We start from the raw sequence: 56944 nt of genomic DNA, 5'->3' as shown, positions 1-56944 counted from the left end.
AGACTTTAATCGAGCCAATTACTACTTTGTGTTAACTACAATTATTACCCTAAAAGATGGTAACCCTTTCTACAGCAACACAAAACTTATATATAAATCTAAATCAATAATAGATTGGTTTTTAAGTGGGTATAGATCGTATTTAGAAAAAACTGATCCTGTATTCAGAAAATATAAGTTTATTCCACCACCACCTAATGACTTAAAGTAAACCCTTTTTAATAAATGAAAAACTTCTTATGCTTTCTTGGATTGTTGATTGGGGTTAATGTTTCCCTGTTCGCTCAAAACGTAAAATTGACCGAGTCGGAAGTAGCAACCGTTTTAAGCAAGCAATGGGAAATTGAATTTGGAATGATGGGTTCTGAGAAAATAGTACAAATGCCCGGAGCCAAAGATTTTGACCTTTTATTCAAAGAAAATGGTAGTTTAGCAATAATTGAAGATGACGGTACAGTACGAACAGGGTTTTGGAAATATCAACCTGAAGATAAGTATATAGAATTATCAGTTGATGGGAAAATTACTTCAAGAATTACATCTCTGAACAACAGTAAATTGTTATTGATATTAGTCTCCGGAAAAAGCGAATCAACCAGACTACCAAATGTCGAAATTCATTTTAAACCATTGTAAATTTTATAAAACAGAGTAGTGAACAATTTTTCTGAAATATCAGTCCATTTTCTAACCAGTTTACTCTACTGTATTCATTCGAATTTAGCTGCTTAAGCTTCGCTCACCGTACAAGGAAATTGAATAACAACAATTAAAACAATAGAGATGAAATCGAGAAAACTATTAATGATTCCAGGTCCCATAGAATTTGAAAGTGAAGTTATGCTATCCATGGCTGTTCCCACTCCGAGCCACGTTAACCCCGACTTTATAAGTGTTTTTTCGAATAGTCTCAAATTGTTGAAAGCGGTTTGTCAAAGTGAATCTGGACAAGCCTTCATCGTAGCAGGCACAGGAACACTGGCAATGGATATGGCAGCGGCAAACCTTATTGAAACTGGCGATAAAGCGCTTGTAATCTCTACAGGATACTTCGGACTTCGCTTTGCTGAAATCCTAAAACGATACGGCGCCGATGTCGATATACTTGAAGCACAAGTGGGCGACATTGTCCCTATGGATCTCATCGAAGAACAACTGAAATCCAAAAAGTATAAACTTTTAACCTTCACTCATGTTGATACTTCAACAGCCGTTTTAAACAATGCAAAAAGCATAGGCGCCTTAGGTAAAAAACACAATGTGCTCACGGTTCTCGATGGAGTTTGTTCTGTTGCTGGTGAAGAAATTAAACAAGAAGCCTGGGGAATTGATGTGGTAGTCACCGCCTCGCAAAAAGCAGTTGGCGTGCCTCCTGGCTTGGCTCTTTTAGTTGCCTCACAAAATGCAATGAAAACCTTTGAACAGCGCAAAAATCCCGTTGCTAATTACTATGGCGATTGGGCTAATTGGCTGCCGATAATGAAGGCTTATGAAAACAAACAAGCTTCGTATTTTGGTACGCCACCCGTTAATCTGATAATGGCTTTAGAGAAAAGTTTACAGCTTATTGTCAACTAAGGCTTAAACAATCGCTTTGCCCGACACCAAAGAGCTGGCAAAGCGATGCGTGCGGCAATTAGAGCCCTTGGACTGGAGTTATTGTCTAAAAATGAAGCAGTAGCTTCAAACACCTTGACAGCACCCTTATATCCGAGTAAAATAGACGCAGCTACTTTTCTAAAAGAAACAAATCAGCAAGGCATTATATTCGCAGGAGGTCTGTTGCCCGAACTAAAAACCAAATACTTTAGAATTTGACATATGGGATCCGTAAACAAAGCGGATTTACTCGCAACTATAGGTGCAATTGAAACCGTTTTGAAGAACAACGGCTCTAAACACGAATTAGGCGTTGGAACAGCCGAAATTTTAAAACGTTTCTGATTCAATAAAAAATCATATCTATTTAAATCCTATCAAATACCCTTCAATTTCTATTAAAAATAGTCAAATAAAGGTTAAATCAAAGTAGAGTTTAGACAATACTTAAAAGCAGTCGTATCTTTACCAACTTACGAAAAATCAGGGTTTTCGACTATCAGAATTATTTTAATGATGGAGTTAATTCGGTTAGAAACTGGTAAGAATAAAAAGTTAATTCAATAAATAAAACAACAATGGAAAACAAAATGAAAGTAGAAATTTGGAGCGATGTAATGTGCCCATTTTGCTATATCGGAAAAAGAAATTTTGAAACTGCACTTGAACAATTTGAATATAAAAAGCATATTGACGTAGTTTGGAAAAGCTTCTTGTTAGACCCTTCCATTCCTGAAATAGCAGAAGAAAGCTATCACGATTATCTGGTGACGCGTAAAAATATGAGTCCAGAACAAGTAAAAGGAATGCTTGAAAATGTTACTCAATCTGCAAAACAAGTGGGTTTAGAATATAATTTTGACAAGGCGGTAATGGTAAATTCGCTAAATGCCCACAAACTAATACAGCTTGCAAAAACAAAAGCTTTAGGCAACGAAGCCGAAGAAAGGTTATTCCGTGCGTTTTTCACTGAAGGAAAAAACATTGCCGATAAAGCTACCTTAGTTCAATTAGGAAAAGATATTGGATTAGATGAAGCAGAAATTAATACAATTTTTTCGGATGAAAAATATGCAACCTTAGTTAATCAAGACATTCAAGAAGCCCAGCGAGTTGGAGTGCAAGGAGTTCCATTTTTTGTAATAGATAGAAAATATGGAGTTTCTGGAGCACAACCTGCACAAGCCTTTTTAGAAAATTTAAAAGTAGCTTTTGCTGAATGGAGAAAGCAAAATCCAGAAACAAAATTAGAGGTTACCCAAGGACAAAGCTGTACAACAGACGGCATTTGCGAATAATCTTAAAATAATAAACCGTCTTGAATTTTATTCAAGACGGTTTGGTTTTGATTCGGGAAAGATCTGGTAATTCTTGTGGTAAACCAATTAAGGTTTAATGTTATTTCCTCTTCATTGTACTGCCTATCAAGACATCTACAACTTTAAGCACAAAGGCTTTTTTCACAATAGACCCTACGACGTTAGCTACAATATTTACAGGGGAAAGAGTTTCTTTAATCATTTCTCGACTTTGTTTCACACCGAGTTTAACTTCCTCTCTATCAATCTTCTTTTTAAGTCGAAGATATTTTAAATCCCTTTCGATTTCTTCAAAAGTGCTATATCGTTTCATCCGTATTTAAATTTATTTTTAAAAGTAAAGTGGAACAATTCATTTATTTCAAAAATTATCTTGAAACAGTTTCCTCCTCTAATGTATCATTCAATATTGTTTCCTCTTTTCTCCTTGCTACAAAATCGGCAATTTCTCGCTGTGCTGCTTCTTTAGGATCTATATCGTCTTCATCATAAAACAGTCCAGAAGATTTTTGAAGCATTTTTCTTTCAATAATTTTCCTTCCAAAAACAAACATACAGATTAGGGCTACTCCGTAAAGTGCACCAATCAATAGGAAACCAACATAACCTTCTTCAAAAAATGTCCCTAACCACATTGCAGCGCCAATGGAAAGGAAGAGCAAAACAAACAGTGACAAACTACCAAAAACAAGTAGATTGACCAATGAAATAGCTCCTTTCATTGACGATTTAAACAAGCGGAGTTTGTAATACTCAACAGTACTCAGCCCGAAATCTTCAATTTTATCTGTTACATCGTGTAAACTTTTTGTAAGGTCGTCGAACATTATTATGCTGTGGTTTTCCCTTTAGAAGAATCTATTTGAAGTTTAGCGTTTTGCTTTCTTAACGCTTCCAATTTATCTTCCATTGCCAATAAAATTTCATCGGCTTTATAGCTTGCAGAAGAAAGTGTTTCATTCAATTTTTCCTCAAAACTAACGCGAGCAGTTTGTGCTTTTTCACTAAGGTTGTGCGTAGTTTCTTTTAGCTGCTGGTTTAATTTTTTTTGAGTTTTCTTAGCTTCTTTACTAAGTTTATCGCGGGTGTTTGACCCTTTATCTGGCGCATAAAGAATTCCGATTCCTGCTCCAATTATTGCTCCTGTTAATAAGGCTACTAAAGTCTGTCCTGTATTTGATGTCATAGTTTCAATTATATTTAGTTAATAATGTCAAAGATACATAACGAAGCTTCCTGTTGTTGTTAATAAGTGGTTAATAATCTATTACCTTACCCAAGATAATCATAAAAAATAGAAATAAAGGTCAATTCTAATCGATAAAACGATAAATATATTATTTGATAGAAGTGGTTACGAGATAATCATCAATAAATAGAAACCAAAAATCATCAAAATGATAGTAACTTTGATTTTTCCAATTCATCAAAAGTTTGAAAATCATCAAAACACTTTTTAGAAACTTCGGTTTCATACTTTTTTATCCGCTCGTAGTTGTAACAATTGCAGGCTGGTTCTTAATTCCGTATTTCAAACCATTTTTAAAAGAAGTGATAGCTTTTGGGCTCTTTTCAGCTATTGTATTTTGTACGTACATCCTAATATCGAACACCCGGATTCAAAAGTGGTTTTTGATAATTGCAAGCTTTTTACTTTCTGCCTTAGCGTTTATAAAACTCACCTTCTATTATCATTATGGCGTAAAGTTAAGCGGATCTGCATTGTTTGTAATTTTTGAAACAAACACAGAAGAGTCGAAAGAGTTTTTGAGTTATTACTTAGATACCCCAGTATTACTTCTTGCAGGAATATTATTTATTCCTTGGATTGTAGTGCTACCATTTGTGTTAAAACGAAAAATAAATCCACTGCTGATAGAACGAGTGAAAGACATAAAATGGAAGTTTCTTTTAATCTTTACTATAATATTGGCGGCCTTTGTGATACATAAGAAGTTTAGCGAGCATAATATTATTTACACTAGCGTCGCTTCCTATTCAGATTATCAAGCCACAAAAGCTATTTTAAAAAAGACATTAGCGAAAAGTGAAAGTGAAATTTTAGAAGTCACTTCTACGCTAGAAACTCCGCAAACCTATGTTGTAATTATAGGCGAATCGACCTCCCGATTGCATATGCAACTTTATGGATACGAACGTGAAACCAACCCCCTACTAACCGAAATACAAGACGAATTAATTGTTTTTAACGACGTTATAACACCCAATGTTCACACAATCCTGGCACTCGATAAAATTCTGACCCTTTCAGATTATACTGAACCAAATAAAGAGGAAAATGCCTCGGTTGTTCAGCTGGCAAATCAGGCAGGATTTACAACCTATTGGTTATCGAATCAACGCCCTGTGGGGCTTCACGAAAGCATGTCAACCTTAATTGGGAATGCAGCAGATCAAAAGTTCTTATTAGCCACAGACGATTATACTAGCAATATTTATGACGAAAATATATTCCCAAAACTTGAAAGTATTTTGAATCAAAAAGAGTCTAAAAAGATGATTTTTATTCACCTTATCGGAACGCATAGCGACTACAAAAAGAGATATCCCGAACAGTTTGCTTATTTTAATGGAAAACCTGTTGAAACGGCGTTCTCAAATGCATCTAATAAAAACATTATTAATGAATACGACAATGCCATCCGCTACAATGATTTTGTAGTAAGGGAAATAATTGAAACGGTGCGAAAAGAAAACAAACCGAGCTATGTTGTTTATTTTTCAGATCACGGCGATGAAGTGTACGACACGATGGATTTAATGGGCCATAACGAATACTTTGCGACTCCCCCAATGCACGAAATCCCGTTTATAGTCTGGTTATCATCTGAATACAAGAACCAAATTTCAACATTTTCAGAAGTAAAAAGCTATTCAAACAGAAGGTATAATTTGGAAGATTTTATCCATAGTTTTTCAGAATTGAGCAACATACAATTTAACTTAATAGATAGCACTCGAAGTGTTTTTAATCAAGGTTTTCAAGAACGAACCAGGTGGATAAATAGACATAAAAAGCAGGAGGATTATGATAACAGGTAAAAGAATTATTGTTCTTGTTATTGTATTTCTTTCCGTACTGCTATTGGGAACGTTATATCGTTATTCCCCTTACAAAATAGAATATCTTGGTTATTACGACAAAATTTGGGCTCATCGGGTAAATAGCACTGAAAAGTTGGAAAGTGCATTAAAATATTTTAAAGGCGTTGAGTTGGATTTAGTTTACGATGCTCAAAAAAATATTCTGGACGTAACCCATCCGCCAGCTCCTTCAATTAATTTGAATTTAGAAAAATACCTGTCCTTTATAAATTCTAAAGAAAAGCCCTATATGTGGTTGGATATAAAGAATTTGAATTTTGATAATAAAGAAGAAATACTTCAAAAACTGACTAAATTATTTTTAGAAAAAAAATATCCTCTGGAGAAAGTGCTTGTTGAAACACGTTATCCAGAGGCATTATCAATATTCTCTGCTGCGGGATTTAGAACGAGTTATTATTTGCCATATGGCTTAACAGAAATGACTGCAGAAAAACGAAATATCGTACTTGAAAAAATAGCGAAAATCCTTGAAGAACAGCCTAATTTGGCTATTTCATCAAATTATACAGATTACGATATAATGCACAAATCGTTTCCTACCAAAGACAAGTATTTTTGGATAAGTTCATCGGTTAGAACCCATGGATTTTCAACCCCACGACGAATACTGAAAGATCACACCGTAAAAGCCGTTTTAACTAGTTTTAAAGCGAAAAAAGGAAATAGATAATACTTATATTACTACGAAAGTTTCGCCCAAGAGTCGCGTAAAGGCACTGTACGATTAAATACAATATTATCGGCAGTAGTATCTCTATCTACTACAAAATAGCCCAAACGTTGAAATTGGAATTTATCTTCAGGTTGCGAATCTTTAATACTCGGTTCTGCATAACCCGTAATAACCTCTAACGAATTTGGATTTACAAATTCCATAAAATCCTTTTCTTTATTGGTATCTGGCGATGCTTCAGTAAAAAGTCGGTCGTACAAACGAACTTCAACAGGCAAGGCGTGTGCTGCAGACACCCAATGCAAAGTTCCCTTTACTTTTCTAAGTGAAGCTTCAGAACCGCTTCCACTTTTACTATCTGGATCGTAGGTACAGTGAATTTCAGTGATGTTACCGTTGGCATCTTTCACTACACTTTCGCCTTTAATAATATAGGCATTTTTAAGACGAACCTCTTTTCCGATAGTCAATCTAAAAAACTTGCGATTTGCTTCTGCTTTAAAGTCTTCTCTTTCAATCAACAATTCTTTTGAAAAAGGAACTTCCCTGTTTCCTGCGCTTTCATCTTCTTGATTGTTTTCGGCTTCAAGCATTTCAGTTTGTCCTTCTGGATAATTATCTATTATTAGCTTTACAGGATCTAGAACAACCATAATACGTGGGACTTTCTTATTTAAATCTTCACGCACATTAAATTCTAAATGCGAAACATCAATCAAGTTTTCACGCTTTCCAACGCCAATACTATCTGCGAAGTTTTTAATAGATTCTGGAGTATAACCTCTTCTACGCAAACCAGAAATTGTAGGCATACGCGGATCATCCCAGCCAGTTACGATTCCTGCCGATACTAATTGGGCCAGTTTTCGTTTGCTCACTACTGTATGACTTAAGTTTCTTCGAGCAAATTCGCGCTGTTTAGGGCGCAATTTATCCTTATCGACCACTTGGTCTAAAAACCAATCGTAAAGCTCTCTGTGCGGCAGGAATTCGAGCGTACAAAAGGAATGTGATACTTGTTCGATATAATCGCTTTCGCCGTGTGTCCAATCATACATCGGGAATATTTTCCATTCTGTTCCTGTACGGTGGTGCGATTTGTTTACGGTTCGATACATAACAGGATCGCGCATTAACATATTTGGCGATTCCATATTTATTTTTGCGCGAAGCACGTGTTCTCCTTCTTTGGTTTCGCCGTTCTTCATTTTTTCAAACAAATCGAGGTTTTCTTCAACAGAACGATCTCTAAACGGACTTGGTTTTCCGGGCGTATTTGGAGTTCCCTTTTGTTCTGCAATGGCTTCAGAAGTTTGTGAATCTACATAGGCTTTTCCGTCTTTAACCATCGCTACAGCCCAGTCGTACAACTGTTGAAAATAATCTGAAGCATAACATTCGGTTGCCCATTCATAGCCCAACCAAGAAATGTCGCGTTTTATGGCATCAACAAATTCTTGCTCCTCTTTTGCAGGATTGGTATCGTCAAAACGAAGATTTACGGGAGCGTTATATTTTTCACCCAAACCAAAATTTAAGCAAATTGAGGATGCATGGCCTATGTGCAAGTAACCATTTGGTTCTGGCGGAAAACGGAAACATAATTGTTCTTTTTTATATCCATTTCGCAAGTCATCTTCTATAATATGCTCAATAAAATTGAGTGGTGCAGCTTCTTTTTCCATATGTGAATTTATGAGAGCGCAAATTTACCAAAAAATACCATGCAATGGATTTCATTATAAACAAATAAGCGCTTTATGCAAAGTGAACAATTACTACTTCTGAATTTGAAGGAATTTGAAAGAATCGATACCTGTAGCGTGCATTTATATTACTTTTGTCTTCGGAAACCAACACATAAAAAATTGGACAGTATAAAATTAAAGAACATACGTGTTTATGCCTTTCACGGATGTTTAGTAGAAGAAAGCAAAATTGGCTCCGATTACATAGTTAATTTAGAAGTAAAAGCCGATTTATCGCACGCTTCAAAAAGCGATTCGCTCCATGACACGGTAGATTATGTGCAATTGCAAACTATTGTAAAAGACGAAATGGCTACTCGATCTAAATTATTAGAACACGTAGCACGACGGATAATGACTTCGGTATTACAAAAAATTGAGAGGGTAAGCGAAGTGAAAGTATCTGTAGCAAAAGTTAACCCACCTATTGGTGGTGATGTAGCAGAAGTTAGCGTTAGCATGAAGATGAAACGCTAAATTTCAATAAAAATGGTTCAATTCAACTTAAAATTTTATATTTGCACTCTCATTAAAGAAAATCTTTGATGAGAATTTAGGGCATCGTGGCCGAGTGGCTAGGCTCAGCTCTGCAAAAGCTGCTACAGCGGTTCGAGTCCGCTCGATGCCTCAACCATTACTTAACCTAACAGGTTTTAGAAACTTGTTAGGTTTTTTTATTGTGGAACTTCAACAGGTGGAATTGGTTTTTCCAAAGGTTGTTCTTGCCCCGGAATTCGTTCAAGACCAGCTTCCATTCCTTTTGGGAAAATACCTTGAAACAGTAGTAAAACGCCGAAAGCTAGTATTAAAATACTTACCCACTTTTTTGTTTTGAAGATAAAACGTGGCGTCATTTTATTTTTAAGTCGTTTGGCCAGAACCATTTTTAATAAATCGGTTACAAAAAGAGCTATTAAAACAGTTGAAACAAATACAAAAATACCATTGTCTGAAGTAGTAAGTGCATTTGCCATAATAAGCACTCCAATCCATCCAGCTAAGACACCAAAATTTACAAAATTTAGAAGAAATCCTTTTAAAAATAATCCGCCAAGATTCTTTTTAACGTTAACCGCATAGTGTTCGCGAACTATTTTAAAGATAGATTTATTGGTACGGATGTACGAAATAATACCATACGCTATAAGTATTGCACCGCCAAATATTAAAAGTCCGGGGTCGTTTTTAACCTGTTCTAATATTCTACTTGTACTGTAAAACGCAATGAGAATGAAAACAATATCTGCAAATAATGCTCCCAGATCAAAGAAAATAGCCGCTCTAATACCCTTTGTAATAGCTGTTTCTATTAAGGTAAAAAAGACTGGTCCTACAGCAAAGGCTAATAGAAATCCGTAAAATGCTGCGTAGAGTAATCCGTCAAACATAGTCGGGTAAAAGTACAAAGTTTTTAAAGATAATGTAGTTGTAGGGGAGAGATTGTGGGAATAAGCGCTTTTAGTCTCAAATTGAAAATTATGCTAAGCATCATCTAGTAAATTGGACGGTTAAAACACCACGCAAAAAAAGTACAAAGCTTTTTAAGTTTTGTACTTTTTAGAAATTCGTAATTGTAATTAAAAATTATGCTTCTTCACGATGCCCTAACATCGAAAAATCTAGGTGTTTCTTCACTAAATCGGCATTTTTTACTCTTACATATACTTCATCGCCGAGTGTATATACTTTTTTGGTACGTTGCCCAATAACGGCGTATTCGTCCCTGTCAAAGTCATAGCGGTCGTCCTGCATATCTTGTAAGCGGACCATTCCTTCACATTTGTTTGAAATAATTTCAATATAAATTCCCCATTCAGTTACACCAGAAATTACACCCAAGAAATCTTCGTCTTGATGATCTTGCATGTATTTGATTTGCATATATTTAATGCTATCACGCTCTGCACTTGTAGCAAGGTTTTCCATATCGCTACTGTGTGAACATCTTTCTTCGTAATCTTCTTGATTAGCAGATTTTCCTTCGTCTAAATAATGCTGCAACAATCGATGCACCATAATATCTGGATAACGACGAATTGGTGAAGTAAAATGTGTGTAATAATCAAACGCCAAACCGTAATGGCCTATATTATTAGTAGTATATAGAGCCTTACTCATACTTCTAATAGTAAGGGTATCGATTAAATTCTGTTCTTTTTTACCGTGAACATCTTTTAAAAGTTTGTTCATTGAAGTTGCTGTAGAATGACGGTCTTTGGTATCTAGTTTATAACCAAAACGTCTGATAATATTTTCCAAAGCCGCAATTTTTTCATCATCTGGTTCATCGTGAACTCGATAGACGAATGTCTTTTTAGGATTTTGTTTTCCGATAAATTCAGCTACACTTCTATTTGCTAAAAGCATAAATTCCTCAATCAATTTATTGGCATCTTTACTTTCTTTGAAGTAAACACCTGTAGGATTGCTTTTTTCGTCCAAAATAAACTTCACTTCCACTTTATCAAAAGAGATAGCACCCGCTCGCATTCGTCTTGAACGTAACTTTTTAGCAAGCCTATCCATTTCTAAAACAGCATCGGCAATTTCAGGTTGAACCGTGTATTCGGTATCTGTGATTGAAATGTCTGAAGGAATAGTGAGGTTCAAAGACTTCTCGACTGCGCTCGAAGTGACATTTGTTTCAATGATGTGTTGGGCTTCTTCATACGCAAAACGAGTATCGCTAAGCGTCACCGTTTTCCCAAACCATTGCTTTACAATTTCAGCTTTCTGATTCATTTCAAAAACAGCTGAAAAAGTATATTTTTCTTCGTGTGGTCGTAGCGAACAAGCGTTATTTGAAAGAATTTCCGGAAGCATCGGCACCACTCTATCTACTAAGTAAACTGAGGTTGCGCGTTCATACGCTTCGTCATCGAGTTCGTTTCCGGGAGTAACGTAATGTGAAACATCGGCAATGTGAATTCCAATTTCGACATTTCCATTTTCTAATTTTTGAAAAGAAAGGGCATCGTCAAAATCTTTCGCATCTTTTGGATCTATCGTAAAAGTAAGAATATCGCGCATATCGCGACGTTTCTTTATTTCCGAAGCCTTTATGGAAGTATCGATTTTGTTTGCATAGTCTTCAACTTCAGCAGGAAACTCATACGGAAGTCCATATTGTGCGAGGATTGAGTGGATTTCGGTATTGTGTTCACCTGGCATTCCCAACACTTTAATAACTTTACCTAGAGGAGAATCGGCTTTGGCTGGCCATTCTTCCATTAGCACCAATACTTTTTCTCCGTTTTTGGCACCATTTATATTGTTTTTCGGTACAAAAATATCGGTGTACATTTTATAATCGGTTACGTCGACAAATGCAAAATTTTCTTGTACTTGAATGGTTCCAACAAATTCGGTTCGTTTTCGTTCAATAATTTTAGTTACTTCACCTTCGGTCTTACCACCTTTTTTGCGTTTAAATACGTAAACCTCAACTATATCACCGTTTAAGGCTTTGTTTAAATTTTTACTGCTAACGTAAATGTCATCTTCTAAATCTTCAACAATAATATATCCTTGGCCACGTCCAGCTATATCGACTTTACCGGTGTAATAATTTTGTGAAGGCGTAAGAATGTATTTGCCTCTTTCAATTTCTTGAATACTGCCTTTTCCTTGAAGATCCTTAAGTTTTTTTATAATTTGATTTCTGCTACTAGGGTCGTCCAATTGAAGTTTAGCAGCAATTTGTTTGTAGGTATAAGGTTTAGAATGGTCTTTCCGAAGAATATTTAATATGGTTTGGGAAAGATTTGCAATTTTATTGTTTTTTTTTCTTTTATGTTTTGGCATAGTTTATTTTGTAATAATCGTAAAAGTACTACTTCTCAAGCAATAGCATGTTTATATTAGCAAAGATTTAGTACCTTAGTAAGCCTTCTCAGCCTGTTTTAATATTTATATTATGAATAATTTCGAAACCATTGCCATATTTCAATATCCAGCAGAATACGCGGTGTTGCAATTGCTTTTTGATCAAGAAGGTATTCGTTATGTATTTTTGAATGAAACAATGATTAGCGTTTTTCCCTTCTACTCTAACGCTATTGGTGGTATTCGACTACAAGTTCATATAGCAGACATCGATGCTGCTAAAGAAATTATTAAAAGTTTGGATCATCCTTCGAATTTAAAAATAGTGTAGGCCAACGCGTAAAAACACTTTTCGTACAAAGTAGTCGTACATCTTAAATCCTTTTGTCCTGAATCATTTTTTTATAGTTGTCAACATATATAATTTCATTATTTGTTTTTTTATAAATTTTAAAAAGAAAAATGATGTTTATTATAGCTTGTTAATATCTGGGATAACTTTTTGATGTTTTATTTTGAAATCAACTTATTGGTGATTTAATAGTAGGTTATCAACATTGATAGACCGATTAAACATATTGAAAATAAACGTATAATGAAAGTAATTAACAACTGTGAACAACATAAACCTACAAGTTAACTATGACAAGTTTTTATTAAAATCATGTTTGTAACGGTTAAAATTTTGGTCACAATTGAACGGTAAAAAATGATTGAAATATTTTGTTTTTAAATAAACTTAAGCCTATTGTAATAATTTTTGACATCTGCAATTTTACTTGTTGTAATTCAGCAAACAAATATCAACAGTCTTGTTAACTAAATAATGAACGCTGGGTTAAGAAATGGTTATCAAATAGTTTCCTAGTTCCAAATTTAGTGTGTATTTATAAATACTTTGGAAAGAAATAATTATTCCCACTTTATTATTGATAAAATCAGTAGTCTTAATATTGCTGTTTTCTAAATTATTACCTTTGATAAAAATTTTAAGTTATGAAAATTTCCATCGGCAACGACCACGCAGGTACAGAATACAAATTCGAAATTATTTCTTTTTTAGAAAAGGAAGGACACACTGTTATTAACCACGGAACCGATTCTGACGCTAGTGTTGATTATCCAGATTTTGTGCATCCAGTAGCTAGCGATGTTGAAAACGGAACAGTCGATATTGGAATTATAATTTGTGGCAGCGGCAATGGTGCTAATATGACTGCTAATAAACATCAGCAAGTTCGTTCTGCCTTGTGTTGGACCAAAGAAATTGCAGCTTTGGCGCGTCAACATAACGATGCTAACATTTTAAGTATTCCTGCGCGTTTCACGAGTAAACCGCAAGCTCTTGAAATGGTAAAAACCTTTCTTACTACCGAGTTTGAAGGCGGTCGCCACAAAAATCGAGTAGAGAAGATTGCTTGTTCATAACTTCAAATAATGCCTCATAACTACGCAGATAACCACAACCATTCACATCCTGATTTGAAAGGCAGGAAGCTTCTGCTTTCTATTTTTTTGAATATTATTATCACGGTTGCGCAGGTTATTGGCGGAATTGTTTCTGGGAGTTTGTCATTACTTTCAGATGCGCTTCACAATTTTAGCGATGTGCTTTCGCTTATGGTAAGTTATGTGGCTGATAGATTTTCGAAAAAAGATGCTTCGGTTACAAAAACATTCGGTTATAAACGTGCCGAAATAATTGCTGCATTTGTCAATTCGGCTTCGTTAATAATTGTTGCTGTGTATCTTATTTATGAAGCGATTATTCGTTTTATGAATCCTACGGCCATTGAAGGTAAATTGGTAATCTGGTTGGCTATTTTAGGAATTTTAGTCAATGGATTTAGCGTACTTCTCCTTTCGAAAGATTCAAAAAGCAATATGAATATGCGCTCGGCATATTTGCATTTGTTTACCGATATGGCGGCTTCGGTGGCTGTCTTGGTTGGAGGTTTACTGATGTTGTATTTTGAATGGTTTTGGGTAGACAGTATATTAACGGTTCTTATCGCCATTTACCTATTATTTATGGGGTACGATTTGTTGAAAAGCTCTTTCAAAGTGTTGATGCTTTTTACTCCAGATGAATTAAGTTTGGAACAAGTTAGCGAAGCAATTTGTAGGTTCCCTGAAATAAAAAATGTGCATCATATGCATATATGGCAACTTAATGAGCAGGAAACACATTTAGAAGCACATCTCGATTTTTATGAAGATGTAACCCTTACAGAATTTGATACCGTTCTTACAAAGGTTGAAGAGGTACTTTATAATGAATTCGGAATTAACCACGTAACCATTCAGCCCGAACACCAAAAAGACGATCCAAAAGATATTATTGTTCAAGATTGATTTAATAAACAACTATGGAAATTGAAGTAAAAACTTACGACGAATTAACTAAGAGGGAATTATATGAATTATTGCGACTTCGGAGTGCTGTTTTTGTAGTAGAACAAGATTGTGTTTATCCAGATATAGATGGTAAAGACGAACGTGCGTTACATATTTTAGGTTGGGAAGATGATATTCTAGTTGCCTATGCCCGTTGTTTTAAAGCTAGCGATTATTTTGACGAAGCCGCTATTGGTAGGGTTTTGGTGCGTGAGAATTATCGTAAATTCGGTTATGGCCACCAAATAACCAAAGCAGCGATTAAAGCGATAAAAACAAAATATAAAGCCGATAAAATAAAAATATCGGCTCAAACATATTTAGTAATTTTTTACGAAAGCCACGGTTTTAAAACTATTGGCGATCGTTATTTGGAGGATGGAATCCCTCACATTGCTATGGTTAAAGCTTTATAAGGTTTTTTTCCAAATTAAGGTCTTTCAGCATTTCATCTGTAAACTTGTAATGCCCGCGACGTGTTATAATTTTAAAACGCTGATTTCTCATTCGCGTTAAGGTATCTAAGAACTGCCATTTTGATTTCAGCAATCGCGGTTCTTCCGATTTTAAACTGATTTCAAAATAATGTTTAACGCCCGCTCTATCAGCAACAATATCGGGAGTAATTACTACATCGCTATCTTTTTTATGATAGGATTTTGGGACTTCATAACCTTCCACATCGGCCTGGATGTGTTCAAAACCCCGGTTCTCTAAATAGGCCACAGATTCTGCTAGAATCTCCTTGTTTTCGTCTCTATCTGATTTTACCATAACGGCTAAAGTACGAAAAGATTGATAAACAAGCAGTTAACATTATGTTAACTATTATAATTTATTTTTGTAATGTATTGTTTTGTTGAAAGGAAGCTTAAGTTGACCCAAAATATCTTCGTCATTTGTGTGGTCTGTAATATCTAAACCATATTTAATTTTTGAAGTATCGGCATAAACGAATGTTCCAAAAAGTCGATCCCATATAGCGAACATATTTCCAAAGTTTTTATCGGTCCAAGGCATTTGATAATGATGATGAAATTTATGCATATTCGGAGTTACGAATAAAAAACTAAGTGTTTTGTCAAATTTCTTTGGAAGTGCAATATTGGCGTGGGTGAAATAGGTAAATAGTACACTTAAAATTCTGTAAAAAAGGTAGAATCCAATTGGCATTCCTAAGATAACAACTGCAATAAGCGCAAAGGTTTCACGGATAATAAAATCGAAAGGATGATGCCGTGTGCCTGTGGTTACATCTACATTTTTATCGGAATGATGCACAGTGTGAAGCCGCCACATCCATTGTACTTTGTGAAGCAGATAATGCACAAAATACTGAGCTATTAAATCTAAAACGAGAAGTGAAAACAGCAATTCTAACCAAACTGGTACATCGATAAGTTGTAATAAACCGAAGTTCGAATTGTCTAACCACAAAAAAATTCCAGCTGTTGCAATCCCAAAAAACAAGTTGATTAACATCACAAATGCTAAGAGAATAAGATTAGTTTTTGCGTGTTTCCATTTATTGTATTTCGTAAAAACGAGTTTGTAATATCCTTCCAGAATCCAGAAAACAGTAAGGACAAAGAAAACCCAACCCGCTTTCATCCAAACGGGCATAGTTTCAAAGAATATTAGGAAGGAATGCATTTATTACTTCAAAATCTTCGTATATCGCTTTTCATCATTCAGCACAGAAACAGCTTCCATAATCTCTGGATTGTGCTCAATTTGATAATTATACAACCCTTCTTTGTAGAAATAACGCTTCAGGATTTCCGCACTTAATAAGGCTTCTATTTCAACCTTTTTATCTTCAATTTCCTTGTCTTTCGCAGCGTTTATCGCTTTTGTAAGTTGGTTGTAACTATCCTTAATATCTTCACTTATTTCGTCGTTTTCTGCCATTCTTAAACCTTCAGCAAATTTCTTTTCTGTTTCAGTTTCGTAATTAAAATTGTTTTGCTTTAAAAACTTCTGGAAATCTTGAAAGTCGCTGTTTGTAAACTTAAAATTCTTCCAGTCGGTCATTTGATGACTGTAATAATACTTTGTAGCGTAGTCAAAAATGGCGTCATCTTTTAGTAAAGCAGTAGTTATGGGACTGAAAACTGCTGAGGCCATTTCTATATCTGGAAGGATTCCGCCACCGTCGTAAACAGTTCTGCCTCCTTTGGTTTTAAACTCATTATATTCTTTTGGATCTTTTCTAATTGGATCGCCATTTTCATCCCTGTGCCAATAATCAAGCGCCTGGATACCACGTCCGCTAGGTGTATAATAGCGGGAAATTGTTACTTTCAACTGTGTGCCATAAGTTAGTTTTTTTGGACGTTGCACAAGTCCTTTTCCAAAGCTACGTGCGCCTACAATCACCGCTCTATCTAAATCTTGCAATCCTCCTGCAACAATTTCACTGGCAGAAGCGCTTCGGCCATTTATTAAAACAACCAAAGGTATTTCAGTATCAACGGGTTCAACTCTAGTTAGGTACGTTTGGTTATACTTTGAAATTACAGATTTTGTAGTGGTAATAACTTGTCCCTTTTCCACAAATAGGTTTACAATACTAATTGCTTCATTTAAAAGTCCTCCAGGGTTTCCTCGTAAATCTAAAATCAACTTTGTAGCCCCTTGAGATTTTAAATCTATCAGTGCTTCTTTGGTTTCCTTCGTTGTTTTTCTGTTGAATTGCGAAAGAACGATATAGCCAATATTGTTATCAATCAATTTGTAGAATGGAACTGCTTTTAGTTCAACCGCATTTCGTTCAATGGTTGTTGTATTTGTTTTTCCTTGCCGTACATAAGTAACTTCCACGGTAGTTCCTGGGGCTCCTTTAAGTAATTCGCCAGCATCATCTTCGACATCGGATATTTTAATGTTTCCAATTTTAATAATTTCATCACCAGCTTTCAAACCAGCTTTATCTGCCGGATAATCTTTATAAGGCTCAACGATTATAATTTTATCCTTTTTGCTTTTGGCTGTTGCTCCAATGCCAGTATAAACACCAGATTGGTTGATTTTAGCGTCCTCTACCTGCTGTTCATTCCAATAGACGGTATAAGGATCTAAATCATCCAACATTCCCTTAATAGCCTTGTCCATAAGCGTAGCTGGCGTAACCTCGTCCACGTAGTTCATGTTCAATTCCTTGAAAAGTGTTGTAAAGATTTCAATCTGTTTCGCAATTTCGAAAAAATCACTTTTGAAACTTACAGTGGTAAAAAATATACCAACGGCAATAATGGGAATTAAGATTCTTTTTTTCATCCTTTTAAATTGATCTTGTTCGTATGGTTTTTCTCCATATTTAATCGTCTAAATTTCTTTAAATTTAAGCAATAAAGGTTAAAGAAGATATATAAACGTTGAAGGTAATTATTCCTGCTATTTTCATTCGCTATATTTCTTAGGCTTTTTGTACACTTCTTTTTTAAAAAAAGTGAAAGAAACTAACCTTTTGTTAGTGTAACGAAAAATAGCGTCTAAAGATATAAACTACTTAAGAATAACATTTACTTCTCATTGAAATGTCAGCTTTCATCTTGAATCATTTCACCGTGTAATTTCTTTAAAAGTTTTTCCATTGCTTTTTCAAGTGCGGCATATTGCGGTTTAGTTTTTCCTAAATAGAGAAAAAGCATCACAAATTTCCTGCCGTTAACCGCTTCAATTATATTTTTATTGAGTCGGTAGGCTTCTCGAAGTTGCCGTTTAACGCGATTTCTATCTACAGCCAATTTGAAATTTCGTTTGGGAACGGCAAATGCTGCAAGGTTTGTCCCGATATTTTGCTTTGGAAGAAAGAAAACTTTTATTGGATATTTAGAATAGCTTTTTCCGTCCGCAAACAATGATTCAATTGTTTTGGAACTTTTTAGTTTTTCAGATTTTGGGAAACGGTAATCCATCGAGTAAAAGTAATGAATAAAGCTTATTTTTACTTTAATGATTTTTAAATGAATCTAAACAAAGACACACATTACAAACTATATGTTCGATTAGGGGAGTCAATTATTTTTGATGCTGCCTTAAAAGAAGCTAATATTGATTTTTTAAAAGAAGAAAACCCGCTTGGCGAATATATTAGATATTATTTTAAAAATGCGGATTCTCAGAAAGTTGATGAAATAAATAGAAATTTAGAATTGAGTATTTCAACGGAAACAATACCTTCATTAGACTATAAAATTTCCAAGAAATATTTAATTATTATCCTAATTGTTATCGTCCTTGTGTGGATAATAACGTTGTTTTAAAAAGAAAGACCCCAAAGGATTCAAAAGTCTTTGGGGTCTAATTTGTTCTTTAACGCATCAAATTAAGGCGCTTCCCAAACGTTATTCTCAGGATTTACATCTGCCATTCTCTTAGTGGCGTCTATCATCATGCTTTTCACCTTTTTACCGTTTTTAATTTCAAAAGTAAAAGTTGGATATGCCCAAGCCCAATCTTCTAAAACAGTTCGTTTAAGCTCGGTGAACGGATTTGGTTTTTTACCCCACATCTGTCGTAACGGAATGTAAAAAAGCTCTTGCGAACCGTCTTCATAGATAACATAAAGATCTATAGGCATTGGCATTAACCCAATTCGTTCCAAAGTTATCTCAGTTTTAGCTGCTTTAGTCTCCACTGATTTGATAGCGTAATCAATAGTGTTTGTGGTCTTTATCCAATCGGTTAAATACCAATCTAATTCAAATCCAGAAACTTTTTCCGCAGTGCGAATAAAATCGTTTGGTGTTGGATGGGTGAATTTAAAATCGGCATAAAAACGCTTTAAAGTATTGGCAAGATTCACCGGCCCAATAACGTATCCCAATTGCGAAAGGAAAACAGAGCCTTTACTATATGCGCTAATGCCATACGTTCGATTTGTAGCATATCTATCGGCTTGGGTTGTTAACGGTTGTTGTTGGCCGCTATTCGCCAAATACAAGTAATTTCTATACGATCCTGCATGCGGATTTGGCTTTTTTTCATCCATTACATAATTCATAGCCTCGTCCGAAATATAGGTCGTAAAACCTTCATCCATCCATTCGTGGTTATTTTCGTTGATTGCCAGCACAAACTGAAACCAAGAGTGTGCTACTTCGTGTGCAGTCACGCCTACAAGACTTCCAAATTCGCGTTCGCCAGTAATCATAGTACACATTCCGTATTCCATACCACCGTCACCACCTTGCATTACCGAATATTGCTTATACGGATAAGGACCTACGTTCTCATTGAAAAACTCAAAAAGAGCCGCAGTTTTTGGCTGTAGTTTTTTCCAGTTTTCGGCAATTTCAGGATTGTTTTTGTAGAAAAAGTGAAGTGTCATTCCGTTTGGCCCTGGATAAGTATCGTGAATGTATTCAGGATCTGCAGCCCAAGCAAAATCGTGAACGTTAGGAGCTAAAAAACGCCACGTGTATTTTCCATCTACTGGAGGCATTGGCTTTTGGCCAGGAGGAGTATAACCGTGACCAACAGAAACAGGATTTTGAAGATAGCCTGTACCTCCTACTGTATAACTTGCATCTATGGTGATGGTAACGTCATAATTCCCCCAAACCCCGTGAAACTCACGACCGATATACGGATGTGCGTGCCATCCTTCAAAGTCATATTCAGCAAGTTTTGGGTACCATTGCGTCATTGTTAAGGCTACTCCTTCAGAACTGTCTCTTCCTGAACGACGAACCTGTAAAGGCACTTGCGCATCCCAATCCATATTAAATACAGTAGTGGCTCCGGGAACTAAAGGCGTATTTAGCTTCACTTCCATCACAGTACCTTTAATCGTGTAATTGGCAGTTTTACCGTCCTGCGTAAATGATGTGGGCTTAATATATCCAATTTCTTCCGGTGTAAGCTTTGAAATTCGGTCGCCAACACGTCTATCGGGGTCTACTATTGTTCTAGAGCGCACGTCCATTTCGCTTCCTGGCTGAAACGCATTAAAGTAAAGATGGTAAAAAACTTTGTTCAATGTATCAGGAGAATTGTTCGTGTATGTAATTTCCTGCTTTCCTTTGTACTGATGTTTTTCTGCATCCATTTGGATGTCCATCTTATAGTCTGCATTTTGTTGCCAATAGGAAGTATTTCCCTGAGCAATTAAAGTGCTAGAACTTATTGAAAGTGAAAAAAATGTGACAGCAAAAAAAAAGCTGTTTACTAATTGTTTCATTGTCTTGACATTTTATCTGCCATTATAAAGGCGTTGTATAAATTAACCATTTTTCCAGATTTGGAGATATTGGCGAATAATTCAGTATTTGAGGGGTCTCCGCCTAAAACTACTTTAATATTTGGAGAAATCCCACTATCCATTATAATTCGCTTCACCTGGGGTGCCGTAAGTTTTGGATAATACGAACGAATTACAGCAGCCACTCCAGCCACGTTTGGTGCCGCCATAGAGGTTCCTTGTAAAAATTCGTACGTATTTAATGGTGTTGTAGCCCAAATTTTTACTCCGGGAGCAAAAACATCTACGTTTATTTTTCCGTAGTTAGAGAAATTAGCCACCATTTTGTCTCCAAATTCAAAATTTAAAGCACCAACTGTTAGGAATGAATCAGCTATTTCATCACTGTTATCAAATTGATCGTTAGGATATACATTAACGGTGTCTAAATCCAATCCGTCGTTACCTGCAGCATTCACTATTAAAACATCTTTTGAGGCAGCATATTTAATTGCGTCATAAACCCATTCTGAGTGTGGAGAGTAGTACTTTCCGAAACTTGTGTTTAACACTTTTGCGCCGTTATCTACTGCATAGCGAATTGCCAATGCGATATCTTTATCGTACTCATCGCCGTCTGGTACAGCACGAACAGCCATTAGTTGAACGTTGTTTGCAACGCCATCCATTCCAATACCATTATTTCTTTCGGCCCCTATAATTCCAGCTACGTGTGTACCGTGTTTTGCGTTTTCACGGGATTCTTCTGAACTCGCTACATTACCATCACCGTAAATATTATCTGTAATATCATCCGGATCATCACCTAACACACTTCGAAAATCTGTGGTAGTATTAAAATGACCATCCAACCTACTTTGAAAGTACGCTATTCCTCTATTCATCTGCGTTAGCACTTCTGGAACCGTATCGCCAAAATTCAACATTTGGTTCAACATGCCTATTTGTTGTTGTTCTTCAGGAGTAGCATTTTTTATTCCAGCTAAATCTTCTTGAGTGTAATCTTCTTTACCCAATTTCGCAGCAATAGCTTCATGAGCTGGTTTTAATTGGGAAACCATTAGCTGATAACGATCGTGATTCATCGTTGTTTCGGCCAGTTCCTTTTCAAATTCTGCTTTTGCTTTTTGATATAGCGCAAACTCTGTTCTGTCTGCTGCACTTATGGAAGCTTCATCTTTTCCTTCATATTTCGGACCTAATTTTCTTACAATACGCACAAACTCCATATTTTCAGCAATTATTTCGCCTATAAAATTCCAGCCGTGAACATCGTCTATAAACCCGTTGTTATCATCGTCTATACCGTTATTAGGAATTTCTCCTGGGTTTGTCCAAAGTACATTTACTAAATCTTCGTGATCTATATCTACGCCGCTATCAATAACCCCAACGATTACTGTTTCACCTTTTCTATTTTTTATCAATTCGCTATACGCTCTGTCAACACTCATTCCAGGAACTGTGTCTTTCACAATATCCATTGCGCTCCATTGCTTTAGTTTTGCATCAGTGAGTGCTGCATTTTTAGTTAACGTAGGATTTATTGGAAGAATGGGAGTGGCTACAATAGGTGCGGAGGTTCCACAACTGGCCATAATTGCTACAATAGCAACTGCAGATAAAGTGGTTTTTAATGTTCTCATTTTTTGAAAAAAGCGTTAATTAATAAATTCATTGAAGGATAAGGTTTTGTCTAAACGAACACCTTTATCAGTATTTTTAACTGTAATTATAGGATTGTGTGCATCGTGCTCCAAAAACAGATAGTAGTTGTTATCTGCTGCCTGTTTAAGAAATTTTTCCTTTTCTGGCAGTGTTAATAATGGACGCGTATCGTACCCCATTACAAAAGGTAACGGTAGGTGGCCTGCTGTTGGCAATAAGTCTGCCATAAAAACTAAGGTTTTGCCCTTATAGTTTATGTGTGGTAACATTTGTTTGTCGGTGTGGCCGTCGACGAAGAGAATTCCAAAATCCATTTCGTTGGCTTTGGCAAAATCGGAAGATGGTTGCTCTATAAATTTTAGTTGCCCACTTTCTTGAATAGGCAAAATGTTTTCTTTTAAAAATGAAGCTACTTCTCTACGATTAGGTTCGGTAGCCCATTTCCAGTGGTCTTTATTACTCCAGTAGTTGGCATTTTTGAATGTTGGTTCATAACCTGTTCTGTCTTTGTTCCACTGAATTGCTCCTCCACAATGATCAAAATGTAAGTGAGTTAAAAACACATCGGTAACATCGTTGGGATGAAACCCTTTATTTTTTAAGGAACTTTCAAGGTTAAAATCGCCCCATTGATAATAATATCCAAAGAATTTTTCATCTTGTTTATTACCCATTCCTGTATCTATAAGGGTAAGTCGATTGCCGTTTTCAATGAGAAGACATCGGGCTGCAATATCAATCATATTATTTTGATCTGCTGGATTGGTTCGTGTCCATAACGATTTTGGGACAACGCCAAACATAGCACCGCCATCAAGCTTAAAATTACCGGCTTCAATTGGAAATAACTGCATAATTTTGAGGAATTGGACGCAAAATAGCAAAAGCGACGCACTCGGCTAGCTAAGTCTAATTTAATTATACTAATTTTAACAATTCATTAGTATTCGGTCGAAATGAAAAATCTTTAATTTACCGAAATCCCCTTTTTGATGGTAGAACTTGCAGGAATTATAATTTTAGGAATCTTAGCACAATGGGTAGCATGGAAGTTGAAAATTCCCGCCATTTTACCATTAATACTAATCGGACTTTTAGTCGGCCCGCTTTCTACACTTATGTCTTCAGACGGAAAGCAGTGGTTACTACCTATTTGGAACGGCGAGTACGGGCTGTTTCCTGGTGAAAATCTTTTCTATTTTGTTTCCTTAGCAGTCGGAATTATACTTTTTGAAGGAGGACTTACCCTTAAACGAAATGAAATTTCAAAGGTTGGAGGTTCTATCGGAAAGCTAATTAGTATCGGTGCTATAATTACATTTGCCGGAGCAGGAATCGCTGGTCATTATATTTTTGGCTTAGATTGGCGTATTGCATTTCTATTTTCTGCCTTAATTATTGTTACCGGACCAACGGTTATTTCTCCAATTTTAAGAAATATTCCATTAAAAAAAGATGTGGCAGCTGTTTTGCGTTGGGAAGGAATTCTTATCGATCCAATCGGTGCGCTTGTAGCGGTTCTTGTTTATGAGTTTATTAGCGTTGGAGGCGATTCAGGATATACCAAACAAGCACTGCTCGACTTCGGAAAAATAATTTTAATAGGAATGGCGTTTGGAATTTCTGCTGGATATGCCTTGTATTTTGCCATTAAACGAAAATTTATTCCGCATTACTTGGCAAATGTTGTTTCGCTTTCGTTAGTACTCGCAATTTTTGTTTTAAGCGATCTTTTTGCACACGAATCGGGGCTGCTAGCCGTGGTTGTAATGGGTATGTATTTAGGAAATAGCGACTTACCAAGCTTAAAGGAACTTTTGTATTTTAAAGAATCCCTCAGCGTATTATTAGTTTCTATTTTATTTATTCTCTTAGCGGCAAATATTAGCATCGAAGACCTTTTGCTGGTTTATAATTGGAAAACCGCGATATTGTTAGCGGTAATAATCTTTATATTAAGGCCACTTTCAGTTTTTATGAGTACCATAGGCTCATCCTTAAAAACCAATGAAAAACTATTTATAAGTTGGGTTGGTCCTAGAGGTATTGTTGCAGCTGGTATCTCTTCCTTATTCGGGTCTAAATTGGTTTCAAAAGGAGTTGTGGGTGCCGAATATATAACACCCCTGGTTTTTGCAGTGGTTTTGGTTACCGTTATTTTAAACGCTACAACAGCAAGAATCGTTGCGCGATGGTTGGGTGTATTTTTAACTAAGTCTGAAGGCGTATTAATGGTTGGCGCTTCAAAAGTTTCACGCTTAATAGCCACTTATTTACACAAGAATAACCGACATGTAGTTTTAATAGATTCAAATAAACTAAACATTAATAGAGCAAAAGAATTAGGACTAGAAGCGTTTAATGCAGATATTTATGCTGACGATCTTTCGGATAACATAGAACTCATCGATGTGGGTTATCTTTTAGCAATGACGGGTAGCGACGAAATTAATAAACAAGCAATTGATCGCTTCGGAAAACACTTTGGAGAAAATGGAACTTTTAGGTTGATGACTTCCGAAGAAATGCGTCATCGCAATGAGATTTCTATAAAAGAATTATTTTCATTCACACACGATTATACAAGGTTTACCGAAGTGGCACAGGATTTCCCTTCTATTCAGGAAATTCCAGTTGAAAACCACAATCAGTTTCTAAGGGTAATGAGCATTATTGGCGATAATGAAGATGCCATTCCGCTATTTTTAAAACGTCCCGACGGATTTTTAGAATTAATAACTGCGCCTAGCGAATTGGAAATTGAATCGGGTTGTGAGTTAGTCTATTTAGGAAAACCAATGGATTTTGAAGATGTTGTTAATGCGACTCGTTCTATGAATGAAGGAAAATCTAAAAAATAATCTAGGCCAAAAGCCGTTGTGATAAAAACCTTTTCTGATGAAAAAATCTTCCCTTATTATTGGACTCTTTTTTAGCTTGTTGATTTTTTCTTGTAAAAAAGACGACGCTGTAACGTGCACAACCTGCTCTTCACCTGAAACAACCAACAGCTTTGAAGTTTGTAGGGAAGGGGATGGAAATGCCTCTGTGAGTGGCCAAAATACAGGCACTCCGTATGATGTGTATATGGAAGGACTTCGTGAAGCTGGCGCGCAATGTGATGATTAATTGGTTAGTTTAAGTAGGCTTAAATACTTCCATTTAGCGATTCTTGCTACACCCTTACTTTCACGTCATTTCATTGTTACACATTGTCTACATCTTCAAAAGTGGCTTCTTGAGCCTTTGTAGCGAGAACTTAGTAATTGTAACTTATTCATACTGTATCACGCAAGTCTTTATCGAGTTTTAAAATGGTTATTTTGGAACTCGATAAAAAAAATAGTTGCCCCCATCAACGAAGCAACTATTTGTAGTATTAAGTGTAAATTTTATAAAATTAGCTGGTGTAATCTACTTGTTTAAGTGTATGTTCTACAACACTTTAGTCGTTCAACTTAAGCACCGCCATAAATGCTTCTTGTGGAATTTCTACGTTTCCAACTTGTCGCATTTTCTTCTTTCCTTTTTTCTGCTTTTCCAATAGTTTACGCTTTCGGGAAATATCACCCCCGTAACATTTGGCGGTAACATCCTTACGAAGTGCTTTTACAGTTTCACGCGCAATTACCTTTGCACCAATCGCCGCTTGAATAGGAATATCAAATTGTTGTCGTGGAATAAGTTGTCTTAGTTTTTCGCAAATTTTCTTTCCAATATCATAGGCATTATCAGCGTGAAGTAGGGCAGAAAGGGCATCTACAATGTTCCCGTTAAGCAGTAAATCAACCTTTACCAATTTAGAAGTTCGCATCCCGATTGGAGAATAATCGAACGATGCATATCCTTTCGAAATGGTTTTTAACCTATCATAGAAGTCGAAAACAATTTCAGCCAATGGCATATCGAAGGTAAGCTCAACACGTTCGGTAGTTAGATACGTCTGGTTTACTATTTCACCTCTTTTTTCAATACAGAGCGACATTACAGGGCCAACAAAATCAGATTTAGTAATAATGGTAGCCTTAATATATGGCTCTTCCACACGATTCAGTTTGGAAGGATCTGGAAGGTCTGACGGGTTATTAACCAAGATTGGAGTGTCTGGTTCCTTGTTGGTATATGCGTGATACGATACGTTTGGAACAGTAGTAATTACCGTCATATCAAACTCTCTTTCAAGCCGTTCTTGAATAATTTCAAGGTGAAGCATTCCTAAGAAGCCACATCGAAATCCGAAACCAAGTGCCGCAGAACTTTCAGGAACAAAAACCAAAGAAGCATCGTTTAACTGAAGCTTTTCCATTGAGTTTCGTAGCTCTTCGTAATCTTCGGTATCTACTGGATAAATTCCCGCAAAGACCATTGGTTTCACATCTTCGAAACCAGCAATCATATTTTTTGTTGGGTTTTTAGAATCGGTAATGGTATCACCTACCTTTACCTCTTTAGCCTCCTTAATTCCTGTGATCAAGTAACCTACATCGCCAGTTTTAATCACTTCTCTAGGAAATTGTTTCAGTCGCAAGGTTCCCACTTCGTCAGCAAAATAAGATTTACCAGTAGCCATAAATTTAATGTGCTGTCCTTTTCGGATTTCGCCATTCAAAACACGGAAATACGTTTCAACACCGCGAAACGGGTTATAAACCGAATCGAATATTAACGCTTGTAACGATTCTTCAGGATTGCCTTTTGGTGGTGGAATTCGTTCAATAATCGCGCTTAAAATATCAAAAACTCCGAGTCCTGTTTTTCCACTCGCCGGAATAATTTCATCGGCATTACACCCTAATAAATCAACAATATCGTCAGAAACTTCTTCTGGATTTGCCGACGGAAGGTCAATCTTGTTCATTACAGGAATAATTTCAAGATCGTTTTCAAGAGCCAAATATAGATTGGAAATAGTCTGTGCCTGAATGCTTTGAGCAGCATCAACAATTAATAACGCTCCTTCACAAGCCGCAATGGAACGGGATACTTCGTACGAGAAATCTACGTGGCCAGGCGTATCGATTAAGTTTAAGATATAATCTTCGCCTTTATAATGGTATTCCATTTGTATGGCGTGACTCTTAATTGTAATACCACGTTCGCGTTCCAAATCCATACTATCTAGTAGTTGTTCCTGTTTTTCGCGGGAAGTTACAGTGCCAGTAGCATCCAAAAGTCTGTCGGCTAAGGTACTCTTTCCGTGGTCTATGTGTGCAATAATGCAGAAATTGCGAATGTTTTTCATATAAATCCTTTCTCAGGGTTTAATCTGCAAATATAGATTATTTGAGGGATTATTTAGGGTACGAACTATGAGATAATCAAATAGCTGAAAGCAATTCATTAAATCGAAAATTATGTAAATTTAAACCTGAAACGAATATTATTAATACACCAAGTCGTTTAAAAACTAACAGCTAATAAAATCAACCAATATGAAAACAAAGTTGATGTACTTTAAAAGATACGCCACACATTCACTTCTTCTTATAATATTCCTTTCGCTACTTTATAGTTGTGGCAGCAGGCCTCCGTATGAAAAGGGAAATTTTAAAACGTCTGATTTAGTTGAATTAATTGCGCTAGATTCTACACTTCGTTTAGATATACGCTATGCGACAGAAAACAATTTTGCAGGTCAACCAGTTTACGAAGAAGCAAGAGCATTTTTACAACGTCCAGCGGCTGAAGCTGTAGTTCAAGTAAATAAAGAATTAAAACCGCTTGGATACGGCCTAGTGATTTTTGATGGGTATCGACCTTGGAGTGTAACTAAATTATTTTGGGATATTACACCCGATGAGGATAAAAAATTCGTCGCAAATCCGAAAGATGGTTCCAGACATAACAGAGGGTGTGCAGTAGATTTAACGCTGTATGAGCTCGATACCGGGAAAGTAGTCGAAATGACGGGAGAATATGATGAAATGAGCGAACGCTCGTATCCTGATTATAAAGGCGGAACATTTGAACAACGCAAGATGAGAGATTTACTAATAAGCAAAATGGAAGCTCACGGCTTTAAAGTGTATGAATATGAATGGTGGCATTTTGATTATAATGGTTGGCAAGAATATAGAATTCAGAACATTCAATTTTCTGAAATAGAGTGAGTTGGATATATCATTAGCACTTTTTGGTAAAAAATAAAGTGGAAAAATGAAAACTTTGTTGGTATGCGTGTTCCACCCGTACCTCCACAACGGTGAACGCAACAAAAACTACTAGTATACCACCAACTCCCCAGACTCAAAATACCACGTTTCCGCACTAGAAGCGGAGAATAAAAAGTATGTATGCGTTTCTCGACAACGATGAGCGCAACTAAAACTATTCGGTAAGATTACAGTACCAGACTTTTTCCCGCGATACAATTAAAACACTTAAAATCAATTTGACAATGTAAACTAATTAGTTAACTTTGTGCTGTAAAAAGAAAGATAATTTCATATCGAGAATATTTTCGCGACTTTTTAAAAGCTCAAGAAGATAAGGTCCAGGAAAAAATTTTTCAAGGCACTTGAAAATACTGACGGAATTTATGAAGTTAGAGTTATCACTACCTTTAAAAGCATTCGGATTTTATGCTTTTTTGATGATGGTAATTTAGTTGTACTCGTAAATAGTTTTGTAAAGAAAACACAAAAGACACCGCGACGGGAAATAAAACTTGCTGAAAAACTAAAGAAAGAATATTTAAAAGAAAAAAATGGCTGATATGAATAATATAACCGATTTCGAGGATATACTGATAGAAAAATACGGAGATAAAGGAACGGCAAAACGTGACAAATATGACGCCGACTCTCTTGCCTTCCGTCTTGGGGTAATGCTAAAACAAGCCCGGAAAGACGCCAACTTGACCCAAGAGGAGCTCGCTGAAAGAACGGGCACAAAAAAAAGCTACATTTCCCGAATTGAACGCGGCTTAAGCGATATTCAAATTTCTACTTTTCACAAACTAATTGAAACTGGACTTGGAAGAAGCCTGAATATTAGTATTGGTTAATTTTCTTATACCTCACTCTAACCTCCAGAACAGCGAGCAGAACCTAAAACCACCCTACAAAAACGCGCCTCTCACTTCCAATCTGTTACCACCTAGTTAATTCTGCCGTTCCTTTTACTGATATTCACTACTTTTGCAATCTCAAAAAGAAACAAATTGCCAAAAATAGGAAACATACAACTGCCGGAGTTCCCGCTTTTGCTCGCCCCAATGGAGGATGTGAGCGATCCACCTTTCCGCGCCCTGTGCAAAGAACAAGGTGCAGACGTGGTTTATACCGAGTTTATCTCTTCGGAAGGCTTGATACGCGATGCCGCAAAAAGCGTGATGAAGTTGGATATATACGAAAAAGAACGCCCAGTAGGCATTCAGATTTTTGGAGCCGTCTTGGAGTCCATGTTGCGAACTGTGGAAATAGTTGAAGCAAGTGGCCCAGATATTATCGACATTAACTTTGGATGCCCTGTAAAAAAGGTGGTTTCCAAAGGTGCAGGCGCAGGAATTTTAAAGGATATAGATTTAATGGTTAGCCTTACCGAAGCCATGGTAAAGCACACCAAACTTCCCGTTACCGTAAAAACCCGTTTAGGTTGGGATCACGATTCCATTCGAATTCTGGAAGTAGCCGAGCGTTTACAAGATGTAGGCTGCCAAGCTATTTCTATTCACGGTCGTACGCGCGCCCAGATGTATAAAGGCGATGCCGATTGGAGACCGATTGCAGATGTAAAAAACAACCCGCGGATGCACATTCCTGTTTTTGGAAATGGCGATGTAGACACGCCCGAAAAAGCGACGCAAATGCGCGATAAATACGGATTGGACGGCGCAATGATTGGTCGTGCAAGCATTGGTTATCCGTGGTTTTTTAAGGAAGTAAAGCACTATTTTAAAACAGGTGAGCATCTAGCGCCTCCTACGATTATAGAGCGAGTTGACGCCGCCAGACGCCACCTTCAAATGGCAATTGATTGGAAAGGTGAAAAACTCGGTGTTTTTGAAACCCGCCGTCATTACACCAACTATTTTAAAGGAATCCCAGATTTTAAGCCATACCGAATGAAAATGGTTACTAGCGATGATTCAGCTTCAGTATTTGAAGCGTTTGATGAGGTTTTGCAAGTGTTTGGGGATTATGAGTTTGTTTAAGCGAAGACATCTCTTACTATTTCATATTTACTTTTACTGAAAAAATACGCGCGCCTCAAGTGAGTAAGGAATTTTTATAAGCAGTCTACCTAAACACGTGGTTTATCTTAAAAATCATTTCTACCTTTATACCTTAAATTAAGGCAATGCAGAGATTAAAAATAATCAACACCCATTATATTACGCACGATGTAAAGCGTTTTGTGCTCGAAAAGCCAGAAGGTTTTGAATATTCACCAGGACAATCGGCAAGTATTTCATTAGACCTTCCAGGTTGGGAAAATAAGGTACGCGCCTATACATTTACTTCCCTTCAACATTGGGATCATTTGGAGTTTATCATTAAAATATACGAAGATAATAATAGTGTGACTTCGCAATTGGCTAATCTAAAAGTAGGAGCAGAGCTTTTACTTCACGATGTTTTTGGCACCATTAAGTACAAAGGCCCTGGAGTGTTTATTGCTGGCGGAACTGGAATTACACCTTTTATTGCAATCTTTAGAGCACTTTTTGAAAGTGAAAATATGCGAAAGGTTGCGTTATTGTATTCCAACAAAACCACAGATGATATCATTCTACACGATGATTTGATGAAAATGTTGGGCCCAGCTTATAAAAATGTATTTACCAAGGAAGGCCTGATTGGGTTTCGTGAACGTAGAATTGATCGTAAATTTTTAATCGAAAACATTGGTCATTTCGAGCATCGATTTTATGTGTGCGGCCCGAAAAAATTCACAGAAGAAATTTGTGAAGCTTTGGTGAGTCTAGGTGCAAAACCCGAATCGTTGATTATCTAATAACTAGCGGCAGAAGAACAAGGGCTTAAGCAATCAATTTTTCCCGAACTCTACTCGCAGCAATCCACGATGCGATAATTCCTAAAAAACCTATGGTTCCAAAAACCAGAAATAGGTTTATAGGCTTTAGTTTTACGGGATAAGGCATGGTACTCGTTATGCTAACAAACCCATACCTAAGTTGCAGCCATACAGCGATAACTCCGAGAAAAATACCAAGCAAACCTCCTAAAACAGTCATTAAGGTTCCTTGCAGGAAAAATATACGGCGAATTTCCACCAAGGAAGCTCCCATATTATATAGGGTTTTAATGTTTTTCTGTTTGTCCAAAATCATCATAATTATAGAACCAACTACATTGAAAAGCGCAATAATCAAAACAAGTGTGAAGATTAAGTAAACCGCAATATTCTCCGTATTCAACATCTTATAAAGTGCGTCGTTTTGCTGAATGCGGTTCTTTATTACGATTTCTTGAGAAAATATCTTTTTAATTTCTTCACGCACTTCTTTTTCCGCAGTATCTGGCATTAATTTTATTTCAACAGAAGAAACTTTAGAATCTTCGAGAGAGAGTAAGTTTCTAGCGAAATCGATATCGGTAAAAGCGTATTTTCCGTCCAATTCCTCATTAACTTGATACACGCCAGAAGCCACTACTTTTTCCTTATTGAAGGCCTGAGAAGGATCTAATGCGCTTATTTGTCCTTTTCCGGGTTTTGGGACGTAAATTTCCAGAAGTTCAGAGTAATCACGAACGCCCATAGAAAGTTTCGAAACAATTGAATATCCTACTACAACTTCGTGTTCGTTAGGCACCAACCAATCGCCGTAAAAGATAATGCTATCAAGCTGAGTAACTTTTCCATAAACTGAATCTACTCCTTTTATATAAGCAATATGGTTTTTTCCTTTATAATGAAGAAAAATTCGCTCCTCGATTATTTCAGAAAATGCTTCAATACCTTTTATAGATTTCAGCTGTTGTTTTTGGGCTTCAGAAAATTCAATTGTTTTTCCGCTTTCGGGAAGAATTTTTAAATCACTATCAAAAACCGTGGTAAATTGAAGGCTAAAATCTTTCAACCCCGAAAACCCCGAAAGCACGATAAATAACGAAAAAGCTCCAACCACCACTCCAATCGCCGCAATACCAGTAATAATGTTGATGGCATTGTTACTGCTCTTTGAGAACAGATAGCGCTTGGCGATGTAGAGCGAAAAATTCAAACTACGATTTTTTGCGTTTTGGAAGCAAATCTGGGTTTTTTAACGGGTCGTCTGTACCTTTTACAGCTTTGTCTATCTTGTCCATATATTCCAACGAATCGTCGTTATAAAAGCTCAAGTCAGGCATTTTTCGAAGCTGATTTTTAGTAAGCTGCGCAATTTGGTGCTTGATATTCGGCTTCACTTTGTTTAGTTCGCTCACTATAGCTTGGGCTTTATCGGCGGGAAAAATACTCACATAGACCTTCGCGATTGAAAGGTCTGTAGTTACCGTCACCTTACTTACTGAGATTATAATTCCCATTTGCCCTGCTTCACGAAGCATATTTTGGAGCACGTTTGCCAAGTCGCTTTGCAAAACGCTGGCAATTTTCTTTTGTCTGTTACTTTCTTCCATACTGCAAAAATAGAACATTATACCATACCGATAGACAATAGAACCTTATGTAAGTTGAAATACAATAGGATTAAGTTTGTATTTTTGAAAATAATTCAAGAACCTTAAATAAATAATTCCCGTATGCTCGGGCACGTTATGAAAAAAATTGAACACATTGGTATAGCAGTAAAGAGTATTTTAGAAGCAAATAAAATATATGAAGCCTTACTTGGCGTTGCACCATATAAGAGTGAAAAGGTCGAAAGTGAAGGGGTTGAAACTTCATTTTTTAAATGTGGAGAAAGTAAAATTGAACTACTAGAAGCTACAAATCCGGATAGTCCAATTGCAAAATTTATTGAAAAACGGGGAGAGGGCATCCATCATATTGCTTTCGCTGTAGAAAATATTGAATCGGAAATGGCTAGACTTCAAAAAGAAGGATTTGTTTTATTAAATGAAAAACCTAAGAAAGGTGCTGATAACAAGCTTGTTGCGTTCTTACATCCTAAGTCTGCAAATGGTGTTTTAGTAGAGCTTTGCCAAGAAATTCATAATAATTGAAAATTGTTTTGTGGTAACTATAAAGTGTTTTACCTTTGCAATCCTTTTTTTTATCACTTTGCTTGATATTTAAAAGGAATATTTGAAATAATCTAATTAGCACTCCGTTAGACGACGGAAACTATTTAAAATAGTTTTTTGCAAATAGTTAGATGAATGAAAATTTAAATGGTCCCATAGCTCAGCTGGTTAGAGCACCTGACTCATAATCAGGGGGTCGATGGTTCGAGCCCATCTGGGACCACTTTTTTGAAGATAAAATTTGAGTTTTCAACAAAAAAATTTTAATGTGACGGTCATTTTTTTAATGAAGTAAAAGAGTTTCAATAAGATACACTCGAAACATCAAATAGCAAAGAGTGTTGATATTGTTGAAAAGTAATAGAACTATTCTTATGCTAAAATGAGTTAAATTAGTTCTAAATAAAGATTTTTTAAGAAAAAAATCGATTTTTCCATTTGATAACAGGAAAAAAATGTTAATTTAGTCGCCTAAAGTGTTCACAAGTCACTAATAATTAAATATGGTATTATTTATTTATAATTTTATTATGCTGGGTCTGCAGAGTCCATCAGGATCTACACCTCCGCCGCCAGCGCGTCCAGGAAATACTGTAAATGGTCCGCAATTACCTATAGATGATAATATTTGGGTTTTAATTGCGATTGGTGTTATTGTTGGTATTTATTTTATTTATACCCGAAACCGCGCTATAAATAAGGCTTCATAAGGTTTTTTACATATTTTCCGATTATATCAAATTCTAAATTTACCCAATCTCCTATTTTTATTTCCTTAAAATTTGTATGCTCATACGTGTAAGGAATTATTGCAACACTAAATTCATTTTCTTTAGAGTTTACCACTGTTAAGCTAACTCCATTTACCGTAATTGAACCTTTTTCCACAGTACTAAATTCCAAATTGTTATATTTAAATGTAAAAATCCAACTTCCGTTGGCATCCTGAATATTACTACAAGTGGCCACGCCGTCAACATGTCCTTGAACAATATGACCATCAAGTCTATCTCCCAGTTTCATAGCACGTTCTAAATTTACCAACGATCCTTTTTTTAAACTTTTCAAATTCGTTTTATCCAAAGTTTCTTTAATAGCTGTTACTATATAAGCTCCGTCTTTAATATTTACTACTGTTAAACAAACCCCATTGTGTGAAACACTTTGGTCTATTTTCAGTTCTTGAGCCATTTGGTTCTTCACTTCAATATGAAGATTTTCGTCTTTCTGCGTAAGTTGGCTTATTTCACCAACGGTTTCAATAATTCCTGTAAACATTGTAGCATTTAATTACATTTGCAAAGCAAAAGTAACAATTAAAAAACCCAAACATGAGTAAGGAAGATAAAATAGTTGTAGGCATTTCTGTTGGTGATATAAATGGGATTGGGGGAGAAATCATCCTTAAAACATTTGAAGATTCGCGAATGCTTGAGTTTTGTACGCCTGTGGTTTTTGCATCTGTAAGATTAATGTCTTTTTATAAAAAACACTTAGGCCTCGATGTTAATTTTCACGGAATTGATAAACTAGAAGACATTGTTCCTAAACGAGTTAATATTTTGAATGTTTGGAAAGAACAAGTGGAAGTTAATTTTGGAGAGGAAAACCAAACTGGAGGCGAATATGCTATTAAATCTTTAAAGAAGGCTGTTTCGGCCTTAAAAGATGAAAAGATAGATGTACTTGTTACAGCACCAATAAACAAGTCGAATGTACAGTCAGAAAGTTTTAACTTCCCGGGACACACAGATTATTTGGCTCAAGAACTTGAAGGCGATAGCTTAATGCTAATGATATCTGAAGAGTTACGTGTTGGGCTTATAACCGATCATGTTGCTATAAAAGATATAGTTAAGTCTATAACTCGAGATCGAATCGATAAAAAAATCAATACAATTTATCACAGCTTAGTTGAAGATTTTGGATTAAATAAACCGAAAATTGCTGTATTAGGAATCAATCCTCATACAGGAGACAACGGCGTTATTGGTTCTGAAGACGATACTATTTTACGACCTGCTTTAGATAATATTCGGAAAAATGGCAAAATGGTTTTTGGTCCTTATGCTGCCGATAGTTTTTTTGGGTCTGGAAATTATAAAAATTTTGATGCTATAATCGCTTCTTATCACGATCAAGGATTAATACCATTTAAAACATTGGCTTTCGGAAAAGGTGTAAATTACACGGCAGGCCTTAACCGGATTAGAACATCACCAGATCACGGTACAGCCTTTGATCTTGCTGGAAAAAATGAAGCCCACTTCGAGTCATTTCGCGAGGCTGTATTTAGTGCCATTTCTATATATGAAAGACGGGAGGAGTACAAAAAACTTTCTAAAAATCCACTTAAAATAGGACGAAAAAAGGCTTATCCAAAAAAGAAATCATAAAACTAATTTGCTATTAGATAATTTTTTTATCTTTGCACCCGCCTTATTCGTAAGGCGAGTGTAATAAAGAGGTGTGAAAATGAAGGAATTGAAAGAATTTACAATCCCGTTTAGGGGGCTGAAATTAGGAAAACACCAGTTTGAATTTGAATTGAACAACGCGTTCTTTGAGCATTTTGAGTATGATGAATTTAATGGCGCTGCTATTAAACTCGATGTACTGCTGGAAAAAATGAGTACGTTGATGGAGTTTACTTTAGATTTTAACGGCACAGTAAATGTTGCCTGCGATTTAAGCAATGAACTCTATGATCAGCCCATTTCAGGATCCTATCAGTTTGTAGTTAAATTTGGCGAAGAGTTTAATGACGAAAATGAAGATTTACTTATTCTGCCTCACGGGAGTTATGAAGTAAATATACAGCAATACATTTTTGAATCTATCGTTTTGGCCTTGCCATTACGAAGAGTTCATCCAGGAGTTACCGATGGCACATTAAAAAGCGACATACTTGATAAACTTGAAGAATTGAGTCCAGAAGCCGATTTTGAACAAGAGGATGAGGACACAAATACAGATCCCAGATGGGATTCATTAAAAAAACTATTAACGGATAAATAAAAAATAGCAATGGCACATCCTAAGAGAAAAATCTCGAAAACAAGAAGGGATAAAAGAAGAACCCACTATAAGGCTACAGCTCCAACTCTTGGAATTGACCCTACAACTGGCGAGTCGCATCTTTACCACAGAGCACATTGGCACGAAGGCAAAATGTACTACAGAGGTCAAGTTGTAATTGACGCAACTGAGGAGGTAGAAGCCTAATCATTTCAAATTTTCATGAAAAATGCCCCCTTTTTCGAGGGGCTTTTTTGTTTTTTAACTTTGTCAAAAATTAAAATCAATTTATTTTTTAGCGGGTTTTGGGTAAAATTTCGTAATTTCATCCCTTTTAAACAAATTTAATTTTTTTGTGAATTTTAATTCAGCTTATGAATAACATCACGGCAGCCATTACCGCTGTAGGTGGATATGTTCCAGACTACGTTCTTACCAACGACATACTGGAAACCATGGTCGATACAAACGATGAATGGATAACCGCCCGTACGGGAATTAAAGAACGGAGAATACTAAAAGACAAGGACAAAGGCACCTCCTATCTAGCTATTCAAGCCGCTAAAGACTTACTCGAAAAAAGCAATACAGACCCGGCAGATATCGATATGGTGATTATGGCTACTGCCACACCAGACATGCCAGTTGCCGCAACAGGTGTTTATGTTGCTACTCAAATCGGTGCTGTTAACGCATTCTCATTCGATCTTGTAGCTGCCTGTTCTAGCTTTCTATTTGGAATATCAACAGCGGCTCGCTATATAGAATCTGGAAAATACAAAAAAGTATTGCTAATTGGAGCAGACAAAATGTCCTCCATCATAGATTATACAGACAGAGCAACTTGCATTATCTTTGGAGATGGAGCAGGTGCCGTACTTTTTGAACCAAACTCAGAAGGTTTGGGTGTGCAAGACGAATACCTTCGTACAGATGGAGGTGGAAGACCGTTTTTGAAAATTGATGCCGGAGGTTCTTTACTTCCAGCTTCTCACGAAACAGTTGAAAACAAACAACATTTCGTTTTTCAAGAAGGTAAAACAGTGTTTAAATTCGCCGTTTCCAACATGGCCGATGTATGTGAAAAAGTAATGTTGCGAAATGAGTTAACAGGAGAGGATGTTAATTGGCTCGTTCCTCACCAAGCAAACAAACGAATTATTGATGCAGCAGCCAATAGGATGAATTTACCTCCAGAAAAAGTAATGCTTAATATTCATAAATATGGCAATACAACGTCGGCTACCCTACCACTGTGTTTGTCCGATTATGAAAAGCAATTAAAAAAAGGAGATAACCTAATTTTTGCTTCCTTTGGAGGAGGCTTTACCTGGGGCGCCGTTTATTTGAAATGGGCCTATGATTCAAAATAATTTATAACCAACGCAAAAGATTAAACTCTCTCAATATGGATTTAAAAGACATTCAAAATTTAATCAAGTTTGTGGCAAAAAGCGGTGCCAGTGAAGTAAAACTTGAAACAGAAGACATTAAGATTACCATAAAAACAGGATCTGACGAAGGTAAAGGGGAAACTACTTACATTCAACAAATACCAACAATGGCAGCGCAACCCCAAATGCCTGTTCAACAACAAGCAGCTGCAGCCGCTCCTCCTGTTCAACAAGAGGCAAAAGCCGAAGATGCTAATTCAAAATATGTGACAATTAAATCACCTATCATTGGAACTTTTTACAGAAAACCAGCTCCAGATAAAGATGTTTTTGTTGAAGTTGGCGATACCATAAAACAAGGAGATGTGCTTTGCGTTATTGAAGCAATGAAACTTTTTAACGAAATTGAAAGTGAAATCTCTGGAAAAATCGTAAAGGTATTGGTAGATGATTCATCTCCAGTAGAATTTGACCAACCATTATTTTTGGTAGACCCATCGTAGTATAAACTCCAAATATCAAATAACAAATTCTATATTTTTAGCAATTTGTTATTTGCTATTTGTTATTTGAGAAAAGTTATGTTCAAAAAAATATTGATTGCTAATAGGGGCGAAATTGCGTTGCGAATTATTCGAACCTGTCGTGAGATGGGCATTAAGTCCGTAGCTGTTTATTCTACGGCCGACGAAGAAAGTTTACACGTTCGTTTTGCAGATGAAGCTGTTTGTATTGGTCCAGCACAAAGTAACTTGAGTTATCTCAAAATGTCCAATATAATTGCCGCTGCAGAAATTACGAATGCAGACGCTATTCACCCAGGATACGGATTTCTTTCAGAAAACTCGAAATTCTCGAAGATTTGTCAGGAACACAATATAAAATTTATTGGAGCTTCTCCTGAAATGATAGACCGAATGGGCGACAAAGCTTCGGCTAAGGCAACCATGAAAGCAGCAGGAGTACCAACGGTTCCAGGAAGTGATGGTCTTATTGAGTCGTTTGAGCAATGCGAAAAAATTGCAGCTGAAATAGGCTATCCTGTAATGTTAAAAGCTACCGCAGGTGGTGGTGGTAAAGGAATGCGTGAGGTTTGGAAGAAAGAAGATCTTCGAAAAGCTTGGGATAGTGCTCGACAAGAAGCCGCTGCAGCATTTGGAAACGACGGTATGTATATGGAAAAACTCATTGAAGAGCCACGCCATATCGAAATACAAATAGTGGGCGATAGTACAGGTAGAGCCTGTCATTTAAGTGAACGAGATTGTTCAATCCAACGCCGCCATCAAAAACTTACCGAAGAAACGCCAAGTCCGTTTATGACGAAAAAACTGCGTACAGAAATGGGTAATGCAGCGGTAAAGGCAGCAGAGTATATAAAGTATGAAGGTGCAGGAACCATAGAATTTTTGGTAGATAAACACCGAAATTTCTACTTTATGGAAATGAACACACGAATTCAAGTAGAACACCCAATTACCGAACAAGTAATTGACTACGATTTAATACGCGAACAAATATTGGTTGCAGCAGGAATCCCTATTTCTGGTAAAAACTATACCCCAAACCTTCACTCTATTGAATGTAGAATTAATGCCGAAGATCCGTATAACGATTTTCGTCCATCTCCAGGAAAAATCACAGTGCTTCACGCACCAGGAGGTCACGGAGTGCGCTTAGACACACACGTTTATGCAGGTTATACAATTGTGCCGTATTACGATTCTATGATAGCCAAGCTTATTACAACCGCTCAAACAAGAGAGGAGGCCATTAACAAAATGAAGCGTGCTTTAGATGAATTTGTAATTGAAGGAATTAAAACAACAATTCCATTTCATCGTCAATTAATGGATCATCCAGATTATATCGCAGGAAATTATACCACCGCCTTTATGAATACTTTTAAAATGAAAGATCCAGAGGAGATGGAGTAAAAAACTAGTACAATACCACGTCGTTGAACACGACAAAGTGTAAAGAACACTAAATTCTGAAGTTAATTTGCTTTGAATTTAGTGTTTTTTTATGTCCAAAAATTCTATTTTATCAAAGTTGCGTGCATTGGTTTCCTAAGTATATTTGCTATTAAATTTAGATTGAATGAACTTCAGTTTTTGGGAAAATAGAACGTGGCTTGCCAACATCGACTTCGCTGTAATAGGAAGCGGTATTGTTGGTTTGAACTGTGCTTTATCGCTTCGAAAACGACATCCTAAAAGTAAAATTGTAGTATTTGAACGAGGCCTGCTTCCTAGTGGCGCAAGCACAAAAAACGCTGGATTTGCCTGTTATGGAAGTATTTCAGAAATTTTAGATGACTTAAATAGCCATTCTGAAGCAGAAGTCGTGCAGTTAGTTAAAGATCGAGTATCTGGGTTACAACTACTGCGAACCACCTTGGGCGACGAACAGCTCGACTATCGTGAATACGGTGGGTATGAGCTTTTTACTACTAAGGATCAAGGTTTATACGAAAACTGTAAATCGAAAATAGCTTATGTAAATCAATTGCTGAAACCTATTTTCAACCAAGACATTTTTTCTGAAAATGAAAACCATTTCAGTTTTAAAAACATTCAACCAAAATTGATTTTCAGCAAATTTGAAGGACAGATAGACACAGGAAAAATGATGCTTGGCCTTATTAAAAAAGCGTCAAACGAGAATATTCAGATTTTGAATTCGTGTGAAATAAGCAATATTTCAGATAATGGAAATGCTGTTTCACTTCAAATTAATTCATTCCGCCACAGCGGACAGGCGAAAGAAATTTCGGTTAAAAAAGTTTTTATAGCGACTAACGGTTTCGCAAAGCAATTTTTAAAAGAAGATGTAACCCCTGCTCGGGCTCAGGTTTTGGTTACAAAGCCCATTGAAAACTTAAAGATAAAGGGCACTTTTCATCTCGATAAAGGGTTTTATTATTTTAGAAATATCGAGAACAGAATACTTTTTGGCGGTGGAAGAAATCTGGACTTCAACACAGAAGAAACTACTGAAATGGACTTGACGGAATTAATTCAGAACAAATTAGAGGAATTACTCAAAACAGTAATTTTACCTAATCAACCTTTCGAAGTTGAGCAACGTTGGAGCGGAATTATGGGCATCGGAAAAACCAAAAAACCAATTGTAAAGGCAATTTCAAAAAATGTTTTTTGTGGTGTAAGGCTAGGAGGGATGGGCGTTGCCATTGGAAGCTCTATTGGGAAACAACTTTCAGAACTCACATAACTTGGTGCCCTCCGTGCGGCTGTGGTTATTTCTTACCACAATGGCACAGTGAACACTGAGCAATATAGAATTTATGATAAAAAAACTACTCAAATTTATATTCAAGTTTTTCCTTTGGTTTATGGGGTTGACCGTGCTTTGGGTGTTGGTCTATAAATTTGTGCCAGTACCATACACAGCTTTAATGGCGATTCGTTCAATTGAAGGAGATTCAAAATATGAAACACGCCACGATTGGATTCCTATTGAAGAAATTTCCCAAAATCTGCAGCTCGCAGTTATCTGTTCCGAAGATCAATCATTCTTAAGCCACAATGGTTTTGATCGAAAGGCAATAGAGAAAGCCTTGGAAAGCAATCAAAAAGGAAAAAAACTAAGAGGCGGTAGTACTATTTCTCAACAAACAGCAAAAAATGTTTTTTTATGGCCACAAAGAACATGGTTGAGGAAAGGTTTGGAAGCATATTTCACACTTTTAATTGAAACGCTCTGGAGTAAGGAGCGAATTTTGGAAGTTTATTTAAATAGTATCGAAATGGGAAATGGTGTATTTGGCGCCGAAGCTGCATCGCAATATTGGTTTAAGAAACCAGCACGAAACCTATCGTCTCAAAATGCTGCTGCCATTGCCGCTATTTTGCCAAGTCCGCAACGTTATAGCGCAAATCCACCAGGGCCTTACGTGGCACGGCGAACGCAATGGATTATGAAACAAATGCGTTATTATGGCCCATTCACTTTAAAAAAGCAAGATGCTAACGAAACTAAAAAGAAAAAGAAATAATGACTGCGATAGAGCTTAAAACCCAACTATTAGAACACTGTCAGAAACAAGTTGATTTGCGTTATTCTAAAATAAAGCAAACCATTGCAGATATTGAAGAATCGCTTTTGGAAGAATCTAAAAGCAGTAGTGGCGATAAGCATGAAACAGGGCGTGCTATGCTCCAGATAGATCGTGAAAACGCAGGAAAACAATTACTGGAAATAGAAAAGTTAGCCCAACTTCTCAAAAAAATTGATGTTAAGTCTACGTCAGATTACGCACGGTTGGGAAGTCTTGTTTATACAGATAAATTCAAGTATTTTATTAGTATTTCTGTGGGTGCAATTTCAGTAGAAAACAAAGATTTTCTCTGTGTAGCTTTAAATTCGCCCGTGGGTTTATTGCTTTCAGGAAAGAAAAAGGATGAAACTTTTGTTCTTAATGGGAATAGTTATAAAATCACCAAAGTTGTTTAATCATCTTATTCAAAATCTATTTTTCGAAGGAGCTTCGGCATTTTTTCACTCATAGCCAATAACCATTTTAATTGTTCACGGACTAAATGAGCTTCTTCAACTTTTACGAGGAAATCTTCAGACTGTGGCTGGGTTTTTTCTTCTTCAGAAAGATATAAAGACCTTCCGAAAGTGGAATCAAAAATATTCTCAATATCCTGATTTTCGATAACTGAATCGGCTGGAATTTGTTTTTCCAAAATTGCTTCAGCAGTCTGTAAGTTGTCGATAATTCGTGTCGCTACCTTGTTAAAATTATCTGATGCTGGCGTTGTAGGGTGATTCAGAATATATGTACTTAACGACGCCAAGGACGATAAAAAAGTATGGTTTAAAACTGCAATTTCATATACTTTATCAAGGCTCTTTTGTTGCGATTTCGGTTCCTGCGTCATTCGTTGAAATGCTGAACTTAAATCAGACATCGCCAAAAACGATTTTTTTCGTGCAACTTTATAATGAGCAGAAACCTGCCCTTTTTTATTGTAGTAACCAATTATTTCTTCTAAATAAACGCGGTGCGCCTTAATGGTTTCTAATAAAGTATTTTGAATTCCTTGCACTTCCCACGCCGGCCAGAGCAATAAGTTTCCTAAAGTAGCGAGTCCCGCACCAATTATAGTATCTAAAACTCGATATTGAATTACACTAAAAATATCTGGTTGTAGAAGAGCATATATAAAAACGACAAACAGCGTAACAAAGGTGGCAGCAGCCTTAAAATTTCGCTGAATCATAGAAAAAGCGATTACGAGCGAAACTATTGCTAAAATAGCATAGATAGTTGTGTTTTGTGTTATAAGTACAATTCCAACAGCTAGAACGGCACCAATCAAGGTGCCAATGGTTCGTTGCCTGGATCGCGTTTTTGTAAGCCCGAATGTAGGCCTCATTATAACGATTAGCGTTAGTAAAATCCAATACGGATTTTGTACTGAAAATAAAATTCCTGCGCCAAAACCAATCATCGTAACAACTCCAAGTCGGAGTGAATGTTTGAAAATAGGAGATCGAAGTGTAAAATTTTCTACTAAAGTTTCGAGGTCGTAGTTTTGCTTGGTTAAGAATTTTCGAGAATCTTTTCTATTAATTGATGAAATTTCCTGGCGTGCTGGGTTTTTCAACAACCATTCTATTTTTTCTATTTTGTTTGCTTGTTTGTTTTGATACTTCAGAAGGTTTCTAAGCATTAACCAGTTTTCGTTAAACTTATCGGCAGTATCTGAGTTTAACTCTTCAATACCGTCATGGATACTTTTCAAGCAACGATCAATTTCTTGGCTACGTTGAAGTTTTTTAGGAGTTGAAAGGTTATCGGAAACTGCAATTAATTGGTCGCTCATTGCAAAAAGCAATTTTTGAAAATCGGCTAATTTCCCTGGTTTCTTTTCGAAGAGTTTATCAGTTTTGGAATAATCGACTGGGTTGGCCATTGCCAATTCTAGCATATCAATCAACTGAGCAAAAATGAGAACACGCTTGCCTTCATAATCAGATTTTCCAGAGCCCGTTCGGCTCGAAATTAAAATGTCCCTAAGTGTTTCGTGAGTTTCGGTTAATTCAATTTGAACAGTGAGCAGCTTTTTAAGTAATTCACTTCTATTGTTTTTTTCAGCTACTAATTGCCCGCGAATTCGTAAATATTCTGCGGTTAACTTCAGTGTTTTTGAAAGATAAAATTCTGTTGGTCCTTTTGGGAAAATGTAATGCCAAGTTATTGCCAATAAAGCATACCAAATTCCCCCAACTCCAATAAGCAAAACGCTTTTGTACGTTTCCATTTCCGCTGCGACATTCGAGAAGCTAAGTACCAAGGCGAAAAGTCCAGAAAAACTAATAAGCGAGGCACGGAAGCCATAAATAGAAATATATGAAATCCCGAACATCAAAATTCCTAGAACTGGAATCAATAACCATAGTGAAATATGCAGGAATGCACCTATAAAACTTACAATCATCGCCAATAATGTGGCGAGTAAAATACCTGTTATTTTGTGCCTAATACTTCCGCTTACATCACTTGGAGACGCCAACATGGCCCCTACTGTAATAGTGATTCCTATTTGAAGCGCCCCCAGTTTCAACCCTACGATAATGGGTATTGTAAGCGCGATTCCTAAGAGAATTGCCTTAGAAAAATCAGTGCTTTTAAAGAAATCCGATAAATCTTTAAACGAGGTTGCTATGATGTTTTTCGTAACTTTCAAAAAGGTAGATTATAATTGCGCAAAGATATCGAGTGCGTTCCCTAAGTCCGTTAATCTTTTCAGAAAAGTATTTTAGTTTTTCTGATTAAAAAAACCGGAAAAAATAGTCGTTTTTTATAGTAAGTCAGCTTTACATCAACGGAGAAAGCAATCCGGCTATTTTTTCTAAGAGTTGAATTCTGGTAGGTCGGGCTTTCCATTTTTGTGGGTCTATTTTTGTGGCGAATTTTAAATCGTCATAAAAAGCTTGTCGAAGTTCATTAGCAATTTCGTCATCATAAACAATGGCATTAATCTCAAAATTCAGATCGAAACTTCGAATATCCATATTGGCTGTTCCTACAATTGCTAATTGCTGATCGACCACCATAGTTTTAGCGTGAATAAATCCTTTTTGATAGCAATAAATTTCGGCGCCAGCTTTTAATAACCGGCCGTAGTATGATCGAGCTGCAAAATCTACCAATCTGGAATCCGAAACCCCAGGAACCAATATTTTTATTTTCGTACCACTAAAAGCGGCTAGCTTTAAACTCGATAACAAGCTTTCACCCGGAATAAAATAAGGCGTTGTTATAAGAATTTCTTCCTTAGCTAAGTTTATACATTGCATTAAGGTCTGCTTTATTAATGGCGTATCAGAATCTGGACCGCTGGCAGCCATTTGAACTATTTTATTAGCTTTTGTTGTTGGAATAATATCTTCTGGAAAAAAATTATTGTCAGGAATTAAACGTGTGCCAGAGCAATAATTCCAATCGCCCATAAAAACATATTGCAGCGTTCGCACGGCAGGACCTTGGATCATTAAATGGGTGTCGCGCCAATACAGCTTGTTTTTTTCTTCGGAAGAATTAATATACTTATCGCTAACATTGATGCCACCTACAAACCCTACAATTCCGTCAATTACTATTATTTTTCTGTGATTTCGATAATTAAGTCTATTGGCAAGACTAATAAGTTTTATTTTATAAAACGGAAATGCTTCAACACCTCCCGCCTTTAATCTCGCTACCTGTTTTTTGCGAATTTCCCTACTTCCAAAATCGTCGTAGATAAATCGCACTTTTACGCCTTCTTGCGCCTTTTCTATGAGAAGATCGATAAATTGACATCCAATTATATCTGCATTAAAAATATAATATTCAACGTGAATGTGATTTTTAGCATCTTTTAACGCTTCAAAAACTTTTGGAAATTTCTTCTCTCCATTTAGTAAAAGTTTCACTTCATTATTACTCGAAATAGGACTTAAAGTTTGGTTAAGAATAAGCAATGCTAGTTTTCGGTAGCTTTTAAGCGATTCTATTCCAGTTGAAAAAATAGTGTCGGAATCCTTCAGAATTTGTTTTTGTATTTCATTCTTCTGGTCTAAATCATCAAAAATCTTTTTACTGTAAATTTTTCGCTTTCTATAATTAATACCTACAGAAAAGTAGATAATGATGCCAATAAATGGTAGAAACACAACAGCCAAAAGATACGCAAGCGTTTTGGTGGTGCTTTGTGTGTCGTAAATTACACGAACACAAACAGCAATAACCAATAGCATGTAAAGTATTTCAAAAAGTAGAATCCAGTTCATCTAATATTGGCTTAGAGCTTTGGTGTAAATTTAAAGTTTTAAAATACACTATTTTAATTTTTTGAAGTATTGTAAGTCCATAATTCCAACTTTTTAAGGTGTCAATAAAATACTTTAAACGTATGCTATAAACTACATTTTCATATATTTATAATAACTTTGACTTTATGAAAAACTACTCCCTTCTTCTTGTAACAACTATTATTATGTTTGGTTGTGACTACAATTCGGCTAAAATTTCAGAAACTGCTACAAATTCTGAAGTTGCAATAAAAACCTTCGCAGCTCCCGAATTTACTTTGGCTGAAGCGAATAAACTCATTGAGTTGCCATTGCATTGCGTAAATACGCCATATCCATACAAGCCAGGAGAAACATTAGAAAGCAAAGCAGATTTGGTAGAGCCAGTTTTGGTTCATCCTATTTTTTACGGTTGTTTTGACTGGCATAGCGCTGTACACGGATATTGGTCAATGGTAACGCTTTTGCAACAATTTCCAGCAATGAATAGGGCAGACGAAGTGCGTACTATTCTGAAGGAAAAGATTACTGCTGAAAATGTAGCAATTGAAGTGGCGTTTTTCGAAAAACCAATCAATAAGTCGTTTGAGCGAACTTATGGCTGGGCTTGGCTTTTGAAACTATCCGAAACGCTTCATAATTGGGACGACCCAATGGCGAATGAATTGGAGCAAAACCTAAAGCCTTTGGCAGATATTATGGTGTTGCGCTACAAAGAATTTCTTCCAAAGTTGAATTACCCAATCCGAGTAGGCGAACACGCAAACACAGCTTTCGGACTAACTATGGCGTACGATTATGCCAAAACAATGGGCGATACCGAACTTAAATTACTAATAGAAAACCGTGCAAGAAATTTTTATTCTAAAGATGAAAATTGTCCGATAGGATGGGAGCCTGGTGGTTACGATTTTCTTTCGCCTTGTTTAGAAGAAATAGATATAATGAGACGCGTACTTTCTGCAGAAGAATTTCAAAATTGGTTGAATACCTTTTTTCCCGAATTGGCTGAAAATACATATCATTTAAAAGTTGGAGAAGTAAGCGATCGTACCGACGGAAAACTTGTGCATCTAGATGGTTTAAACTTTAGTAGGGCTTGGGTTTTTTATGGTTTGGCGAAGCAGTTTCCAAAATATAAACATCTTGAAAACCTCGCAAACGAGCACCTTGCTTATTCATATCCAAACCTAGTGGGCGATAGTTACGAAGGCGGCCACTGGCTTGGAAGTTTTGCTATTTATGCTTTAAATTCGTTACACGATAAATAGCTACTTGATATTATGTTGCTCAACTTTAGCAAACAACACAAAGCCTTAAAAGGCAAGGGTTTTTAACTCAGCAGGGAGACCCCACAGGTCTCAAAGACCTGTGGGGTCTGGGCTTATAATTAGCTATTAAACACTAAATCACGCAACCTTAGTACACAACACTTAACTTAAAAGGACAAGAGGTATTTAACGCAGCAGGAAAAGCTGACGGATCTTTTAGTCCTGAAAAAAATCAAGCTTTTCGATCTATTCTCAAAATCTACGAATAACTTCATTAACTATTATTCTAGAAAATCTAAGTAATTACGCTACACCCCCACGCTTCTCTAAGGTAATTTTTGTATCATCTAAAGCTATTCAACGATAGTTTTAAAGTTGATTGTCTATGTGGTTAAAAGTTCTATTTGATGTATATTTGTAGCCTAATTTAGAATTAGTCTATATTATGATAAAAGTAAGTGAAGGCGCAAAATCACGTATTTCTCAGCTAATGGCGGAGAGCGGTTTCGAAATTTCTCAGGATTTTGTTAGAGTAGGAGTCAAGAGCGGTGGATGTTCTGGCCTCAGCTATGAACTTAATTTTGATAAAGAATTGAAGGAAGATGACAAAGTGTTTGAAGATCTTGGCGTTAAAATCGCTGTAGACAAAAAGAGTTTCTTGTATTTGGTAGGCACCACCTTAGAATACAGTGGAGGCCTCAACGGAAAAGGCTTTGTGTTCTCAAATCCGAACGCCAACCGAACTTGTGGTTGTGGAGAATCTTTTTCACTTTAAAAATGTAGCATTTTAATATCCAATTTAGAAAAGAATTATGAAATATACAGAAGACGATTTAAAGAAAGAATTGGAAACCAAGGAATACGAGTATGGTTTCTTTACCGATATAGAATCCGATACCTTTCCTGTGGGCTTGGATGAAGACGTGGTGCGAGCCATTTCTAAACGAAAGGAAGAACCCGAATGGATGACCGAATGGCGTTTAGAAGCATTCCGATATTGGCAAACCATGGAGGAACCAGAATGGGCAAATGTGAATTACGAAAAGCCAGATTTTCAAAGCATTTCGTATTATTCAGCACCTACAAATAAACCAAAATACGGTAGCCTTGACGAAGTAGATCCAGAATTATTGGATACTTTCAAAAAACTTGGAATCTCAATTGAAGAGCAAAAAAGACTGACTGGCGTTGCAGTAGATGTTGTAATTGACTCTGTGTCGGTAGCAACATCATTTAAGAAAAGCTTGAATGAAATGGGCATCATTTTCTGTTCAATTTCTGAAGCCATTAAAGAGCATCCAGAATTGGTTAAAAAATACATAGGAACAGTTGTACCACCACGCGATAATTTCTACGCGGCCTTAAACAGTGCTGTTTTTAGTGATGGTTCGTTCTGCTACATTCCAAAAGGCGTGCGTTGCCCAATGGAACTCTCTACTTACTTCCGAATAAATCAAGGAGGAACAGGACAATTTGAAAGAACACTTCTTATTGCCGATGAAGGAAGTTATGTGAGTTACCTTGAAGGATGTACTGCCCCTAGCCGTGATGAAAACCAATTGCACGCAGCAGTTGTTGAATTAATCGCAATGGACGATGCCGAAATAAAATATTCTACCGTTCAAAACTGGTATCCTGGTAATAAAGAAGGTAAAGGCGGTGTTTTTAACTTCGTTACTAAAAGAGGAATTTGCGAAAAGAACGCTAAAATATCTTGGACACAAGTAGAAACTGGAAGTGCTGTAACTTGGAAGTATCCAAGCTGTATTCTAAAAGGCGATAATTCTATTGGCGAATTTTATTCTGTAGCTGTTACAAACAATTTTCAGCAAGCCGATACAGGAACAAAGATGATCCACGTTGGTAAAAACACAAGAAGTACTATTATTTCTAAAGGAATTTCTGCTGGAAACTCACAAAACAGCTACCGTGGTTTGGTGAAAATAATGCCAGGTGCAGATAAAGCTCGAAATTTCTCAGAGTGCGATTCATTGCTAATGGGTAATAAATGTGGCGCACACACCTTCCCGTATATCGAAGTGAAGAATAAAACGGCAATGGTGGAGCACGAAGCAACCACCAGTAAAATTGGCGAAGACCAGATATTTTATTGTAACCAACGAGGTATTAGTACCGAAAAAGCAATTGCACTTATTGTAAATGGTTTCAGTAAAGATGTTTTAAATAAACTTCCAATGGAATTTGCGGTAGAAGCCCAAAAACTATTAGAAATTAGTCTAGAAGGAAGCGTTGGTTAAATCGGAAATCCAAAATTATTTTACAACAATGAAAAGAATACTGTTATTATTAATGTTTAGCACCTTGCTTTATTCGTGCAATAACACTAAAACAGAAAACGAAGCACTTCAAACTGAAAATACTGAAGCTCCAAAAGCTACAGTCAAGACGTATGAAGGAGAATTTATTTACACTCCGGAAGCGGCTGTTTTTAAAGGAAATTCATTCGTGTATGGAGTCCAGATAAATGACAAAGCAAAAGACCTAGCCGAAAAAGTAGCAGCTGTTAAAAAAGGGGAATTTGATATGGTTCCTGTTGTCGTTCGTGGAGAGGTAACGCCAAAACCAGAAGGAACTGATGGTTGGGACGAAATTATCACAATAACTGAAATAATAAACGTCAGTGAAACTTCCACAAAAGCTGACGTCGAATTGAAAGCAAACTAAAGTTAATTATGTTAGAAATTAAAAATTTATACGCCGGTTTGGATGGGAAAGACATTCTACAAGGCATCGACTTAAAAGTAAATGCAGGTGAAGTACACGCCATAATGGGACCGAATGGTTCTGGGAAAAGCACCTTGGCATCTGTTATTGCTGGAAAAGATGAATATGAAGTTACACAAGGCGAAATTCTCTTTGAAAATAATTCAATTGTTGATTTAGACCCTGAAGAAAGAGCTCATAAAGGCGTTTTCTTGTCGTTTCAATATCCAGTGGAAATTCCAGGAGTTTCAGTGACCAACTTTATAAAAACTGCAATCAATGAAACCCGAAAGGCTCAGAAGCTAGGTGATATGCCTGCAGCTGAAATGTTGAAATTGATCAAGGAAAAAGCAGACATGCTCGAAATTGATCGTAAGTTTCTTTCAAGATCTTTAAACGAAGGTTTCTCTGGAGGTGAAAAGAAACGAAACGAAATTTTCCAACTAGCAATGTTGAATCCTAAATTGGCAATTCTTGATGAAACAGATTCTGGATTAGATATTGATGCTCTTAAAGTAGTATCTAACGGAGTCAATAAAATAAGAAATAAAGACAACGCCATTGTTCTAATTACGCACTATCAGCGATTGTTAGACCACATTGTACCTGATTTTGTTCACGTATTGATGAATGGAAGAATTGTAAAATCCGGAACCAAAGAACTTGCTTACGAGCTTGAAGAAAAAGGTTACGACTGGATTAAAGAAGAATTGGTTTAGGAAAATGTTTTCTGGTTTCTCGTTTAGTGTTTGTAGTTAAATCGGTTTAAACGCTAACTACCACTCAAATTTGAAAAACGAGATGTAAAATTCAGACATTTTTAAGCGGAAGAAGGGTCGCAGTTTAATCGTACCCAATTAAATTAGAATGACTTTAAAGGTAACAAGTTCAAAACTTGAAACCTGAAACTTTAAACAAGAAACTCATCATGAGCTTTAAAGATAAATTACTTACATCATACATTGCCCTTGAGGATTACCTAGAATTTGATTCGCCTATTCACGATGTGCGAAACAAGGCTATAAAAATTTTCGAGGAAAAAGGGTTCCCAACCAAGAAGGAGGAAGCTTGGAAATATACATCGCTCAACAAGCTGTTAAAACAGGATTACAGCATTATTTCCAACAAGGAAAATAATGTAGAATGGAAAAAAGTACGCCCCTATTTTCTTCACGAAATAGACACATACAAGATTGTTTTTATAGATGGCGTTTACAGTTCTTTTCTGTCTGAAACCACACACGACGACGTAGATGTGTGTTTAATGTCTGCAGCACTTACCAAGAGCAAGTTTAAGCCCGTAATTGAAACATATTTTAATAAAATTGCTAAAAAAGACGGTATAACTTCGCTTAATACAGCGTTCACAAAGGACGGAGCATATATTAATATTCCTGCCCATAAAGAAGTTCAAAAACCTATTGAGATAATCAATTTCTCGACTGGGAGTGAAGCAGCTATGTTCCTTCAGCCTCGAAACCTTATCGTAGTTGGTGAAAACGCACACGTTCAAATCATCGAGCGCCATCAAAGTCTTTCGGAAAATAAAGTATTGACAAATTCTGTAACCGAAATTTTTGCTGAAAAGCGCGCTTACGTAGACTACTACAAAATCCAGAACGACACCGATACTTCTTCGTTGATAGACAATACTTATATTTCACAAGAACATCAAAGTATTTGTCACGTGCACACTTTCGCATTTGGAGGAGATTTGGTTCGAAATAACTTGAATTTCTATCAAAAAGGAGAGCGCTGCGATTCCACATTAAAAGGGGTTACTATTTTAGAAGGAAATCAGCACGTAGACCACAATACGTTGGTGCATCATACAGCACCAAATTGTGAAAGTCACCAAGATTACAAAGGTATTTTTGCAGAAAGTTCTACGGGAGTTTTTAATGGAAAAATATTGGTGGACAAAATTGCGCAGAAGATTGATGCGTTTCAGCAGAACAACAACATTCTAATTGATGACAAAGCTACAATCAACGCAAAACCACAATTAGAGATTTTTGCAGATGACGTAAAGTGTTCTCACGGGTGTACTATCGGGCAGTTTGACGAGGACGCACTCTTTTATCTACGCAGCCGAGGAATTGGTGTAAAAGAAAGTCAAGCACTTTTAATGTACGCTTTCGCAAATACCGTTTTGGAAAGTGTAAAAATTCCAGAGCTTAAAATGCGAATCAACAAATTGATTGCCAATAAAATTGGAGTGAGTTTGGGGTTTGAGCTGTAAAAGGCCACCACGAATTCACGAATAATAAAGATTTGCGAACCTATCCGTGCGGCAGGTGGGTTCGTGGTAAAACATTAAATGAGTAAAACAAATTCATTAAACTTCTCAAATGTCTTTCAACATCCAAAAAATACGCAATGATTTTCCAATCCTTTCTCGAAAGGTAAATGGGTATCCATTGGTGTATTTGGACAATGCTGCGACATTACAAAAACCACAACTGGTAATAGATGCCATCGTTGATTATTACAGTAATTACAATGCAAATATTCATCGCGGTGTGCACACGCTGTCGCAAGAAGCAACAGATGCTTATGAGGCTGCAAGGCAAAAAATTCAAAAGCATTTTAACGCGAAAGAATCTCACGAAATACTTTTTACACCAGGAACTACCTACGGAATAAACCTAGTGGCACACGTTTTTACAAGCGAACTTAAAAAGGGAGATGAAATCATTGTTTCAGCAATGGAACATCATTCCAATATAGTTCCGTGGCAAATGCTATGCGAACGCACGGGTGCGATTTTAAAAGTGATTCCGATGAATGAAGAAGGCGCATTGATTTTTTCTGAATACGAAAAGCTGCTTTCTGAAAAAACGAAATTGGTCTTTGTAAACCACATTTCAAACGCATTAGGAACTATAAATCCAATTGCGAAAATCATTGAATACGCCCATAAAGTAAATGCCGCCGTTCTTATTGACGGAGCACAATCTTGTTCGCATATAAAACCAAATTTTCAAGAGTTGGATGTCGACTTTTACGTTACCTCTGCGCATAAAATGTGTGGCCCAACAGGAATCGGAATTCTATATATGAAAGAAGAATGGGGCAACAAACTTCCGCCTTACCAAGGAGGTGGAGAAATGATAGATCAAGTAACCTTTGAAAAGACTACCTACGCGGGATTACCGTTTAAATTTGAAGCGGGAACGCCAAATATTTGTGGAGGAATCGCTTTTGGAGCTGCAATTGACTACTTAAATAATATCGGTTTTGATGCAATTGTGGCGCACGAGGATGAACTGCTTGAATATGCTACCAAAAAGTTGCTTGAAATCGAAGGACTTAGAATATACGGAACGGGTCCAGATAAAACTTCCGTAGTTTCATTCAATATTGAAGGAATTCACCCTTATGATATCGGAACCATTCTCGATAAACTTGGTGTAGCAGTTCGGACGGGGCATCACTGTGCACAGCCTATTATGGATTTTTATAAAATTCCTGGTACTGTGAGAGCTTCATTTGCCTTTTACAATACTTTGGAAGAAGTTGATATATTGGTTGAAGCTGTGAAAAAAGCTAAAATGATGTTGAGTTAGGTTGAGATGAATCTTATAGCAAGATTTTCGACGAACCAAGCTTCCTGCAAGGTTTTCAACTGACACAACTTCCTGCAAGGTTTTCAAAACCTTGTAGGTATTTTAAAATAAAATTTATGACAATAGAAGAAGTACAAGAGGAATTAGTAGACGAATTTTCAATGTTCGACGACTGGATGCAGCGATACGAATATATGATTGAGCTAGGTAAATCTCTTGATATTATTGATCCAAAATACAAAACCGATGACAGAATCATTAATGGCTGTCAAAGTAAAGTGTGGTTACATTCTGAATTAAACGACGGTAAAGTTATTTTTACTGCAGATAGCGATGCTATTATAACCAAAGGTATTGTGGCTATTTTAGTTCGTGTATTTTCAGGGCAAACTCCACAAGCTATCTTAAATTCGGACGCAAAATTTATTGACGAAATCGGTCTCAAAGAACATCTTTCCCCAACAAGGGCCAACGGATTGGTTTCGATGATTAAACAAATGAAACTGGATGCTATGGCATACCAAGCTAAACTTAATTCTTAATACAATGGAAGCAGAAATAAACATGGCCGAGCTAGGCGAAAAAATAGTAGAAGTAATAAAAACAATTTACGACCCAGAAATTCCTGTAGATATATACGAATTAGGGCTTATCTACGATGTTTTTATCAATGAAGACCAAGAGGTTAAAATACTTATGACGTTAACTTCACCTAACTGTCCTGTAGCAGAAAGTTTACCTTTAGAAGTTGAAGAAAAAGTAAAGACTTTAAAAGAAGTAAAAGATGCTGAGGTTGAAATTACCTTCGACCCACCGTGGGGGCAAGAATTGATGAGCGATGTTGCAAAACTTGAACTTGGAATGCTTTAATTCCCAAATAGTCCTGAAATACTTTTAAATTACTTACCAAAAACCAGTCTGTCAGATAATATTTGACAGACTGGAATAATAGATACTAAACTCATAATTTCACCTATTTACCGTGTCTGAAGAAATAATTAATCGCGTAGCGAACAGCAAATTGGTCACTTTCGATCTTGAGGATTTTTATCCAAAAGGAGAACGTATTCATTTCGATATTTCGGAATGGTTAATGGAAGGAATTGTACTGCGCGAAAAGGATTTTAGAGAGCAAGCCAACTCGCACGACTGGTCACGCTACTCTGGTTCTTATGTCGCACTTTATTGCAGTACCGACGCTATTGTTCCCGGATGGGCTTATATCCTTCTATCGCTTCATTTAGCCCCTTTTGCAGCCAAAGTAACGGTTGGAAGCTTAGAAGATTTAGAAAGTATTCTTTACACCGAAATCCTTCAAAATTTAGATTTTTCAGAATACGCAGATAAGCCAATTATCATTAAAGGCTGCAATCACAAGCCCATTCCTCAAAGTGCATACGTTCTCTTGGCACAAAAACTTCAGCCAATAGCAAAAAGCATTATGTATGGCGAAGCTTGCTCCTCGGTTCCTTTGTTCAAAAGGAAATAAATCTCTTTATCGGCTTTAGTAAATATTAACCAATTTTTGAAACTATTTTAGTGTTTCAATTAATTAATCGAGTTTATATTTGCAAAAAATTAAAATTATTAGAAATGATTAAAAAATTACTACTTCTTACAATTCTTATAGGAGCACCTTTCGTTCTTTCTGCACAAGATAAAAAGGTAAAAGACTCTATCGAAAACGGATGGAAAACTTCGGGAAATGTTTCATTGCTATTTAATCAAGCTGCTTTTAATCACGAATGGACAGGTGGTGGAACTTCCAACTATTCGGGAAATATTTCGTTAACGTACGATTTTAATTATCGTAAAGACAAAATAAGCTGGGATAACAGGTTTTTATTAGATTATGGTATTTCTAAAAACAAAGACGATAAATATTCGAAAAAAACCAACGACCGTTTGGAGCTTAACTCTATATTAGGTAGACAAATGAAAGAGTCGGAGTGGTACTACTCGTTATTCTTCAATTTTAAAACACAAATGGCCAAAGGATATGATTTTAATAAAGATCTTGACCAATCAGATCCTGCTTATCGTACAGAGAAAACACATTTTATGTCTCCAGGGTATCTTCAGTTTGGTCCAGGTTTACTGTGGAAGAAGAATGACAACCTTTATGTGAATATAGCACCGGCTACTGCTAAATTTATTTTTGTAGATGATAAATTTACTGCCGTAGATGAAAACATTCCAGGCGCGTTAGAAGCGTATAACAAAAAGAAATATTACGGAGTAGATGCAAACGAATCTATGCGTTTTGAACTAGGAGCCTCTATTTCTGGTTATGCCAAATTTAAAGTTATGGATAATGTTTCTGTAGAGAATATCCTGAATTTATATTCAAACTATTTGGACGAACCCAAAAACGTTGATATTGACTACACAATGAATTTAGTTATGAGTGTAAACAAATTTATTACAACAAACTTTACATTCCAAGCTATATATGACGACAACGCCGCAAATGGTTTCCAGATTCGTGAAGCTTTAGGAGTTGGGGTAACTTTCGCATTCTAAATTATAGACTACAAAAGGTTACTTGTTAATAACAGTAACCCGTTGTGCATTATGATTTAAAAGAAAAAAGTTGTCCATATTACTGATAATCAGTATCTTGTTTTAGCTATAAAACATTATATATGAACAACTTAAGTGCAAATTACGAAAGAATATTGGAAGTTTTAAGAAAAATATCAAAAGATCAACTTTTACCCTATCAAAGGCGTGAACCAAAGCTCTGTGACTTGGAACTGATAAGTTTGAGTTTAACGGCTGAGTTTATGGGCATAGATAGTGAAAACGATCTTTTCAGAAAGCTTCCCACAACAATTTCTTCAAAAATTGAGCGAAGTGTATATAACCGAAGAAGGCGTGGGTTGGCTGACCATATAGATGGCATTCGATTAAAG

62 protein-coding genes, 2 tRNA genes and 1 pseudogene (1 of these 65 cut by a window edge) are annotated in these 56944 nt (G+C 36.4%); 46 read left to right on the top strand and 19 right to left on the bottom strand.

Translation table 11 applies throughout. The features are described from left to right. The 6 genes from BLW28_RS02245 to BLW28_RS02230 form a co-directional block, all read left to right on the top strand. Nucleotides 1–211 carry the 3' portion of a hypothetical protein gene (locus BLW28_RS02245; protein ID WP_073214756.1) on the top strand. The gene continues 335 nt to the left of window position 1, outside the view, so the window shows 211 of its 546 coding nt (coding positions 336–546); the start codon falls outside the window, past its left edge; the stop codon is at nucleotides 209–211. Nucleotides 212–225: 14 nt separating this feature from the next. Beyond that, nucleotides 226–636 (top strand): hypothetical protein, encoded by a 411-nt coding sequence (locus BLW28_RS02240; protein ID WP_073214753.1) that lies wholly within the window; start codon nucleotides 226–228, stop codon nucleotides 634–636. A gap of 147 nt (nucleotides 637–783) precedes the next feature. Further along, nucleotides 784–1578, top strand: a complete 795-nt coding sequence (locus BLW28_RS02235; protein WP_234946433.1) for a pyridoxal-phosphate-dependent aminotransferase family protein — start codon at nucleotides 784–786, stop codon at nucleotides 1576–1578. Nucleotides 1579–1623: 45 nt separating this feature from the next. Further along, nucleotides 1624–1818 (top strand): hypothetical protein, encoded by a 195-nt coding sequence (locus BLW28_RS15945; RefSeq protein ID WP_234946432.1) that lies wholly within the window; start codon nucleotides 1624–1626, stop codon nucleotides 1816–1818. 3 nt (nucleotides 1819–1821) lie between these two features. Further along, nucleotides 1822–1944, top strand: a complete 123-nt coding sequence (locus tag BLW28_RS16040; RefSeq protein ID WP_262481093.1) for a hypothetical protein — start codon at nucleotides 1822–1824, stop codon at nucleotides 1942–1944. Between the two features lie 233 nt (nucleotides 1945–2177). Continuing rightward, a complete protein-coding gene (locus BLW28_RS02230; RefSeq protein WP_083540655.1) occupies nucleotides 2178–2897 on the top strand; it encodes a DsbA family oxidoreductase in 720 nt (239 codons plus the stop codon). A gap of 100 nt (nucleotides 2898–2997) precedes the next feature. Here the strand turns inward: BLW28_RS02230 and BLW28_RS02225 are convergent, their stop codons facing one another. Genes BLW28_RS02225 through BLW28_RS02215 form a run of 3 tightly spaced genes read right to left on the bottom strand, consistent with a single transcriptional unit; the run spans nucleotide 2998 to nucleotide 4104 of the window. Beyond that, on the bottom strand, nucleotides 2998–3231 hold the full coding sequence (locus BLW28_RS02225) for a DUF6327 family protein (protein ID WP_073214750.1): 234 nt from the start codon (nucleotides 3229–3231) through the stop codon (nucleotides 2998–3000). A 55-nt stretch (nucleotides 3232–3286) separates the two neighbouring features. After that, nucleotides 3287–3745: a hypothetical protein gene (locus BLW28_RS02220; RefSeq protein WP_073214748.1), complete on the bottom strand. Its 459-nt coding sequence runs from the start codon at nucleotides 3743–3745 to the stop codon at nucleotides 3287–3289. A 2-nt stretch (nucleotides 3746–3747) separates the two neighbouring features. Further along, entirely contained in the window at nucleotides 3748–4104 is a 357-nt protein-coding gene (locus BLW28_RS02215; RefSeq protein WP_073214744.1) for a YtxH domain-containing protein, read from the bottom strand. A 248-nt stretch (nucleotides 4105–4352) separates the two neighbouring features. Between BLW28_RS02215 and BLW28_RS02210 the strand changes: the two genes are divergently transcribed. Both BLW28_RS02210 and BLW28_RS02205 read left to right on the top strand, forming a co-directional pair. After that, nucleotides 4353–5981 (top strand): sulfatase-like hydrolase/transferase, encoded by a 1629-nt coding sequence (locus BLW28_RS02210; RefSeq protein WP_073214741.1) that lies wholly within the window; start codon nucleotides 4353–4355, stop codon nucleotides 5979–5981. Continuing rightward, entirely contained in the window at nucleotides 5968–6717 is a 750-nt protein-coding gene (locus BLW28_RS02205; protein ID WP_073214738.1) for a hypothetical protein, read from the top strand. Before BLW28_RS02210 ends, BLW28_RS02205 begins: the two co-directional genes overlap by 14 nt. Nucleotides 6718–6728: 11 nt before the next feature. Here the strand turns inward: BLW28_RS02205 and BLW28_RS02200 are convergent, their stop codons facing one another. Continuing rightward, nucleotides 6729–8405: a glutamine--tRNA ligase/YqeY domain fusion protein gene (locus BLW28_RS02200; RefSeq protein ID WP_073214735.1), complete on the bottom strand. Its 1677-nt coding sequence runs from the start codon at nucleotides 8403–8405 to the stop codon at nucleotides 6729–6731. A gap of 183 nt (nucleotides 8406–8588) precedes the next feature. On the opposite strand from BLW28_RS02200, the gene folB reads away from it, so the two are divergent. Further along, nucleotides 8589–8945: a dihydroneopterin aldolase gene (folB, locus tag BLW28_RS02195; protein WP_073215102.1), complete on the top strand. Its 357-nt coding sequence runs from the start codon at nucleotides 8589–8591 to the stop codon at nucleotides 8943–8945. A gap of 80 nt (nucleotides 8946–9025) precedes the next feature. Further along, nucleotides 9026–9096: transfer RNA gene (locus tag BLW28_RS02190), tRNA-Cys, on the top strand. Nucleotides 9097–9142: 46 nt separating this feature from the next. Here BLW28_RS02190 and BLW28_RS02185 read toward each other — a convergent pair. Continuing rightward, on the bottom strand, nucleotides 9143–9874 hold the full coding sequence (locus tag BLW28_RS02185; RefSeq protein WP_317042261.1) for a LysE family translocator: 732 nt from the start codon (nucleotides 9872–9874) through the stop codon (nucleotides 9143–9145). A 178-nt stretch (nucleotides 9875–10052) separates the two neighbouring features. Continuing rightward, entirely contained in the window at nucleotides 10053–12272 is a 2220-nt protein-coding gene (gene rnr, locus BLW28_RS02180) for a ribonuclease R (RefSeq protein ID WP_073214730.1), read from the bottom strand. 112 nt (nucleotides 12273–12384) lie between these two features. Between rnr and BLW28_RS02175 the strand changes: the two genes are divergently transcribed. The 4 genes from BLW28_RS02175 to BLW28_RS02160 all read left to right on the top strand — a co-directional run bounded on the left by BLW28_RS02175 (nucleotide 12385) and on the right by BLW28_RS02160 (nucleotide 15106). Continuing rightward, nucleotides 12385–12624, top strand: a complete 240-nt coding sequence (locus BLW28_RS02175; RefSeq protein WP_073214727.1) for a DUF2007 domain-containing protein — start codon at nucleotides 12385–12387, stop codon at nucleotides 12622–12624. Between the two features lie 665 nt (nucleotides 12625–13289). After that, nucleotides 13290–13721 carry a ribose 5-phosphate isomerase B gene (gene rpiB / locus BLW28_RS02170; RefSeq protein WP_073214725.1) on the top strand — a complete coding sequence of 144 codons (432 nt, stop codon included), beginning with the start codon at nucleotides 13290–13292 and terminating at the stop codon, nucleotides 13719–13721. 9 nt (nucleotides 13722–13730) lie between these two features. Further along, a complete protein-coding gene (locus BLW28_RS02165; protein ID WP_073214722.1) occupies nucleotides 13731–14648 on the top strand; it encodes a cation diffusion facilitator family transporter in 918 nt (305 codons plus the stop codon). Between the two features lie 14 nt (nucleotides 14649–14662). After that, complete coding sequence (locus BLW28_RS02160; RefSeq protein WP_073214719.1) at nucleotides 14663–15106, top strand: GNAT family N-acetyltransferase; 444 nt, start codon at nucleotides 14663–14665, stop codon at nucleotides 15104–15106. Here BLW28_RS02160 and BLW28_RS02155 read toward each other — a convergent pair. The 4 genes from BLW28_RS02155 to rnpA all read right to left on the bottom strand — a co-directional run bounded on the left by BLW28_RS02155 (nucleotide 15093) and on the right by rnpA (nucleotide 18610). Continuing rightward, nucleotides 15093–15464, bottom strand: coding sequence for a hypothetical protein (locus BLW28_RS02155; RefSeq protein WP_073214718.1), 372 nt, complete (start codon nucleotides 15462–15464; stop codon nucleotides 15093–15095). The two genes, BLW28_RS02160 and BLW28_RS02155, sit on opposite strands and share 14 nt — an antisense overlap. A gap of 54 nt (nucleotides 15465–15518) precedes the next feature. After that, a complete protein-coding gene (locus BLW28_RS02150) occupies nucleotides 15519–16343 on the bottom strand; it encodes a sterol desaturase family protein (protein WP_073214715.1) in 825 nt (274 codons plus the stop codon). Nucleotides 16344–16346: 3 nt separating this feature from the next. Further along, nucleotides 16347–17969 carry a S41 family peptidase gene (locus BLW28_RS02145; RefSeq protein WP_073214712.1) on the bottom strand — a complete coding sequence of 541 codons (1623 nt, stop codon included), beginning with the start codon at nucleotides 17967–17969 and terminating at the stop codon, nucleotides 16347–16349. A 263-nt stretch (nucleotides 17970–18232) separates the two neighbouring features. After that, a complete protein-coding gene (rnpA, locus tag BLW28_RS02140; protein ID WP_073214710.1) occupies nucleotides 18233–18610 on the bottom strand; it encodes a ribonuclease P protein component in 378 nt (125 codons plus the stop codon). A 48-nt stretch (nucleotides 18611–18658) separates the two neighbouring features. On the opposite strand from rnpA, the gene BLW28_RS02135 reads away from it, so the two are divergent. Continuing rightward, nucleotides 18659–18958 carry a hypothetical protein gene (locus BLW28_RS02135; RefSeq protein WP_073214707.1) on the top strand — a complete coding sequence of 100 codons (300 nt, stop codon included), beginning with the start codon at nucleotides 18659–18661 and terminating at the stop codon, nucleotides 18956–18958. A 62-nt stretch (nucleotides 18959–19020) separates the two neighbouring features. Here BLW28_RS02135 and BLW28_RS02130 read toward each other — a convergent pair whose 3' ends face one another. From BLW28_RS02130 to BLW28_RS02120, 3 genes are read right to left on the bottom strand one after another with little or no spacing between them, the layout of a single operon-like run. Continuing rightward, entirely contained in the window at nucleotides 19021–20877 is a 1857-nt protein-coding gene (locus BLW28_RS02130; protein ID WP_073214704.1) for a M1 family metallopeptidase, read from the bottom strand. Further along, nucleotides 20874–22544, bottom strand: coding sequence for a S8 family peptidase (locus tag BLW28_RS02125; protein ID WP_073214701.1), 1671 nt, complete (start codon nucleotides 22542–22544; stop codon nucleotides 20874–20876). Before BLW28_RS02125 ends, BLW28_RS02130 begins: the two co-directional genes overlap by 4 nt. Before the next feature lie 15 nt (nucleotides 22545–22559). Next, a complete protein-coding gene (locus BLW28_RS02120) occupies nucleotides 22560–23420 on the bottom strand; it encodes an MBL fold metallo-hydrolase (RefSeq protein ID WP_073214698.1) in 861 nt (286 codons plus the stop codon). Between the two features lie 138 nt (nucleotides 23421–23558). On the opposite strand from BLW28_RS02120, the gene BLW28_RS02115 reads away from it, so the two are divergent. Continuing rightward, complete coding sequence (locus BLW28_RS02115; RefSeq protein ID WP_073214694.1) at nucleotides 23559–25427, top strand: cation:proton antiporter; 1869 nt, start codon at nucleotides 23559–23561, stop codon at nucleotides 25425–25427. 37 nt (nucleotides 25428–25464) lie between these two features. Further along, complete coding sequence (locus BLW28_RS02110) at nucleotides 25465–25695, top strand: hypothetical protein (protein ID WP_073214690.1); 231 nt, start codon at nucleotides 25465–25467, stop codon at nucleotides 25693–25695. 316 nt (nucleotides 25696–26011) lie between these two features. Here BLW28_RS02110 and lepA read toward each other — a convergent pair whose 3' ends face one another. After that, nucleotides 26012–27808, bottom strand: coding sequence for a translation elongation factor 4 (gene lepA, locus BLW28_RS02105; protein ID WP_073214687.1), 1797 nt, complete (start codon nucleotides 27806–27808; stop codon nucleotides 26012–26014). Nucleotides 27809–27998: 190 nt separating this feature from the next. Between lepA and BLW28_RS02100 the strand changes: the two genes are divergently transcribed. From BLW28_RS02100 to BLW28_RS02080, 5 genes are all read left to right on the top strand, one after another. Continuing rightward, on the top strand, nucleotides 27999–28676 hold the full coding sequence (locus BLW28_RS02100; protein ID WP_200791515.1) for a M15 family metallopeptidase: 678 nt from the start codon (nucleotides 27999–28001) through the stop codon (nucleotides 28674–28676). A 376-nt stretch (nucleotides 28677–29052) separates the two neighbouring features. Further along, nucleotides 29053–29280, top strand: a complete 228-nt coding sequence (locus BLW28_RS02095; protein ID WP_394331651.1) for a type II toxin-antitoxin system RelE/ParE family toxin — start codon at nucleotides 29053–29055, stop codon at nucleotides 29278–29280. A 1-nt stretch (nucleotide 29281) separates the two neighbouring features. After that, nucleotides 29282–29572 (top strand): helix-turn-helix domain-containing protein, encoded by a 291-nt coding sequence (locus BLW28_RS02090; protein WP_073215097.1) that lies wholly within the window; start codon nucleotides 29282–29284, stop codon nucleotides 29570–29572. Between the two features lie 156 nt (nucleotides 29573–29728). Further along, nucleotides 29729–30721, top strand: coding sequence for a tRNA dihydrouridine synthase DusB (gene dusB / locus BLW28_RS02085; RefSeq protein ID WP_073214684.1), 993 nt, complete (start codon nucleotides 29729–29731; stop codon nucleotides 30719–30721). A gap of 146 nt (nucleotides 30722–30867) precedes the next feature. Beyond that, complete coding sequence (locus BLW28_RS02080) at nucleotides 30868–31524, top strand: FAD-binding oxidoreductase (RefSeq protein WP_073214681.1); 657 nt, start codon at nucleotides 30868–30870, stop codon at nucleotides 31522–31524. Nucleotides 31525–31549: 25 nt separating this feature from the next. Here BLW28_RS02080 and BLW28_RS02075 read toward each other — a convergent pair whose 3' ends face one another. Both BLW28_RS02075 and rbfA read right to left on the bottom strand, forming a co-directional pair. Beyond that, the gene (locus BLW28_RS02075) at nucleotides 31550–32755 is read right to left on the bottom strand and encodes an ABC transporter permease (RefSeq protein ID WP_073214678.1); all 1206 of its coding nucleotides are present in this window, start codon (nucleotides 32753–32755) and stop codon (nucleotides 31550–31552) included. 1 nt (nucleotide 32756) lies between these two features. Continuing rightward, nucleotides 32757–33152 carry a 30S ribosome-binding factor RbfA gene (rbfA, locus tag BLW28_RS02070; RefSeq protein ID WP_073214674.1) on the bottom strand — a complete coding sequence of 132 codons (396 nt, stop codon included), beginning with the start codon at nucleotides 33150–33152 and terminating at the stop codon, nucleotides 32757–32759. 138 nt (nucleotides 33153–33290) lie between these two features. On the opposite strand from rbfA, the gene mce reads away from it, so the two are divergent. The 3 genes from mce (at nucleotide 33291) to BLW28_RS02055 (ending at nucleotide 34429) form a co-directional block, all read left to right on the top strand. Further along, nucleotides 33291–33698, top strand: a complete 408-nt coding sequence (mce, locus tag BLW28_RS02065; RefSeq protein ID WP_073214671.1) for a methylmalonyl-CoA epimerase — start codon at nucleotides 33291–33293, stop codon at nucleotides 33696–33698. A gap of 170 nt (nucleotides 33699–33868) precedes the next feature. After that, a tRNA-Ile gene (locus BLW28_RS02060) sits at nucleotides 33869–33942 on the top strand. A gap of 307 nt (nucleotides 33943–34249) precedes the next feature. Beyond that, on the top strand, nucleotides 34250–34429 hold the full coding sequence (locus tag BLW28_RS02055) for a hypothetical protein (RefSeq protein WP_073214668.1): 180 nt from the start codon (nucleotides 34250–34252) through the stop codon (nucleotides 34427–34429). Here BLW28_RS02055 and BLW28_RS02050 read toward each other — a convergent pair. After that, nucleotides 34410–34997 (bottom strand): riboflavin synthase, encoded by a 588-nt coding sequence (locus BLW28_RS02050; protein WP_073214665.1) that lies wholly within the window; start codon nucleotides 34995–34997, stop codon nucleotides 34410–34412. The two genes, BLW28_RS02055 and BLW28_RS02050, sit on opposite strands and share 20 nt — an antisense overlap. A gap of 53 nt (nucleotides 34998–35050) precedes the next feature. Here BLW28_RS02050 and pdxA point away from each other — a divergent pair, with 53 nt between their 5' ends. The 9 genes from pdxA (at nucleotide 35051) to BLW28_RS02005 (ending at nucleotide 42610) form a co-directional block, all read left to right on the top strand. Further along, nucleotides 35051–36115 carry a 4-hydroxythreonine-4-phosphate dehydrogenase PdxA gene (gene pdxA / locus BLW28_RS02045; RefSeq protein ID WP_073214662.1) on the top strand — a complete coding sequence of 355 codons (1065 nt, stop codon included), beginning with the start codon at nucleotides 35051–35053 and terminating at the stop codon, nucleotides 36113–36115. Nucleotides 36116–36194: 79 nt separating this feature from the next. Continuing rightward, nucleotides 36195–36737: a YceD family protein gene (locus BLW28_RS02040; RefSeq protein WP_073214660.1), complete on the top strand. Its 543-nt coding sequence runs from the start codon at nucleotides 36195–36197 to the stop codon at nucleotides 36735–36737. Nucleotides 36738–36746: 9 nt separating this feature from the next. Further along, entirely contained in the window at nucleotides 36747–36944 is a 198-nt protein-coding gene (gene rpmF, locus BLW28_RS02035; RefSeq protein ID WP_073214657.1) for a 50S ribosomal protein L32, read from the top strand. Between the two features lie 167 nt (nucleotides 36945–37111). Beyond that, complete coding sequence (locus tag BLW28_RS02030; protein ID WP_073214653.1) at nucleotides 37112–38110, top strand: beta-ketoacyl-ACP synthase III; 999 nt, start codon at nucleotides 37112–37114, stop codon at nucleotides 38108–38110. A gap of 35 nt (nucleotides 38111–38145) precedes the next feature. Then, entirely contained in the window at nucleotides 38146–38634 is a 489-nt protein-coding gene (gene accB, locus BLW28_RS02025; protein WP_073214650.1) for an acetyl-CoA carboxylase biotin carboxyl carrier protein, read from the top strand. 78 nt (nucleotides 38635–38712) lie between these two features. Next, the gene (gene accC, locus BLW28_RS02020; RefSeq protein WP_073214647.1) at nucleotides 38713–40068 is read left to right on the top strand and encodes an acetyl-CoA carboxylase biotin carboxylase subunit; all 1356 of its coding nucleotides are present in this window, start codon (nucleotides 38713–38715) and stop codon (nucleotides 40066–40068) included. 166 nt (nucleotides 40069–40234) lie between these two features. Further along, the gene (locus BLW28_RS02015) at nucleotides 40235–41368 is read left to right on the top strand and encodes an NAD(P)/FAD-dependent oxidoreductase (protein WP_073214644.1); all 1134 of its coding nucleotides are present in this window, start codon (nucleotides 40235–40237) and stop codon (nucleotides 41366–41368) included. 73 nt (nucleotides 41369–41441) lie between these two features. Continuing rightward, nucleotides 41442–42152 (top strand): monofunctional biosynthetic peptidoglycan transglycosylase, encoded by a 711-nt coding sequence (gene mtgA / locus BLW28_RS02010; protein ID WP_073214642.1) that lies wholly within the window; start codon nucleotides 41442–41444, stop codon nucleotides 42150–42152. After that, nucleotides 42152–42610, top strand: a complete 459-nt coding sequence (locus BLW28_RS02005) for a hypothetical protein (protein WP_073214639.1) — start codon at nucleotides 42152–42154, stop codon at nucleotides 42608–42610. Before mtgA ends, BLW28_RS02005 begins: the two co-directional genes overlap by 1 nt. A gap of 5 nt (nucleotides 42611–42615) precedes the next feature. Here the strand turns inward: BLW28_RS02005 and BLW28_RS02000 are convergent, their stop codons facing one another. Together BLW28_RS02000 and cls are read right to left on the bottom strand one after the other, a co-directional pair. Continuing rightward, complete coding sequence (locus BLW28_RS02000; protein ID WP_073214635.1) at nucleotides 42616–44856, bottom strand: FUSC family protein; 2241 nt, start codon at nucleotides 44854–44856, stop codon at nucleotides 42616–42618. A gap of 130 nt (nucleotides 44857–44986) precedes the next feature. Continuing rightward, nucleotides 44987–46444 (bottom strand): cardiolipin synthase, encoded by a 1458-nt coding sequence (cls, locus tag BLW28_RS01995; RefSeq protein ID WP_073214631.1) that lies wholly within the window; start codon nucleotides 46442–46444, stop codon nucleotides 44987–44989. Nucleotides 46445–46611: 167 nt separating this feature from the next. Here cls and BLW28_RS01990 point away from each other — a divergent pair, with 167 nt between their 5' ends. From BLW28_RS01990 to BLW28_RS01935, 12 genes and pseudogenes are all read left to right on the top strand, one after another. After that, on the top strand, nucleotides 46612–47736 hold the full coding sequence (locus BLW28_RS01990; RefSeq protein ID WP_083540652.1) for a DUF2891 domain-containing protein: 1125 nt from the start codon (nucleotides 46612–46614) through the stop codon (nucleotides 47734–47736). Between the two features lie 445 nt (nucleotides 47737–48181). Continuing rightward, nucleotides 48182–48511 (top strand): HesB/IscA family protein, encoded by a 330-nt coding sequence (locus BLW28_RS01985; RefSeq protein ID WP_073214628.1) that lies wholly within the window; start codon nucleotides 48182–48184, stop codon nucleotides 48509–48511. Nucleotides 48512–48548: 37 nt separating this feature from the next. Further along, nucleotides 48549–49994: a Fe-S cluster assembly protein SufB gene (sufB, locus tag BLW28_RS01980; protein WP_073214625.1), complete on the top strand. Its 1446-nt coding sequence runs from the start codon at nucleotides 48549–48551 to the stop codon at nucleotides 49992–49994. Between the two features lie 28 nt (nucleotides 49995–50022). Next, the gene (locus BLW28_RS01975) at nucleotides 50023–50421 is read left to right on the top strand and encodes a hypothetical protein (RefSeq protein WP_073214623.1); all 399 of its coding nucleotides are present in this window, start codon (nucleotides 50023–50025) and stop codon (nucleotides 50419–50421) included. 8 nt (nucleotides 50422–50429) lie between these two features. Beyond that, nucleotides 50430–51179 carry a Fe-S cluster assembly ATPase SufC gene (gene sufC / locus BLW28_RS01970; RefSeq protein ID WP_073214620.1) on the top strand — a complete coding sequence of 250 codons (750 nt, stop codon included), beginning with the start codon at nucleotides 50430–50432 and terminating at the stop codon, nucleotides 51177–51179. 209 nt (nucleotides 51180–51388) lie between these two features. Continuing rightward, nucleotides 51389–52702: a Fe-S cluster assembly protein SufD gene (gene sufD, locus BLW28_RS01965; RefSeq protein ID WP_073214617.1), complete on the top strand. Its 1314-nt coding sequence runs from the start codon at nucleotides 51389–51391 to the stop codon at nucleotides 52700–52702. 109 nt (nucleotides 52703–52811) lie between these two features. Continuing rightward, nucleotides 52812–54029 carry an aminotransferase class V-fold PLP-dependent enzyme gene (locus BLW28_RS01960; RefSeq protein ID WP_073214613.1) on the top strand — a complete coding sequence of 406 codons (1218 nt, stop codon included), beginning with the start codon at nucleotides 52812–52814 and terminating at the stop codon, nucleotides 54027–54029. A gap of 116 nt (nucleotides 54030–54145) precedes the next feature. Beyond that, the gene (locus BLW28_RS01955; protein ID WP_073214610.1) at nucleotides 54146–54571 is read left to right on the top strand and encodes a SufE family protein; all 426 of its coding nucleotides are present in this window, start codon (nucleotides 54146–54148) and stop codon (nucleotides 54569–54571) included. A gap of 4 nt (nucleotides 54572–54575) precedes the next feature. Beyond that, entirely contained in the window at nucleotides 54576–54899 is a 324-nt protein-coding gene (locus BLW28_RS01950) for an iron-sulfur cluster assembly protein (RefSeq protein ID WP_073214606.1), read from the top strand. Between the two features lie 112 nt (nucleotides 54900–55011). Beyond that, on the top strand, nucleotides 55012–55518 hold the full coding sequence (locus BLW28_RS01945) for a DUF2480 family protein (protein WP_073214603.1): 507 nt from the start codon (nucleotides 55012–55014) through the stop codon (nucleotides 55516–55518). Nucleotides 55519–55622: 104 nt separating this feature from the next. Then, complete coding sequence (locus BLW28_RS01940) at nucleotides 55623–56552, top strand: DUF3078 domain-containing protein (protein ID WP_092842525.1); 930 nt, start codon at nucleotides 55623–55625, stop codon at nucleotides 56550–56552. A 122-nt stretch (nucleotides 56553–56674) separates the two neighbouring features. Further along, nucleotides 56675–56944: pseudogene (locus BLW28_RS01935) on the top strand (IS982 family transposase); the annotation flags it as partial.

Origin of the sequence: Aequorivita viscosa (assembly GCF_900106795.1) — a bacterium.
In the GTDB taxonomy this organism is placed as follows: domain Bacteria; phylum Bacteroidota; class Bacteroidia; order Flavobacteriales; family Flavobacteriaceae; genus Aequorivita; species Aequorivita viscosa.
The sequence above is the reverse complement of the archived record's forward strand: the minus strand, read 5'-3'. Positions and strand labels throughout refer to the sequence as shown.

Excerpts from the sequence above, each read along its gene's own strand:
- BLW28_RS01940 (WP_092842525.1), top strand. The coding sequence starts at position 55,623 with ATGATTAAAAAATTACTACTTCTTACAATTCTTATAGGAGCACCTTTC.
- BLW28_RS01955 (WP_073214610.1), top strand. The coding sequence starts at position 54,146 with ATGACAATAGAAGAAGTACAAGAGGAATTAGTAGACGAATTTTCAATG.
- BLW28_RS02215 (WP_073214744.1), bottom strand. The coding sequence starts at position 4,104 with ATGACATCAAATACAGGACAGACTTTAGTAGCCTTATTAACAGGAGCA.
- BLW28_RS02100 (WP_200791515.1), top strand. The coding sequence starts at position 27,999 with ATGAAAACAAAGTTGATGTACTTTAAAAGATACGCCACACATTCACTT.
- BLW28_RS02130 (WP_073214704.1), bottom strand. The coding sequence starts at position 20,877 with ATGAAACAATTAGTAAACAGCTTTTTTTTTGCTGTCACATTTTTTTCA.
- BLW28_RS15945 (WP_234946432.1), top strand. The coding sequence starts at position 1,624 with ATGCGTGCGGCAATTAGAGCCCTTGGACTGGAGTTATTGTCTAAAAAT.
- rbfA (WP_073214674.1), bottom strand. The coding sequence starts at position 33,152 with ATGGAAGAAAGTAACAGACAAAAGAAAATTGCCAGCGTTTTGCAAAGC.
- BLW28_RS02145 (WP_073214712.1), bottom strand. The coding sequence starts at position 17,969 with ATGAAAAAAAGAATCTTAATTCCCATTATTGCCGTTGGTATATTTTTT.
- rnpA (WP_073214710.1), bottom strand. The coding sequence starts at position 18,610 with ATGGATTACCGTTTCCCAAAATCTGAAAAACTAAAAAGTTCCAAAACA.
- BLW28_RS01950 (WP_073214606.1), top strand. The coding sequence starts at position 54,576 with ATGGAAGCAGAAATAAACATGGCCGAGCTAGGCGAAAAAATAGTAGAA.
- BLW28_RS02030 (WP_073214653.1), top strand. The coding sequence starts at position 37,112 with ATGAATAACATCACGGCAGCCATTACCGCTGTAGGTGGATATGTTCCA.
- BLW28_RS02040 (WP_073214660.1), top strand. The coding sequence starts at position 36,195 with ATGAAGGAATTGAAAGAATTTACAATCCCGTTTAGGGGGCTGAAATTA.
- sufC (WP_073214620.1), top strand. The coding sequence starts at position 50,430 with ATGTTAGAAATTAAAAATTTATACGCCGGTTTGGATGGGAAAGACATT.
- accC (WP_073214647.1), top strand. The coding sequence starts at position 38,713 with ATGTTCAAAAAAATATTGATTGCTAATAGGGGCGAAATTGCGTTGCGA.
- BLW28_RS02150 (WP_073214715.1), bottom strand. The coding sequence starts at position 16,343 with ATGCATTCCTTCCTAATATTCTTTGAAACTATGCCCGTTTGGATGAAA.
- BLW28_RS16040 (WP_262481093.1), top strand. The coding sequence starts at position 1,822 with ATGGGATCCGTAAACAAAGCGGATTTACTCGCAACTATAGGTGCAATT.
- BLW28_RS02125 (WP_073214701.1), bottom strand. The coding sequence starts at position 22,544 with ATGAGAACATTAAAAACCACTTTATCTGCAGTTGCTATTGTAGCAATT.
- lepA (WP_073214687.1), bottom strand. The coding sequence starts at position 27,808 with ATGAAAAACATTCGCAATTTCTGCATTATTGCACACATAGACCACGGA.
- BLW28_RS02175 (WP_073214727.1), top strand. The coding sequence starts at position 12,385 with ATGAATAATTTCGAAACCATTGCCATATTTCAATATCCAGCAGAATAC.
- cls (WP_073214631.1), bottom strand. The coding sequence starts at position 46,444 with ATGAACTGGATTCTACTTTTTGAAATACTTTACATGCTATTGGTTATT.
- BLW28_RS02205 (WP_073214738.1), top strand. The coding sequence starts at position 5,968 with ATGATAACAGGTAAAAGAATTATTGTTCTTGTTATTGTATTTCTTTCC.
- BLW28_RS01975 (WP_073214623.1), top strand. The coding sequence starts at position 50,023 with ATGAAAAGAATACTGTTATTATTAATGTTTAGCACCTTGCTTTATTCG.
- rpiB (WP_073214725.1), top strand. The coding sequence starts at position 13,290 with ATGAAAATTTCCATCGGCAACGACCACGCAGGTACAGAATACAAATTC.
- BLW28_RS02005 (WP_073214639.1), top strand. The coding sequence starts at position 42,152 with ATGACTGCGATAGAGCTTAAAACCCAACTATTAGAACACTGTCAGAAA.
- BLW28_RS02080 (WP_073214681.1), top strand. The coding sequence starts at position 30,868 with ATGCAGAGATTAAAAATAATCAACACCCATTATATTACGCACGATGTA.
- BLW28_RS01960 (WP_073214613.1), top strand. The coding sequence starts at position 52,812 with ATGTCTTTCAACATCCAAAAAATACGCAATGATTTTCCAATCCTTTCT.
- BLW28_RS02115 (WP_073214694.1), top strand. The coding sequence starts at position 23,559 with ATGGTAGAACTTGCAGGAATTATAATTTTAGGAATCTTAGCACAATGG.
- BLW28_RS02090 (WP_073215097.1), top strand. The coding sequence starts at position 29,282 with ATGAATAATATAACCGATTTCGAGGATATACTGATAGAAAAATACGGA.
- BLW28_RS02220 (WP_073214748.1), bottom strand. The coding sequence starts at position 3,745 with ATGTTCGACGACCTTACAAAAAGTTTACACGATGTAACAGATAAAATT.
- BLW28_RS02155 (WP_073214718.1), bottom strand. The coding sequence starts at position 15,464 with ATGGTAAAATCAGATAGAGACGAAAACAAGGAGATTCTAGCAGAATCT.
- BLW28_RS02240 (WP_073214753.1), top strand. The coding sequence starts at position 226 with ATGAAAAACTTCTTATGCTTTCTTGGATTGTTGATTGGGGTTAATGTT.
- BLW28_RS02165 (WP_073214722.1), top strand. The coding sequence starts at position 13,731 with ATGCCTCATAACTACGCAGATAACCACAACCATTCACATCCTGATTTG.
- BLW28_RS01985 (WP_073214628.1), top strand. The coding sequence starts at position 48,182 with ATGATAAAAGTAAGTGAAGGCGCAAAATCACGTATTTCTCAGCTAATG.
- sufD (WP_073214617.1), top strand. The coding sequence starts at position 51,389 with ATGAGCTTTAAAGATAAATTACTTACATCATACATTGCCCTTGAGGAT.
- accB (WP_073214650.1), top strand. The coding sequence starts at position 38,146 with ATGGATTTAAAAGACATTCAAAATTTAATCAAGTTTGTGGCAAAAAGC.
- mtgA (WP_073214642.1), top strand. The coding sequence starts at position 41,442 with ATGATAAAAAAACTACTCAAATTTATATTCAAGTTTTTCCTTTGGTTT.
- mce (WP_073214671.1), top strand. The coding sequence starts at position 33,291 with ATGAAAAAAATTGAACACATTGGTATAGCAGTAAAGAGTATTTTAGAA.
- BLW28_RS02160 (WP_073214719.1), top strand. The coding sequence starts at position 14,663 with ATGGAAATTGAAGTAAAAACTTACGACGAATTAACTAAGAGGGAATTA.
- BLW28_RS02055 (WP_073214668.1), top strand. The coding sequence starts at position 34,250 with ATGCTGGGTCTGCAGAGTCCATCAGGATCTACACCTCCGCCGCCAGCG.
- BLW28_RS01990 (WP_083540652.1), top strand. The coding sequence starts at position 46,612 with ATGAAAAACTACTCCCTTCTTCTTGTAACAACTATTATTATGTTTGGT.
- BLW28_RS02015 (WP_073214644.1), top strand. The coding sequence starts at position 40,235 with ATGAACTTCAGTTTTTGGGAAAATAGAACGTGGCTTGCCAACATCGAC.
- rpmF (WP_073214657.1), top strand. The coding sequence starts at position 36,747 with ATGGCACATCCTAAGAGAAAAATCTCGAAAACAAGAAGGGATAAAAGA.
- rnr (WP_073214730.1), bottom strand. The coding sequence starts at position 12,272 with ATGCCAAAACATAAAAGAAAAAAAAACAATAAAATTGCAAATCTTTCC.
- pdxA (WP_073214662.1), top strand. The coding sequence starts at position 35,051 with ATGAGTAAGGAAGATAAAATAGTTGTAGGCATTTCTGTTGGTGATATA.
- BLW28_RS02225 (WP_073214750.1), bottom strand. The coding sequence starts at position 3,231 with ATGAAACGATATAGCACTTTTGAAGAAATCGAAAGGGATTTAAAATAT.
- BLW28_RS02110 (WP_073214690.1), top strand. The coding sequence starts at position 25,465 with ATGAAAAAATCTTCCCTTATTATTGGACTCTTTTTTAGCTTGTTGATT.
- BLW28_RS02135 (WP_073214707.1), top strand. The coding sequence starts at position 18,659 with ATGAATCTAAACAAAGACACACATTACAAACTATATGTTCGATTAGGG.
- BLW28_RS02120 (WP_073214698.1), bottom strand. The coding sequence starts at position 23,420 with ATGCAGTTATTTCCAATTGAAGCCGGTAATTTTAAGCTTGATGGCGGT.
- sufB (WP_073214625.1), top strand. The coding sequence starts at position 48,549 with ATGAAATATACAGAAGACGATTTAAAGAAAGAATTGGAAACCAAGGAA.
- BLW28_RS02200 (WP_073214735.1), bottom strand. The coding sequence starts at position 8,405 with ATGGAAAAAGAAGCTGCACCACTCAATTTTATTGAGCATATTATAGAA.
- BLW28_RS02050 (WP_073214665.1), bottom strand. The coding sequence starts at position 34,997 with ATGTTTACAGGAATTATTGAAACCGTTGGTGAAATAAGCCAACTTACG.
- BLW28_RS02230 (WP_083540655.1), top strand. The coding sequence starts at position 2,178 with ATGGAAAACAAAATGAAAGTAGAAATTTGGAGCGATGTAATGTGCCCA.
- BLW28_RS02235 (WP_234946433.1), top strand. The coding sequence starts at position 784 with ATGAAATCGAGAAAACTATTAATGATTCCAGGTCCCATAGAATTTGAA.